The organism is Photobacterium profundum, from assembly GCF_003026285.1.
Classification (GTDB): Bacteria; Pseudomonadota; Gammaproteobacteria; order Enterobacterales; family Vibrionaceae; genus Photobacterium; species Photobacterium profundum.
In genome coordinates this window covers 1-57,671 of sequence record NZ_PYOD01000007.1, presented here as the reverse complement: position 1 = coordinate 57,671, position 57,671 = coordinate 1, and the positions used below count along the sequence as shown (strand labels likewise).

Annotated in this window: 39 protein-coding genes and 1 other annotated feature (1 of these 40 running past the window's edge); of the genes, 28 read left to right on the top strand and 11 right to left on the bottom strand. The window is 42.6% G+C overall.

Annotation, left to right across the window (positions count from 1 at the left end; translation table 11 throughout):
* A protein-coding gene (gene thrA / locus C9J48_RS17070; protein WP_006230630.1) for a bifunctional aspartate kinase/homoserine dehydrogenase I crosses the window boundary here: on the bottom strand, positions 1 to 215 show its 5' portion. Its footprint begins 2,245 nt before the window's first position; the window shows 215 of its 2,460 coding nt (coding positions 1-215); the start codon lies at positions 213 to 215; its stop codon lies beyond the left edge, outside the window.
* An 83-nt stretch (positions 216 to 298) separates the two neighbouring features.
* Positions 299 to 418 (bottom strand) — a sequence feature (Thr leader region).
* Positions 419 to 662: 244 nt separating this feature from the next.
* Here thrA and aceK point away from each other — a divergent pair.
* Both aceK and C9J48_RS17060 read left to right on the top strand, forming a co-directional pair.
* Entirely contained in the window at positions 663 to 2,390 is a 1,728-nt protein-coding gene (gene aceK / locus C9J48_RS17065) for a bifunctional isocitrate dehydrogenase kinase/phosphatase (protein ID WP_006230628.1), read from the top strand.
* A 158-nt stretch (positions 2,391 to 2,548) separates the two neighbouring features.
* The gene (locus C9J48_RS17060) at positions 2,549 to 3,013 is read left to right on the top strand and encodes a hypothetical protein (RefSeq protein WP_006230627.1); all 465 of its coding nucleotides are present in this window, start codon (positions 2,549 to 2,551) and stop codon (positions 3,011 to 3,013) included.
* 99 nt (positions 3,014 to 3,112) lie between these two features.
* Here the strand turns inward: C9J48_RS17060 and C9J48_RS17055 are convergent, their stop codons facing one another.
* Together C9J48_RS17055 and C9J48_RS17050 are read right to left on the bottom strand one after the other, a co-directional pair.
* Positions 3,113 to 3,604, bottom strand: a complete 492-nt coding sequence (locus C9J48_RS17055) for a putative 4-hydroxy-4-methyl-2-oxoglutarate aldolase (RefSeq protein ID WP_006230626.1) — start codon at positions 3,602 to 3,604, stop codon at positions 3,113 to 3,115.
* Positions 3,605 to 3,678: 74 nt separating this feature from the next.
* A complete protein-coding gene (locus tag C9J48_RS17050; protein WP_036803253.1) occupies positions 3,679 to 4,092 on the bottom strand; it encodes a DUF3293 domain-containing protein in 414 nt (137 codons plus the stop codon).
* 381 nt (positions 4,093 to 4,473) lie between these two features.
* Between C9J48_RS17050 and arcA the strand changes: the two genes are divergently transcribed.
* On the top strand, positions 4,474 to 5,193 hold the full coding sequence (gene arcA / locus C9J48_RS17045; RefSeq protein WP_006230624.1) for a two-component system response regulator ArcA: 720 nt from the start codon (positions 4,474 to 4,476) through the stop codon (positions 5,191 to 5,193).
* A 128-nt stretch (positions 5,194 to 5,321) separates the two neighbouring features.
* Here the strand turns inward: arcA and C9J48_RS17040 are convergent, their stop codons facing one another.
* From C9J48_RS17040 to mnmL, 4 genes are all read right to left on the bottom strand, one after another.
* Positions 5,322 to 5,900 (bottom strand): hypothetical protein, encoded by a 579-nt coding sequence (locus tag C9J48_RS17040; RefSeq protein ID WP_006230623.1) that lies wholly within the window; start codon positions 5,898 to 5,900, stop codon positions 5,322 to 5,324.
* On the bottom strand, positions 5,897 to 8,293 hold the full coding sequence (gene arcB, locus C9J48_RS17035) for an aerobic respiration two-component sensor histidine kinase ArcB (protein ID WP_006230622.1): 2,397 nt from the start codon (positions 8,291 to 8,293) through the stop codon (positions 5,897 to 5,899). Before arcB ends, C9J48_RS17040 begins: the two co-directional genes overlap by 4 nt.
* A gap of 149 nt (positions 8,294 to 8,442) precedes the next feature.
* Entirely contained in the window at positions 8,443 to 10,269 is a 1,827-nt protein-coding gene (locus C9J48_RS17030) for a sensor domain-containing diguanylate cyclase (RefSeq protein WP_006230621.1), read from the bottom strand.
* Positions 10,270 to 10,388: 119 nt separating this feature from the next.
* Positions 10,389 to 11,333 carry a tRNA modification radical SAM protein MnmL/YtqA gene (mnmL, locus tag C9J48_RS17025; RefSeq protein ID WP_006230620.1) on the bottom strand — a complete coding sequence of 315 codons (945 nt, stop codon included), beginning with the start codon at positions 11,331 to 11,333 and terminating at the stop codon, positions 10,389 to 10,391.
* 647 nt (positions 11,334 to 11,980) lie between these two features.
* Here mnmL and gltB (C9J48_RS17020) point away from each other — a divergent pair.
* The 9 genes from gltB (C9J48_RS17020) (at position 11,981) to C9J48_RS16980 (ending at position 28,299) form a co-directional block, all read left to right on the top strand.
* Positions 11,981 to 16,528: a glutamate synthase large subunit gene (gltB, locus tag C9J48_RS17020; RefSeq protein WP_006230619.1), complete on the top strand. Its 4,548-nt coding sequence runs from the start codon at positions 11,981 to 11,983 to the stop codon at positions 16,526 to 16,528.
* Positions 16,521 to 17,993: a glutamate synthase subunit beta gene (locus tag C9J48_RS17015; protein ID WP_006230618.1), complete on the top strand. Its 1,473-nt coding sequence runs from the start codon at positions 16,521 to 16,523 to the stop codon at positions 17,991 to 17,993. The genes gltB (C9J48_RS17020) and C9J48_RS17015 overlap by 8 nt, the downstream gene beginning before the upstream one ends.
* 439 nt (positions 17,994 to 18,432) lie before the next feature.
* The gene (gltB, locus tag C9J48_RS17010) at positions 18,433 to 22,896 is read left to right on the top strand and encodes a glutamate synthase large subunit (protein ID WP_006230617.1); all 4,464 of its coding nucleotides are present in this window, start codon (positions 18,433 to 18,435) and stop codon (positions 22,894 to 22,896) included.
* A 15-nt stretch (positions 22,897 to 22,911) separates the two neighbouring features.
* A complete protein-coding gene (locus C9J48_RS17005) occupies positions 22,912 to 24,324 on the top strand; it encodes a glutamate synthase small subunit GltD family protein (protein ID WP_006230616.1) in 1,413 nt (470 codons plus the stop codon).
* Between the two features lie 184 nt (positions 24,325 to 24,508).
* Positions 24,509 to 25,207: a 5'-methylthioadenosine/S-adenosylhomocysteine nucleosidase gene (gene mtnN / locus C9J48_RS17000; protein WP_006230615.1), complete on the top strand. Its 699-nt coding sequence runs from the start codon at positions 24,509 to 24,511 to the stop codon at positions 25,205 to 25,207.
* Positions 25,207 to 26,163, top strand: coding sequence for a cobalamin biosynthesis family protein (locus C9J48_RS16995; RefSeq protein WP_006230614.1), 957 nt, complete (start codon positions 25,207 to 25,209; stop codon positions 26,161 to 26,163). Before mtnN ends, C9J48_RS16995 begins: the two co-directional genes overlap by 1 nt.
* Positions 26,164 to 26,988 carry a vitamin B12 ABC transporter substrate-binding protein BtuF gene (btuF, locus tag C9J48_RS16990; RefSeq protein ID WP_006230613.1) on the top strand — a complete coding sequence of 275 codons (825 nt, stop codon included), beginning with the start codon at positions 26,164 to 26,166 and terminating at the stop codon, positions 26,986 to 26,988.
* 121 nt (positions 26,989 to 27,109) lie between these two features.
* Positions 27,110 to 27,721: a trimeric intracellular cation channel family protein gene (locus C9J48_RS16985; RefSeq protein ID WP_006230612.1), complete on the top strand. Its 612-nt coding sequence runs from the start codon at positions 27,110 to 27,112 to the stop codon at positions 27,719 to 27,721.
* Between the two features lie 161 nt (positions 27,722 to 27,882).
* Complete coding sequence (locus C9J48_RS16980) at positions 27,883 to 28,299, top strand: VOC family protein (protein WP_006230611.1); 417 nt, start codon at positions 27,883 to 27,885, stop codon at positions 28,297 to 28,299.
* 105 nt (positions 28,300 to 28,404) lie between these two features.
* On the opposite strand, the gene C9J48_RS16975 is transcribed toward C9J48_RS16980, so the two are convergent.
* The gene (locus C9J48_RS16975) at positions 28,405 to 29,019 is read right to left on the bottom strand and encodes a DedA family protein (protein ID WP_006230610.1); all 615 of its coding nucleotides are present in this window, start codon (positions 29,017 to 29,019) and stop codon (positions 28,405 to 28,407) included.
* 124 nt (positions 29,020 to 29,143) lie between these two features.
* Positions 29,144 to 30,331: a tyrosine--tRNA ligase gene (gene tyrS, locus C9J48_RS16970; RefSeq protein ID WP_006230609.1), complete on the bottom strand. Its 1,188-nt coding sequence runs from the start codon at positions 30,329 to 30,331 to the stop codon at positions 29,144 to 29,146.
* A gap of 126 nt (positions 30,332 to 30,457) precedes the next feature.
* On the opposite strand from tyrS, the gene shyC reads away from it, so the two are divergent.
* Positions 30,458 to 31,783, top strand: a complete 1,326-nt coding sequence (shyC, locus tag C9J48_RS16965) for a peptidoglycan DD-endopeptidase ShyC (protein WP_036803250.1) — start codon at positions 30,458 to 30,460, stop codon at positions 31,781 to 31,783.
* Between the two features lie 108 nt (positions 31,784 to 31,891).
* Here the strand turns inward: shyC and erpA are convergent, their stop codons facing one another.
* Both erpA and clcA read right to left on the bottom strand, forming a co-directional pair.
* Entirely contained in the window at positions 31,892 to 32,233 is a 342-nt protein-coding gene (gene erpA / locus C9J48_RS16960) for an iron-sulfur cluster insertion protein ErpA (protein ID WP_006230607.1), read from the bottom strand.
* Positions 32,234 to 32,293: 60 nt separating this feature from the next.
* On the bottom strand, positions 32,294 to 33,697 hold the full coding sequence (clcA, locus tag C9J48_RS16955) for a H(+)/Cl(-) exchange transporter ClcA (protein WP_006230606.1): 1,404 nt from the start codon (positions 33,695 to 33,697) through the stop codon (positions 32,294 to 32,296).
* A 240-nt stretch (positions 33,698 to 33,937) separates the two neighbouring features.
* Between clcA and hemL the strand changes: the two genes are divergently transcribed.
* The 15 genes from hemL (at position 33,938) to C9J48_RS16880 (ending at position 57,514) form a co-directional block, all read left to right on the top strand.
* Complete coding sequence (gene hemL, locus C9J48_RS16950) at positions 33,938 to 35,236, top strand: glutamate-1-semialdehyde 2,1-aminomutase (RefSeq protein ID WP_006230605.1); 1,299 nt, start codon at positions 33,938 to 33,940, stop codon at positions 35,234 to 35,236.
* Between the two features lie 419 nt (positions 35,237 to 35,655).
* Positions 35,656 to 36,741 (top strand): AI-2E family transporter, encoded by a 1,086-nt coding sequence (locus tag C9J48_RS16945; protein WP_006230604.1) that lies wholly within the window; start codon positions 35,656 to 35,658, stop codon positions 36,739 to 36,741.
* Positions 36,742 to 36,864: 123 nt separating this feature from the next.
* Positions 36,865 to 37,884 carry a 16S rRNA (guanine(1207)-N(2))-methyltransferase RsmC gene (gene rsmC, locus C9J48_RS16940; RefSeq protein ID WP_006230603.1) on the top strand — a complete coding sequence of 340 codons (1,020 nt, stop codon included), beginning with the start codon at positions 36,865 to 36,867 and terminating at the stop codon, positions 37,882 to 37,884.
* Positions 37,885 to 38,209: 325 nt separating this feature from the next.
* Complete coding sequence (locus C9J48_RS16935; RefSeq protein ID WP_036803247.1) at positions 38,210 to 41,605, top strand: response regulator; 3,396 nt, start codon at positions 38,210 to 38,212, stop codon at positions 41,603 to 41,605.
* A 766-nt stretch (positions 41,606 to 42,371) separates the two neighbouring features.
* Complete coding sequence (locus C9J48_RS16930) at positions 42,372 to 44,051, top strand: ABC transporter substrate-binding protein (RefSeq protein WP_006230601.1); 1,680 nt, start codon at positions 42,372 to 42,374, stop codon at positions 44,049 to 44,051.
* 141 nt (positions 44,052 to 44,192) lie between these two features.
* Entirely contained in the window at positions 44,193 to 45,179 is a 987-nt protein-coding gene (locus C9J48_RS16925; protein WP_006230600.1) for an ABC transporter permease, read from the top strand.
* Between the two features lie 2 nt (positions 45,180 to 45,181).
* On the top strand, positions 45,182 to 46,210 hold the full coding sequence (locus tag C9J48_RS16920) for an ABC transporter permease (protein WP_006230599.1): 1,029 nt from the start codon (positions 45,182 to 45,184) through the stop codon (positions 46,208 to 46,210).
* Positions 46,210 to 47,181, top strand: a complete 972-nt coding sequence (locus C9J48_RS16915) for an ABC transporter ATP-binding protein (protein WP_006230598.1) — start codon at positions 46,210 to 46,212, stop codon at positions 47,179 to 47,181. Before C9J48_RS16920 ends, C9J48_RS16915 begins: the two co-directional genes overlap by 1 nt.
* 29 nt (positions 47,182 to 47,210) lie before the next feature.
* Positions 47,211 to 48,206, top strand: a complete 996-nt coding sequence (locus C9J48_RS16910) for an ABC transporter ATP-binding protein (RefSeq protein ID WP_006230597.1) — start codon at positions 47,211 to 47,213, stop codon at positions 48,204 to 48,206.
* 41 nt (positions 48,207 to 48,247) lie between these two features.
* Positions 48,248 to 49,984: a glycoside hydrolase family 9 protein gene (locus tag C9J48_RS16905; RefSeq protein WP_006230596.1), complete on the top strand. Its 1,737-nt coding sequence runs from the start codon at positions 48,248 to 48,250 to the stop codon at positions 49,982 to 49,984.
* Positions 49,977 to 50,864 (top strand): glucosamine kinase nucleotide-binding domain-containing protein, encoded by an 888-nt coding sequence (locus tag C9J48_RS16900; protein WP_006230595.1) that lies wholly within the window; start codon positions 49,977 to 49,979, stop codon positions 50,862 to 50,864. Before C9J48_RS16905 ends, C9J48_RS16900 begins: the two co-directional genes overlap by 8 nt.
* Before the next feature lie 9 nt (positions 50,865 to 50,873).
* A complete protein-coding gene (locus tag C9J48_RS16895) occupies positions 50,874 to 52,805 on the top strand; it encodes a beta-N-acetylhexosaminidase (RefSeq protein ID WP_006230594.1) in 1,932 nt (643 codons plus the stop codon).
* Between the two features lie 39 nt (positions 52,806 to 52,844).
* Complete coding sequence (locus tag C9J48_RS16890) at positions 52,845 to 55,250, top strand: glycoside hydrolase family 94 protein (protein ID WP_006230593.1); 2,406 nt, start codon at positions 52,845 to 52,847, stop codon at positions 55,248 to 55,250.
* Positions 55,251 to 55,314: 64 nt separating this feature from the next.
* Positions 55,315 to 56,727 carry a phosphoglucomutase/phosphomannomutase family protein gene (locus C9J48_RS16885; protein ID WP_006230592.1) on the top strand — a complete coding sequence of 471 codons (1,413 nt, stop codon included), beginning with the start codon at positions 55,315 to 55,317 and terminating at the stop codon, positions 56,725 to 56,727.
* A gap of 400 nt (positions 56,728 to 57,127) precedes the next feature.
* Positions 57,128 to 57,514 (top strand): hypothetical protein, encoded by a 387-nt coding sequence (locus C9J48_RS16880; protein ID WP_006230591.1) that lies wholly within the window; start codon positions 57,128 to 57,130, stop codon positions 57,512 to 57,514.
* Positions 57,515 to 57,671 lie beyond the last annotated feature (157 nt).

Here is a 57,671-nt window from a genome sequence, read left to right as displayed (position 1 = left end):
TTAAATACAGCTTCTACATCAGCAACCTGAAGATTTGCATCGCCAGTTTTTACAGTACTATCTATTACCGAAACGAGCTTGTTTGTTACTTTTCCTGGCGCTGAAAGCACGACAGACACATCACCTTGTTGCGCATTATTGGCAATAATATCTGCCGCTCGTAAAAATCGTTCTGCATCTGATAAAGATGAACCACCAAACTTAAATACCCGCATTCCCTACTCCCGATATCCTTAATTATTCATTACCTCGCTAATTAGCAGCAGTAATGTTCAAATCGATTTCATTTTAAAAAGTTAAAAAAAAAGCCCGCATCTAATAAGAAGTGCGGGCTTTTTTTAAGAATCTTATGCGTATCAGCCCGCACCAACACGAATAATCGTGCCAGTAATAATAATGGTTGTGGTTGTGCTGATAACGTTAAACATAATGTATTTTGAATTACTCAATTTTCTCAATTACTTTAGATTTACCTTACCCCACATCGAGAGTCAACAATGATTTAACTTTATACTGAAAATTATTCATAAATACTGGCTTGAATACATATTGATGCGTTATACCGAAAAAGTATAAAAAACAAACAGATTTAATTGCAGTTCGTGCCTCCCCGTTGCATAGTTAATCTAATATAAAAATACTAATGATTCGGAGGGAACCGGATGACAGCAGCAATGGAACAGCTTGTAGCCCATACCATTTTACAAGGCTTCGATGCTATGTATGGTCGATTTCTTGACGTAACCGCTGGTGCTCAAGAGCGATTTGAACAACAAGATTGGTCTTCCGTTCATCTCGCGTTAAAAAAACGAATAAGTTTTTATGACCATCATGTTGGATTAGTCACCAGCCAAATTCAGATAATGCTCGGTGAACGCTATGCTAACCGCTCATTTTTAATGGCCGTTAAATCATCGTATGAAAATTTATTGTTAGATTATCCACGATATGAAATTGCAGAAAGTTTTTTCAACTCCGTTTATTGCCGTATTTTTGAACATCGTAATATTAACCGAGATAAACTCTTCGTTCATAGCTCGCAAGAAAACCGGATTCCAACTTACCCCACCCAGTTGACTCGCATCTACCATGCTCACTCAGGTTTAACGTCTTTGTTCGATCGTGTTTTAGACGACACGCCCTTTACCCAAATATGGGAAGACAAACAACGTGATACCAAGCTCATCATCAACCACCTGAAACAAGAGTTCGGAGCTGCATTTAATGATGACACCTCGTTAGAGCTTATTCGTGAGCCATTTTATAGAAATAAAGCGGCTTACTTGATAGGAAAAATAACCCTAAACCATGACGGACAATACCAAACTATTCCTTTGGTATTGCCTGTGCTCAATAACAACAATAAACAGCTATACGTCGATGCCTGCATCTGCCATGTGAACGATGCGAGTATTATCTTTGGTTTTGCACGCTCTTACTTCATGGTGTACGCACCAGCTCCTGGTGCGCTTGTTCGCTTCTTAGCGAACCTTATTCCCAATAAGACGAATGCAGAACTATATACGGCAATAGGGTGCCAAAAACACGGTAAAACAGAGCTATACCGCGAGTTTTTAACCCACTTAGATAATTCTGATGACCAATTTGTTACCGCTCCAGGTATCAAAGGGATGGTTATGTCAGTATTCACCCTACCATCTTACGATTTTGTTTTTAAAATAATTAAAGATAAATTTGCGCCACAAAAAGACATTAGTCATGCCACGGTTAAAGAAAAATATAAACTGGTAAAAGAGCATGATCGTGTTGGTCGTATGGCTGATACTCAGGAATACCGACATTTTACATTTGAACGCCATCGCTTTAGTGATGAGTTATTAGCAGAACTATTGGCTGTTGCTCCCTCAATAATCAAAGTAACGTCCGACCAAATCATTATTAGCCATCTATACATGGAACGTCGAATGATCCCATTCAATATTTATGTAGAACAAGCAAATGATGATGACCTTCGCGATGCCGTTGATGAATACGGTAAAGCAATTAAACAACTCGCCGCGGCTAATATTTTCCCTGGCGATATGCTATTCAAAAATTTTGGGGTAACGCGTCATAAGCGTGTCGTGTTTTATGATTATGACGAAATCAGCTATATGACGGAAATGAATTTCCGTAAAATTCCAGAGCCACGAACGCCTGAAGATGAGATGTCTGCTGAACCTTGGTATAGCGTGGGTATTTACGACGTATTCCCTGAAGAGTTCCGTACTTTTTTACTTATAAACCCTAAAGTAAAAATCTTATTTAATGAATTACACAGTGATTTATTTGAAGCTAAATACTGGCAGTATTTACAGAAAAATATAACGCACGGTCAATATGAAGATGTCTATCCCTATAGAAGTGTACATCGCTTACGTAAGACATAAAAATTCATGCAAAATGGCATGAGCGACAGTTGATAATTAGGGCAGGCTCATGTTTTATGCACTCGAACGCATTTAAATGTAAATGAAATATCAAAACAGATAATTCTGTCCTAATATCAATAAACACAATCAAAACTAAGAACAGTGGCGGTGGCGCAATGAAAAAATTGCTGATCACATTAGCCCTGCTGGTAGTGGCATTACCAACAATAGCTGCAGAAAAGAACGCATTTCTGGGGTTAATTGGTGATAAACATTCATCATCAGGCTGGTTTATGACATCTCAATCAAATTCCATCGAACAATTTGACCTTTGGCAAATTGATAGCGGGTATTCATATTCGCTAAATGGGAATTTACAGCTTTATTTAAGCACTCGCTTATCATCAGGTAATGATACAAAATCTGCGAGCCGAGGTGTGCTATCTGGAGTGGCTTATAACCTGAGCCCAAAGGTCAGCCTACAAAGTGCGGTTACCTCTGAAGTTGTCGAGCGTGATACTCTCTATGGCGTAGAGATTACGAGCCAATATGATGTCACTGACAAAGTAAATCTAAGAGCGACCGTTGATTACGAAGCGCTTGAGCAGATTTATCAACTGGGTATTGGCTTTCGTTTCTAACTCAATATCAAATAACCCTTTTTAGCAATGGCTCTTCGATAGACCCCAGTCAATAAAACACCTCTTCTGCAAACTCATCTTCCATCATAACTAAAACAATTAAAGCACAGATAAGTCTAGTGACTGCTTGCTCAGTAATATCCCGTTAAGATCTGCATACAGGTAATCGCCAGGATAGATCATGGTATGCGCGACAGTCATGGTGACATTCATATCACCCGTTTGACGTTTCACGGTTTTGTATGGGCATGTACCTAACGCTTTTACGCCGAGATCTAAGGTCGCGAGAGTGCCTACATCACGAGCAGTGCCATTAATAACAATTCCTTGCCAACCATTCTTCACAGCAAGCAATGCTAGCTGATCACCCAGTAATGCGCCGTTATAAGAAGCATGTCCATCAATAAACAGTACTTTCCCCGTACCGTCTTGAGAGACAATATCACGAACTAAACTGTTATCCTCAAAACAACGTAAAGTTACCACTTCACCATAAAATATTTTTTTTCCGCCGTAGTCATTCAACACAAGAGGTAGCCATCGAACATCCTGCTCATAGTGATCACACAAATCAGGTAATAGATCGTTCATTCCAAACTCCTTTTATAATTAAATAGCCCTATCTTCTTATTCTATTTATGCCACTTTAAGATCTCATTTCTCAATTAAGTGTAGAAAAAGGTCGACCATTTACCTAGCTTTTGTGTTTCAATGCCCTCAAGTAAAATCGGAACTAGATAAAGTTCATTATTTTCAACCCAATAGATTGCATTTTGTTCAAACATTGCAGCTAATTTAGATACTTGCTCTAAGGGTAAATGGACAGCAAAACTCTGTTCGACCCAACGCTGGTCCAAAGAGCGGCAACATATAGGCATCCATGCGTTTGTTAACATAATGAGATTTTTTTCCAACGCGATATTTCTAATAACGTTATCAGAGTGAGTAAGAACAATGCTTCTCGGATTAAAAGCTGTTAGAATTGCAAAGCAATGGTAAACAGGGTGTTGCCTTGCCTCGAAGGTAATGTTTTGATATTTTCGCCATAGCGAATTTTTTTTACACTTACGCTGATTCATTCATTTTATGACGTTGTAATTTGTAGCGAATGTTAAACACTCTAACAAACGTAGTGCATCCTCATTCAATTTGATATAAATCAATAAACATCTAAAAAGCAGCATCGAAACAAAGACCCTATATTGTTAGCGAGCTGTTAAGTGCTTACAATCATCGCCATCCAAGGGAGATTGTAGCCAGTACCCACAGAGAATCGGGTTTTTCAACACAGTTGCGACACAAAAACGTATTGAATTTATGGATGGCGTACCAAACAGGTCGCTTTTAAAGCGAAAAATTATGTATTTTGTCTAATACTTTGCCTGTATGTGAATTTTTTTTATAGAATTTAACTATTCTGTTTTTGACCAGATTCCGTTTTAGTAAATTAGGTACTGCCAATGCAAACCCCTCACATTCTAATTGTAGAAGACGAGCACGTTACACGTAATACCCTTAAGAGCATTTTTGAAGCTGAGGGTTACACTGTCTTTGAAGCCAATGACGGCGCTGAAATGCACCAGATGCTTTCTGAGCACCCCGTTCACCTTGTTATCATGGATATCAACCTACCAGGGAAAAATGGCCTTTTACTAGCACGTGAACTTCGCGAGCAAGGTGATATGGCTCTTATGTTCCTAACCGGTCGTGACAACGAAGTGGATAAGATTCTAGGTCTTGAAATTGGTGCTGATGATTACATCACTAAACCATTCAACCCTCGAGAATTAACTATTCGTGCGCGTAACTTACTGACACGTGCGATGAACCAAGGCCTACCAACTGAAGATAAGAAATTGGTAGAGCGTTATGAGTTCAATGGTTGGTCTTTAGAAATCAACAGCCGTTCTTTGGTTAGCCCAAGTGGTGACCAATTTAAGCTTCCTCGTTCTGAATTCCGTGCTTTACTTCACTTCTGTGAAAACCCAGGCAAAATTCAAACGCGTGGCGATCTTCTGAAGAAGATGACTGGCCGTGAACTTAAGCCTCACGATCGTACGGTTGACGTAACTATTCGTCGTATCCGTAAGCACTTTGAATCTGTTGCTGATACACCTGAAATCGTTGCAACGATTCATGGTGAAGGTTACCGTTTCTGCGGTGATCTAAACGAAGAATAATTCGACTATTGTGCTAATGACTCAAGGGTAAAAGCGCTTCATTTTTACCGAGTCTTCAGCAAATAGTGAGAAAAAAGGCTCCCATAGGAGCCTTTTTTTTTAGTATCTTGTCGTTAGAACACTGCAAATTAAAATACTTGGTTAACCGTTACATCACGTTGTGTAATGGTATATTCCTTACCACTCTTAACCAGTGTAACCGTCACATCAACTAAGCTTGCTGGTGCCCAATTAGGCCCATCACGCAGCATGAATTCAACGCCACTCTGATAGCTCTCGCCATTTTGCCCCATACTATTTTGTAAATAGCTTTGTTCCATAATATTGACGTCAAAATCATTATCGTCGTTAGCCGTTAATAGCCATTGTTGTTCTGCATTCTTTAAGACGATTTGCTTTACTTTTATCCCTTGATATAAAGCGTCACTTTGAGGAGAGAGTAATTGAATAGATGCGAGTAAACGACCTTTAGCAGCAGAACTAGCGCCAATCCCTACGCTACCTTCATCTTCAATCATTGGCATGCTGTTTAGCCAAATCTCACTGTATAAAGCAATCGACACATCTTCTATCGTTAATGCATCATCAGCTTGCTCTATCGGTACGACTACGGCAGTCGTCTTGTCTTGCTGGCTATCTTGATTAGCACAAGCTGCAAGTACGACGGTAGATGCAATAATCCCACTCAGTTTCATCCATTTTTTCATTTAGCTTTCTCCTGTTCAGCTACCCACTCGCGTAATACATTCAGATCATGCGCATAACCATTTTTAATCTCATCAACCCAATCATTAATGTTTTCCCACCATGCTGGAAGTTCTGGTGATTGTGCCTTTTGAGCGACTTGCTGGATATGCTTTAAACCGATAGAACCCGCGGCACCTTTAATTTTATGAGCTTCAAACTTAATCCCATCTTTGTCTTTCGCTGTCATATTAGAGTCAAGAATTGCTATATAGTCTGGCATCATCTTTTCAAACATCGCAATACTTTCATGTACTGGTTTGGTGCCGACAATTTCAACATAAGACTCAAGCATCTCTAAATCGAGTAATTGATTAAACATCTCATTATTTGAATGCTCTACCACGACAACTGATTGAGTATCTGAAACCGGCTCAATTGTTTCGATCTCTTCGTCGTCATCAAAATCATCAAGCGGGCAGGTCAGTACTAATCGCTGAATAACATCAGTAATAGCTTTGACACTCAGAGGCTTACTTAGCGCCTCATCCATCCCTTTTTCAATGTACTCGTTTTTATCACTGATCACATTCGCGGTTAACGCGACTAATGCCGGTAAATCATCGTACTTTTTACGCAGCGCTTGCGCTACATCAAACCCGGTCATATCCGGTAATTGAATATCAAGTAACACAAGATCGAAAGCTTCAGGATCGAACATAGCCAATGCTTCATCACCACGCATCGCAACCGTGACTTCATGCCCTAAGCTTTCCAGTAACGCTTTCGCAACAGTAATGTTCAGTTCAATATCTTCAACCATAAAAATACTTAAACTGGCTTGAGGTACCACTGGCATGATTTCTTCTTCAACGACAGCCTCAACTAATGGCACTCTAATGGTGACAGTAAAAGTACTGCCTTCGCCGATATCAGAAGTAACCAAAATATCGCCGCCCATAAGCTGTACCAACTGACGAGAAACAGCAAGACCTATGCCCGTACCTACCGCGTGTAAATTGTCGCTACCTTGCTTAACCTGATAATACATGGCAAATATTTTATCGACTTCAGACGCTGGAATCCCAATGCCACTATCTTCAACGTCAAAGGTGATTTCTGCCTCATGCTCAAAGATCTCACTGCTCACCGATAAAATTACACCACCTTCTTTGGTGAATTTGGTCGCATTACCAATCAAGTTCCACAATACCTGACGTAAACGAGTGCTATCAACTTCGATGTAAGCGGGTAGCTTAGTTAATCGTTCCAAGTCAAAACGTAAGCCTTTTTGTTCAGCCATCAAACTTGAAATATTCTCCATCTCAGTGATAAAATCATGAAAATCAAGCGGTTTAGGCATCAATTCTAAACGACGGCGATCTGACTTATCCATATCGATGATGTCATTAAAGATATTACCTAGCGTTATCGCACTCACATGAACGGTACGCATATAACCACGCTGCTCATCATTTAGCGGCGTTTCAAGCAACATTCGACTCAAACCGACAATACCGTTTAGCGGGGTACGTAGTTCATGGCTAATCGTCGAAATGAATGCGGTTTTATCACGACTCGCTTTTTCTTGTGCGTCTTGGTATTGCTTACGCTCTGTAATATCACGACCAAATCCCATTAAGCCTAAACGTTGGCCATCACGGCGATAAAATGGGACTTTTCGCAATTCAAAAATGGCTTTTCGACCATCAGGGTATTCCAACCATTGTTCGTACGTCAGCGATACGTTTTGCTGAAAAACTTGCTCATCCGTTTCAACAATTTTTATCGCCGCTTCTTCACTATATACATCCCATGGGGTTAGCCCAACTAATCCTTTTTCAGTTTTTCCAGTGAGCTCTGCCATTGCTCGGTTACAACCAGAGAATTCACCTTTCTCATTACGGTAGTAAATAAGATCCGGAGATGCGTCTAAGAAAGATTTGAGTAATGCGCTTTGCTCTGCAAGTTCTAACTGCGCATTTTCACGCTGATAGACTTCATTTTCTAAATCATGCATGGCTATTTCACGAGCTTCTTCCGCTTTTTCTCGCTCTTCAATCTCTTGATTCAGTTGCGTGATATTCACTTGAAGCTGCGTATTTAACTGCATGTCACGAGAGCGCATTTCTTCTAATTTACTGACCAATTTAGATAAACGTTGGCGAGAATCTTCCAACTGATCAACGACCACCGATAAAAAGTAAACGGCCCAAGGCGTGATCAATAAACCAAAGAATACCGAACGCACAATATCGATGTTATGCACTTCACCTTGTAGAGCGAGAGTCACCCCTATTTGAACAACAACAGCCAAGGCCACAAGCGCCAATGCTAATAATAAGCTGAATCGCACTATGCCTAACTTGACTAACAAGTCGACATAGAACTGAGCCAGGACTTTGATTTGTTTCATTATTAAACCCACAACCTAGAAGTGCTTCATTTAATAATATCTTGTGCGGTGACAGAACCAAAGGATAAGTACCACAGTTATGCTCGAATGTTATATTTAACCCATAAAAAAACCTGCTCTCGCAGGCTAATTAGAACTTATTTACGCGATTAAAAATCATCGCTGTCAGATATCGACATTGAACAATTTCGGCCTGCAGCTTTAGCTTTATACAATGCCACATCCGCCATGCCGACTAAATCGCCATAATCTTGAGATGGTAAAGGGATAACCGACGCAATACCTAAGCTTACTGTGAGTCTATTGGCGACGTTAGAATAGCCGTGTGTTAAGCCTTTGCTGGCTAATTCTTGATGAATATTCGCCGCGACGATTTCTCCCCCTTTTAAATCGGTATTTGGTAATAAAAAAGCAAACTCTTCGCCACCATAACGTGCCACTTCATCGGTACCTCGCTGTACCACATTACGAAGCACTTTCGCGACTTCTTGTAATGCAACATCCCCTTGTTGATGCCCGTAGTTATCATTAAAGGCTTTAAAGTAATCGATATCGCATAAAATAAGGGTAAGTGGCTGTTGCTCTCGAACATGGCCATGCCACAGCTTACGTAATTGTTCATCAAAACTTCGTCGATTAGCGACTTTGGTTAAACTATCGATAAAGCTCAATTCTTGTAAGTCCATAATTGCATCAGCTAATTGCTGTTCAGTCGCTTTGCGCTCTGTTACATCACGCGCCATCACCAATACACCGACGGAGTTATCGGTTGGATCTCGATAAGGCGATTTTGCCACTTCGTACCAAATAGGAGTGCCATCTTCAAGAATGACGTAATCTTCTGTTTTAATGGTAATACCCTTTACCATGACTTCTTCATCTATTGGACGACAAAGCTCCCACTTATCAGAGTCAAGTACATCCGAAACGCCTTTTCCCAGTAAGGTTTCAGTGGTGTATCCCAACGAGTGGGCAAACGACTCATTACAGCCAACATAAACCCAATGCTGGTTAAACAATCCAATTGGGTCTTGGCTCGCGCTTAAAATCGTATCCAATAAATTATTACGTTGCGCTAATGTCTGTTCTGTCACTTCACGCTTTTCAATTTCAGTCTTAAGACTTTCTTGCATTTCATGCCAATCAGTTACGTCATGACTGATCCCAAGCGTACCAATAACCTCACTATTATCACCAATCAATAACGTTTTATTGGTTTCTAATAATCGGCTACAACCTTCTGGTGATGTCGTCCAGGTATGCGTTGAATTGTTACTAGAAAACGAAGCATCTTCGCTATCAATCAAACCATCATTGAGCCTACCTCGCCAAAAACGATCGAAGGCTTTATTGGTTCCAATTATTCGGTCGGCATTATCTTGAAAATACACTAATTCAGACAGGGAGTTTAAAACACTTTGGAATACGCGTTGTTCTTGTTCAATTTTACTTTGAACAACATTGTGCTGTTGCGGTTCATATAGATACAGTAACCATGCCATTTTACGTTTAAAACGGATACGTTGACCTGATACTTTTAACTTCGTGCCTAAATGCTCTGACAATATCAGCTCTTTACCCCAATCTCTAAAACCTGTTTCATTACTATAAGGTCGTAAAAAGTCATATAGCATTTGGGGCTCGATATGATCTGGATAAATATAACTATTGCCGACTTTTCTAACCCCGATTAATTCACGGCACGCTTTATTAGCATAAAGTAATGATCCATCATTGCCTCTTACAATAACGGCCCCTACAGGCAAGTAATTAAGATTAGCTTGGATTTTTTTAAATGAAGATAACCGAACATTATGAAGAATCAGCGCTAAAAAAGCACCGCCAATAGAAATAGCTAAGATCACTGCTGTAAACATCAGAATCGGACTATCGAAGTCAGCAGAAGAGATTAAAGCCCAACAAGCAGATGGGCTAAAAAATAGAATAAGAAGAATAAACCTACGACTGCAATTCATCGAACATCCACATAAGAAAAATACGGTCAAATACATTAAGGGGAAAGTTAATGTTCAAGCCAGTAAGATCGAATATGTATGATAATTAGCTACTTGAACTATCAATAATCTACCATATGTTATGATTTTTTAGGTAATATCGGCTGATAAATAAATGAATTGTCTAATGCAGAGCCTTGCGCACCATGTTGATCAAGGTATTTACCAATATCAATCATGGCTAACCAACGATTTTCACACCAAGTCGGAGCCAGTAACGTAGGACGACGAGCACTGGCTGATACGCGATGAAAAACCACTTCTGGTGGCGTAAGGCGGATCATTTCAGCGGCAATTTCAGTATATGTTTCTAAACTCAACGCTTCGAGGCGATCTGCCTTCCACGCTTTCGCCATAATACTGCCTTCGACAATATGGAGTGGGTGCAATTTGATTCCATCAGTACCCACATCAATAGTACGTTTCAGTGTCTCTAAATTGTCTTCTTTGGTATCACCCGGCAAGCCAACAATAAGATGGGTACACACTTTAATACCCATTGCACGGGCACGTTTCGTGATATTCTCATAACACGCAAAATCATGACCTCGATTAATACGCTTTAATGTCTTATCGTTCGCGGTTTGTAACCCAAGTTCAAGCCAAATTTCATAGCCCTGCTCGCAATAACTCGCCAGTAACTCCAGTACTGCATCTGGCACGCAATCTGGACGCGTACCCACGCACAAGCCGACGATATTGGCTGCTTGTAGCGCTTCTTCATACATGTTTTTCAACAACTGCACTTCAGCGTAAGTATTGGTGTACGCCTGAAAATACGCTAAATAACGGTTAGCACGATCGGTGTTGACTGCACGTTGCGCCAACTGCTGACGAATAGGTATATACTGTGCTTGCTCATCAGCAAAAGAAGCGACATTACAGAAGGTACAACCTCCTCGCCCAATCGTGCCATCACGATTTGGACAACTAAAACCACCATGCAAAGACAGTTTGTGTACTTTCTCTCCATAACGTCGTTGTAAATCTTGCCCAAAGGTATTGACTAATTCGTGCAGTTGCATCATTTCACCTAGCGTTTATTATCTTTCCAATAAGAAAGATAAACCTGTTTACGGCGGCGCAGATTAACATTAAGCCTCAAAATGGAATTTGTGCCAAAACAAGAAAAAACGTATAACTCAAGGAAGCTAGCACGTCATTACCCCTTTGTTGATAAAAAACGACAAAAAGTGCGTCCCCCTCTCCGACTAAAGTCTAATGTTCTAAACACCGCGCTCAATATCATTCAGTAAGATATTCACAATGATAAGCATTATCGAATAAACACGCACATTGGCGAATTATAAATGCACTAAATGAAATAATTTATGCTCTTTATGTGTTATTTATTGTTGGTAATTAAAGTATCAAAACTGTAGGATAGTTACACTTGTGTGCAATTTATGCACAACATATGTGATGTAATCAGCTATTCTAATAGTGATTTATGTTGCTAAATCGGAAAGACTGCAGTGTTTTCACATACCAGAATGAAAACACTCCAACATTTAGTTTGCTATTGAAAGTAAGAACTTCATCCCACAGCAAACACGCAACTCAACGACGCTGGACAAGACGTCCGATATAAAGCTCATTGAGAATGTGATTATAAAATTAGGGATAACCAAGCCTTTGGATAAGGGCTTGTTGAAACTGGAAGGATGTATCAATGTCAGATCAAGAGCTTAACGCGCAGGGACTTTATGTACCCGAATTAGAGCACGATGCCTGTGGTATCGGCTTTGTTGCCCACCTTAAAAACCGTAAGTCCCATGAGATCGTAACACAAGCGCTCGACATGTTAGCTCGTATGGAGCACCGTGGCGGCCAAGGTTGTGATCCTTGTAGTGGTGATGGTGCCGGTATTCTTTTACAAAAGCCGCATGAATTTTTACTGGAAGAAACAGTAAAACAAGGCATTAAACTACCGTCATTTGATAAATACGGTGTGGGTGTTGTGCTGTTCCCGAAAGATGAGCACAAACGTTCGCAGTGTCGTGACATTTTAGAACGAAATGCAAAGCGACTTGATCTAGAAGTGATTGGCTACCGTATATTGCCAGTCGATAACTCCATGATCGGTGAAGACCCTCTTAGCACTGAACCACAGTTTGAACATGTGTTTATTACTGGTGGCGCAAACTTAGACCCCGCAGTGTTAGAACGTAAACTCTATGTTCTTCGTAATTATACTGTGCGTGTTTGCCTTGAAAGCATTTCAAATATTGGCGATGACTTCTACATAAACTCATTGTCTTATAAAACCTTGGTATATAAAGGTCAGCTTACTACTGAGCAAGTACCTCAATACTTCTTAGACCTACAAAACCCAAGTATGGTGACGGCACTCGCATTGGTGCACTCGCGTTTCTCGACCAATACTTTTCCTCGCTGGCGTCTGGCCCAGCCTTTCCGTTATATTGCTCACAACGGTGAAATTAACACTGTACGTGGTAATTTGAACTGGATGAAGGCACGTGAAGCGATTCTTGAATCAGATCTCTTCAGCCAACAAGAAATCGACATGTTGTTGCCGATTTGTCAGGAAGGCAGTTCAGATTCATCAAACTTCGATATGGCGTTAGAACTATTAGTGCTTTCTGGCCGTAGTTTGCCACATGCTCTTATGATGCTGATTCCTGAAGCATGGCAAGAAAACAAGAACATGGATCCCAAGCGACGCGCGTTCTATCAATACCACGCGAATGTTATGGAACCATGGGATGGTCCGGCTTCTGTTTGTTTCACTGATGGCGTTCAAGTAGGTGCAACGCTTGACCGTAATGGTCTTCGTCCTTCTCGTTATACTGTGACCAAAGATGATTTCTTGGTTATGGCATCGGAATCTGGCGTTGTAAAAATTGATCCTGAGAATGTTCAATTCCGTGGTCGTCTACAACCGGGTCGCATTTTTGTTGCCGATTTAGAGCAAGGTCGCATCATCTCTGACGAAGAAGTCAAAGACAGCATCGCCACAGCGCAGCCATATGAGCAATGGATTAAAGACAACCTATTGACCTTAAAGGCCCTGCCTGAAGCCGACAACATGCACCACCAGCCAACACCAGAACGTTTGCTGCATCATCAACAAGCGTTTGGTATGAGCTCTGAAGAAGTGAACGAAATTATCGTTCCTTTAGCAAAAACCGGTTATGAACCACTCAGCGCAATGGGTGCTGACTGGCCACTCGCGATTCTATCGCATCAGTCTCAGCATCTATCTAACTACTTTAAGCAGCTTTTTGCTCAGGTAACTAACCCACCGATCGACCCGATCCGTGAGCGTATGGTTATGTCGCTGAATACTTACCTTGGTAAAGATCAGAACCTACTGACTGAAACACCTGAACACTGCCAAAAAGTAGAGTTAGAATCACCCGTTCTTTCAAATGCTGAACTTGAAAAGTTGCGTGCTATCGATAAAGAGCACTTACAAGCTAAAACGCTCGACATCGTATTCCGTGCTAACGGAGAGCAAGGTAAACTAGAACGCGCCCTTAAGCGTATTTGCCAATATTCAGAAGATGCGGTTAACGATGGTTATTCCATTATCATCCTGACCGACCGTGCCGTTAACTCTAACCATGCTGCGATTCCTGCCATGCTGGCAGTGGGTGCCGTTCACCACCACCTAATCCGTAAAGGGTTACGTGCGAAATGTGACATCATTATCGAAACCGGTGATGCACGTGAAACCCACCACTTTGCAACACTAGTCGGTTATGGTGCCAATGCCATTAACCCTTACCTAGTGACAGAGACACTGGTTGATCTGCAAAAAAAGCGTAAGTTAGACCCTGAGTTATCAACAGATGCACTATTCAATAATTACCGTAAAGGTGTGAATGGCGGTCTGCTTAAGATCTTCTCGAAGATGGGCATTTCTACCTTACAGTCATACCATGGCGCACAAATATTTGAAGCGCTGGGTATCAGTAAATCTGTTGTCGATAAATACTTCACAGGTACTGTTTCTCGTATTCAAGGTTTAACCATTGATGACATCGCACAAGAAGTGCTAATTCGTCACCGTGTTGGTTATCCTACTCGCGAAATCCCAATTCAAATGCTGGATGTGGGTGGCGTATATCAGTGGAAACAACGTGGTGAAAAACACCTGTTTAACCCTGAAACAATTTCGCTGCTTCAGCAATCAACACGCGGTAAAGATTACAAGCAATTCCAAGAGTATTGCCATGCTGTTGATGCACAAGGCGACAACGCCGCAACATTGCGTAGTCAGCTTGAATTCATAAAAAGCCCAACAGGTGCTATACCACTGGCTGACGTTGAGCCAATTGAAAGCATCTTGAAGCGATTTGCTACTGGTGCGATGAGCTTTGGTTCTATCTCTCACGAAGCCCACTCTACCCTTGCTGTTGCAATGAACCGCATCGGTGCTAAATCTAACTCAGGCGAAGGTGGTGAAGACCCTGTTCGTTTTGATAAGAAAGACAACGGTGATTGGGAACGTTCAGCTATCAAGCAAGTTGCATCAGGTCGTTTCGGCGTAACCTCATACTACTTGAGTAATGCTGATGAGCTGCAAATCAAGATGGCACAAGGCGCGAAACCAGGTGAAGGCGGTCAGCTGCCGGGTGACAAAGTCGACGACTGGATTGGTGCAACACGTCACTCAACACCAGGGGTTGGTCTAATTTCCCCGCCACCACACCACGACATCTATTCTATCGAAGATTTAGCACAGCTGATCTACGATTTGAAAAATGCTAACCGCGCAGGACGTGTTAACGTCAAGCTCGTATCGGAAGCTGGCGTAGGTACAATCGCGTCAGGTGTTGCAAAAGCAAAAGCCGATGTCGTGCTTATTGCAGGCTTTGATGGTGGTACTGGTGCATCACCAATGTCATCAATTCGCCACACAGGTTTACCGTGGGAACTTGGCCTTGCAGAAACACACCAAACACTACTGAAAAACGGCTTACGTAACCGTATCGTTGTTCAGTCTGATGGCCAGATGAAAACCCCTCGCGACCTCGCAGTCGCAACACTACTGGGTGCTGAAGAATGGGGAGTAGCAACAGCAGCACTGGTTGTTGAAGGTTGTATCATGATGCGTAAGTGTCATAAGAATACCTGCCCTGTTGGTATCGCAACGCAGAATAAAACACTGCGAGAGCGTTTTGATGGTCGTGTTGAAGATGTAGTGACTTTCTTCCAGTACATGGCAGAAGGGTTACGTGAAGTGATGGCTGAGCTTGGTTTCCGTACCATTGAAGAAATGGTGGGGCAATCTCACAAGCTGAAAATCCGTAGCGATATTGGCCATTGGAAATACAAGAATCTTGATTTAAGCCCTGTGCTATTTATTGAGCCACCTCGTAAAGACGATGGTATCTATAATCAGCGCCAACAAGAACACAACCTTGAACATGTACTTGACCGTAAGTTAATTGACGTTGCCGCCCCCGCGTTATATCAAGGCAAGCAAATCGATGCTGAATTTGACATCATCAATACCGACCGTAGTACGGGTACTATGCTGTCAAACGAGATTTCAAAAATCTATAAAGACCAAGGCCTACCACAGCCAATGAACGTAAAGTTTAATGGTTCAGCGGGTCAAAGCTTTGGGGCATTCCTTGCGAAAGGTGTGAATTTTGAAGTCGAAGGCGATGCCAATGACTACTGGGGTAAAGGCTTATCTGGCGGCACGATAGTGCTTTATCCAAACAGCAAATCTAACATTGTTCCTGAAGACAACATCATTGTAGGTAACGTCTGTTTCTACGGTGCAACGTCGGGTGAATCTTACATTCGCGGTCTAGCGGGTGAACGTTTCTGTGTACGTAATTCAGGCGCAAAAGTGGTTGTTGAAGGAATCGGTGACCACGGTTGTGAATATATGACTGGTGGTATTGCCGTTATTCTAGGTCAAACTGGTCGTAACTTCGCTGCAGGTATGAGCGGTGGTATCGCGTATGTTTGGGACCAATTCGAGGACTTCGAAACCAAGCTAAATGCAGAACTTGTTGATCTTGATCCTCTCGAGCAAGAAGACAAAGACTTGCTATTAGACATGCTAACCAAGCATGCTGAACTAACAGGCAGTACAGTCGCAGAAACCTTCCTATCTAACTTTGAAGCAAACCTTCAAAAGATGGTGAAAGTAATGCCAAGGGATTACAAAGCTGTACTACTAAAGCGTAAAGCTGAAGCAGAAAACAAGGAAGAGTTGGAGGCCGTAAATGGGTAAGCCTACAGGATTTTTAGAATTTGGTCGTGAGCTACCACAAAAGGTAGATCCAAGCGTTCGTATTCAAGATAACAAAGAATTTGTTTTGAATGACGAGTTTGGCGATAAGATCAATACTCAAGCATCACGTTGTATGGATTGCGGCGTACCTTTCTGTCACAACGCGTGCCCGATTGGTAACATCATCCCAGAATTCAACGATGCCGTTTTCCGTGATAGCTGGGAAGAAGCGTGGAACATTTTAAGTTCAACCAATAACTTTCCTGAATTTACTGGTCGTGTATGTCCAGCGCCTTGTGAAAGTGGCTGTGTATTGGGTATCAACCAAGATCCAATCACGATTTGTAATATCGAGAAAACCATTGTCGAAACAGCCTACCGTGAAGGGTATGCAAAACCGAAAACACCACGCACACGTACAGGGAAAACCATTGCTATCATCGGTTCTGGTCCTGCGGGTCTATCAGCTGCCGAACAGTTAAACAGTGCGGGTCATTGCGTAACTGTTTTTGAGCGAGATGAAAAGGTCGGGGGGCTATTACGTTTTGGGATCCCTGACTTCAAATTAGGCATGGATATCATTGATCGTAAAATCGACTTAATGAGCGATGCTGGTGTTAAGTTTGAAGTTAATGCGCACATTGGTGTCACGGTAAATGCCCAGCAATTACGTCAAGATTTTGATGTGGTATTACTAACAGGCGGTTCTACCGTACCGCGTAATTTACCGATTCCAGGTCGTGAACTAACTGGTGTACATTTTGCGATGGAATTCCTTGCGCAAAATAATCGCCGTGCTAACGACATGGATTTAAAAACCGAAGAAATTCACGCCAAAGGCAAGCATATTGTTGTGGTTGGTGGCGGCGATACCGGTTCTGACTGTGTGGGTACATCTAACCGTCATGGTGCTGCAAGTATTACTCAAGTGGAAATTATGCCAATTCCACCAGGGCAGCGTCCAACGAATCAACCTTGGCCGTCTTACCCAATGATCATGAAAACATCGACTTCGCATGAAGAAGGCTGTGATCGTCATTGGAATATTCTGACTAAAGAGTTCATCGGTGATGAGGCGGGTAATGTAAAAGCATTGCGTATCGCCGATATTCAGTGGCAAGAAGCCAAACCTGGTGAACGCCCTGGTTTTGATGAAGTCGCAGGCTCTGAGCGTATCATTCCATGTGATATGGCGTTTTTAGCGATGGGCTTCTTACATCCAGAATCAACCGGTGTTATTGCCCAACTGGATATTAAGTTGGATGAGCGCGGTAATGTTGCAACCACGGGTTTTGCAACTAGTCAGAAAGGTGTTTTTGCCGCAGGCGATATGCGTACAGGTCAATCTTTGGTGGTACGTTGTATCAACGAGGGTCGTGAATGTGCACGTGAAATTGATGACTTCTTGATGGGTAACTCCAACCTAGAAGCAAAAGCTGATTCACTGATGCTCTCTCAAGCCTAGTTATAAAACATAAGATATACACTAAACAACCAGCTCCGTAGTGAGCTGGTTTTTTTATACCTATACCCATTATAGGTATGCAGTTTTTACTACTCCTCCCTTCTTTAAACAGTCAGTTTTACTTTTTATCACTAATTAGAATCTTTGAAGTAAGTCGGTAATACCCGCTCTTTTTCTTGCTAGTATCTGACCGTTATCACCATTAAAAATGGTAATAACAAGTCCATTTTTTGATTTTCAAATGAAAAAATTGAAAACCAGACACTTATAAGAAATATATATTGTGGCAGCACTCAAATGTGACCCGTAACGATTATTTGACCTTTTTGCAATTTATCGTTAACTTGAAATGTCGCAATAAGCAGAAAAGACGATCAGGAAGATTGTCATACTTATGCAGTCACACTGTTTAAATGAGCAGAAGCAAGGGAGAGTTGCAATGACACTGTATGACCCAGCGCTGGAAAAAGATAACTGTGGTTTTGGTTTAATCGCCCATATTGAAGGTGATACTAGTCACAAGCTAGTGCGTACCGCCATATCGGCATTGGATCGTATGACCCACCGAGGTGGCATTGCTGCCGACGGGAAAACCGGTGATGGTTGTGGGCTATTAATGAAAAAGCCCGAGAGCTTCTATCGTATTATCGCCGGAGAAAAAGACTGGAAACTCGCCCGAGAGTTTGCCATTGGCATGCTATTTCTAAGTCAGGATCCAGTTAGAGCCGAGCAAGCCCGCGCAATTATCAATGATGAGCTATCAAAAGAAACATTGTCTGTTGCAGGTTGGCGCACCGTTCCTATCAATGATCAGGTTCTCGGCCCTATTGCGAAAGAATCATTACCCAATATCGAGCAGGTCTTCATTAATGCACCTGCTGGCTGGAAGCCCCGCGACATAGATCGTCGCCTTTATATTGCTCGTCGCCGCATTGAAAAGCGTATTTCCGACGATCCTGACTTTTATATCTGTAGCCTCTCTAGCCAGGTCACGGTTTACAAAGGCTTGTGTATGCCAGCAGATTTACCGCGATTTTATACTGATCTTGGTGATCTCCGTTTAGAGTCTTCTATTTGCTTATTCCACCAACGTTTCTCGACCAATACCCAACCACGCTGGCCATTGGCACAACCCTTCCGATATTTAGCCCACAACGGTGAAATTAATACCATTGCGGGTAATCGCCAATGGGCGCGTGCGCGTGCTTATAAATTTGCTTCGCCATTATTGCCAGATCTTCAAACTGCCGCCCCCTTTATCAATGAAACAGGCTCAGATTCATCTAGCTTAGATAACATGCTAGAACTGTTTTTGGCCGGGGGCCTCGACCTATTCCGTGCAATGCGCATGTTAGTGCCACCAGCGTGGCAAAATCATCCTGATATGGATCCTGAACTTCGCGCTTTCTATGATTTTAACTCCATGCACATGGAACCATGGGATGGCCCGGCAGGTATCGTGATGTCTGATGGGCGCTATGCCGCCTGTAATCTTGACCGAAATGGTCTACGACCGGCACGTTATGTGATCACAAAAGACAAATTGATAACCCTTGCATCTGAGGTCGGTATTTGGGATTACGCTCCCGATGAAGTCTCTGAAAAAGGCCGTGTTGGCCCTGGTGAACTGCTCGTTATCGACACCAAATTCGGTAAAATCTGGCACTCTAGCGACATAGACAACGAACTTATGGGGCGACACCCTTATAAAGAGTGGATGGACAGCCACGTTAAACGGTTAATCCCTTTTACTGAGCTGGGTGACGATCAAGTCGGCAGTCGCTCCTTGGATGACAACGAACTCAATACTTATCAGAAACTATTTGGTGTCAGTCACGAAGAGTTAGATCAGGTATTACGTGTTGTTGGTGAAAACGGTCAAGAAGCGACAGGCTCAATGGGTGATGATGCCCCTATGGCAGTATTGTCATCAAAAGAGCGCGCCATTACCGACTACTTCCGCCAAATGTTTGCTCAGGTGACTAATCCACCGATAGATCCACTGCGTGAAAAGCACGTTATGTCACTCGCTACCTGTATTGGTCGTGAAATGAATGTGTTCTGTGAAACCGATGGCCACGCTTATCGAGTTGCCTTTAATTCACCGATATTACTATATTCAGATCTAGTACAACTATTAGAGCTCGATAGCCAATATTACCGTAATAGCATTATCGATATTAACTACGATTCGAGTGAAAAAGATCTCAAACAAGCGATCAACGATTTATGCGATCAAGCTGAACGTCTCGTTCGCAGTGGTACAGTATTGATCGTATTATCGGATCGTGGGATAGATAAAAATAAATTACCGATCCCTGCGGCAATGGCCGTCGGTGCCGTGCAAAATCGCCTCGTGAAAACGAATTTGCGCTGCGATGCCAATGTGGTTATCGAAACCGCAACCGCGCGCGACCCACACCAATTTGCAGTACTCATTGGCTTTGGTGCCACCGCAGTTTATCCGTATCTTGCCTATGAATCGCTGGGGAAGCTGATCGATAATGGGGCAATCTCTAAACCATATCGTGATGTGATGGTAAATTTCCGCGATGGCATGAATAAAGGTCTGTACAAGATCATGTCAAAAATGGGGATCTCCACCGTTGCCTCATACCGTTGTTCACAACTCTTTGAAGCGATAGGTCTGCATGAAGACGTCATCGAACAGTGCTTTAGCGGGGTCTCAAGCCGAATTTCTGGCGCTAACTTTGATGATTTCCAACAAGACTTATTTAACTTATCACGCAAAGCATGGCTAAAACGCAAACCGATAGAACATGGCGGCTTGCTAAAATACGTTCACGGTGGTGAATTCCATGCCTACAACCCCGATGTGGTTGGCACCCTGCAACAGGCTGTAAAGTCAGGTAATTACAACGATTACTTGTCGTTTGCCAATATCGTTAATGAACGTCCAGTCGCGGCTATTCGTGACTTGTTAGCATTAAAGAAATCGGATAACCCGACAACACTAGAACAAGTCGAAGCCGCCTCTGAACTCTATCAGCGCTTCGATTCCGCCGCGATGTCTATTGGCGCACTCAGCCCCGAAGCCCATGAAGCACTCGCGATTGCGATGAACCGTTTGGGGGGTTACTCAAACTCAGGTGAAGGCGGCGAAGATCCACGTCGTTTTGGCACCGAGCGAAACTCACGTATTAAGCAAGTGGCTTCAGGACGATTTGGGGTCACACCGCATTACCTAGTCAATGCCGATGTTATTCAGATCAAAGTGGCACAAGGTGCTAAACCCGGAGAAGGAGGCCAGCTGCCAGGTCACAAAGTCACCACTGAGATTGCCAAACTGCGCTTTGCCGTTCCCGGGGTTACATTAATATCACCGCCACCTCATCACGATATTTATTCGATTGAAGATTTAGCCCAATTGATCTTTGATTTAAAAGAAGTGAACCCTAAAGCCATGGTGTCAGTCAAGCTGGTTTCAGAACCAGGTGTCGGCACGATTGCGACAGGTGTCGCTAAAGCCTACGCTGATTTAATCACCATTTCAGGTTACGACGGCGGAACCGGTGCGAGCCCACTCACCTCTGTAAAATATGCAGGCAGCCCATGGGAACTGGGGTTAGCAGAAACTCAGCAAGCATTAGTAGCCAACGGATTACGGCATAAAATCCGCTTACAAGTCGATGGCGGTTTGAAAACCGGTCTCGATGTGGTGAAAGCGGCAATTCTAGGTGCTGAAAGCTTTGGTTTTGGTACCGCCCCAATGGTGGCGTTAGGCTGTAAATACCTGCGTATTTGCCACCTAAATAATTGTGCAACAGGGGTCGCAACCCAAGATGAAAAACTGCGCCGTGATTTCTTCAAAGGTTTACCAGAACAAGTCATGAACTACTTCATCGGCTTAGGTCAGGAAGTCCGTGAATTATTAGCTCAGTTAGGGGTAAAACAGCTCACCGATCTGATTGGTCGTACTGATCTGCTCGCAGTCATTAACGGCCATACCGCGAAACAAAACAAACTTGATTTAAGCAGTCTACTACATGCGCCTACACCAATCGCAGGCAAAACAGTGTATTGCAGCGAACCTAATACCCCGTTTGATACCGCTCAATTAAGTAACACATTAATTGAAGAAGCCTTACCAGCCATAGAAAGCCGAAGCGGTGCCGATTTGTATCACGATATCCGTAATACTGACCGCTCGATTGGTGCCCGTTTATCCGGTGAAATTGCACTGCGTTACGGTAACCAAGGCATGGCAGGTCAACCCATAAACCTTTACTTAAATGGCACTGCTGGTCAGTCATTTGGAGTATGGAATGCGGGCGGACTAAACCTCAACTTAACGGGCGATGCTAACGACTACGTGGGTAAAGGAATGACCGGCGGTAAGATTGCGATCAGACCACCAATCGGCTCCGCATTTAAATCACATGAAGCCACAATCATTGGAAATACCTGTTTATATGGTGCAACAGGCGGAAAGTTATTTGCTGCAGGTACGGCAGGTGAACGCTTCGGTGTGCGTAACTCAGGTACGATTGCCGTGGTGGAAGGTGCGGGGGATAACGCATGCGAATACATGACTGGGGGGATTATTGCCATTTTAGGTAAAACTGGAGTCAACTTCGGCGCAGGCATGACCGGTGGCTTTGCTTATATTCTTGATGAAGATGGTGATTTCGCAGGACGCGTAAACCCTGAACTCATTGAAACACTGCAGTTAAATGGCCTTCAAATCCACCAAGAGCATTTACGCGGTCTGATTGATCGCCACCTTGAAGAAACAGGATCAAGCCGAGCTCAAGAAATTCTGGCCGACTTCGACCAATGGATTCCAAAGTTCTATTTAGCGAAACCCAAATCGGCAGATGTGAATACCCTTCTGGGTCACCAAAGCCGCTCAGCTGCAGAGCTGCGTGTACAAGCACAATAAAGGAGGGGAAAACTAATGAGCCAGAACGTATACCAATTCATTGATGTCGCGCGTGTTGATCCTGCAAAAAAACCGCTTAACATCCGTAAGATTGAGTTCGTTGAAATCTACGAGCCCTTTACACAACAGCAAGCTGGCGCTCAAGCTGATCGCTGCCTTGACTGTGGTAACCCATATTGTGAATGGAAATGCCCAGTACATAACTACATTCCACAGTGGTTAAAATTAGCCAATGAAGGGCGCATATTAGAAGCGGCAGAACTCGCCCACCAAACCAATACGCTACCTGAAGTCTGTGGTCGAGTGTGCCCACAAGATCGTTTATGTGAAGGGTCTTGTACGCTTAATGAGGACTTTGGCGCCGTCGCTATTGGTAACGTTGAAAAATACATTACCGATAAAGCGTTTGAAATGGGCTGGAAACCCGACATGTCGCATGTTGAATGGACAGATAAAAAAGTGGCGATTATTGGTGCCGGTCCAGCAGGGTTATCTTGCGCTGATATCTTAGTACGCAACGGCGTAAAACCTGTGGTATTTGATCGCTACCCTGAAATTGGTGGTCTACTGACATTTGGCATCCCCTCTTTCAAATTAGAGAAAGAGGTGATGGTTAACCGTCGTAAAATATTCACTGAAATGGGCGTTGAATTCCAACTCAATACCGAGATCGGAAAAGACATTCAGATGAATGACTTACTCAAAGACTATGATGCTGTTTTCCTTGGGGTCGGAACGTATAAAAACATGCGCGCAGGGCTAGAAAACGAAAATGCAGCTGGTGTTTACGATGCCCTGCCATTTCTCGTATCAAATACCTATAAAGTGATGAACCTAAACACTGACATTGATTTTACTGACATGAAAGGAAAACGCGTTGTTGTATTAGGGGGGGGGGATACCGCGATGGACTGTGTACGCACCTCTATTCGTCAAAATGCCAAAAATGTAATTTGTGCTTACCGCCGTGACGCAGCCAATATGCCGGGTTCAAGACGTGAAGTAAAAAATGCACGTGAAGAAGGCGTGAAATTCATGTTTAACCTACAACCATTAAGTATAAAAATTAATGACCAAGGCCAAGCAACTGGGGTGAATGTCGTTAAAACAAAGCTCGGTGAACCAGACGAAGCAGGACGTCGTCACCCTGAATTGATTGAAGGCAGTGAACATTTACTTGAAGCCGATGCCGTTATTATGGCCTTTGGTTTTCAACCTCACGCCATGCCATGGTTAGAAAAATACGCTGTCGACATTGACCAAAATGGGCGTATTAAAGCACCAGAAACTGCTACCTTCCCATTCCAAACCTCTAACGAGAGAATTTTTGCTGGCGGCGATGCCGTACGGGGTTCAGATCTCGTCGTCACTGCAATTAATGAAGGGCGTTTAGCAGCTCAAGGTATTCTTGATTACCTTGAGGTGTAACACTTAACATCCGACAAATACACAATACAACGAGAGTGTTGATGGGCTAACTTATCAAATTAGCCCCATCAGCTCTCGTTTTTTCATACTTCAACCTTTCTCACAGCGTGGTACAATTGCGTCAATAATTACACTTCTGGTTGCGACTCTCGCAGCAAGTATTGACTAACAAGAGAACAAATCCATGAAAATTGGCATTATTGGCGCGATGGAGCAAGAAGTTACCATCCTTAAAGAGCAACTTACTGACTGCGAAACTCACCACAAAGCAGGTTGTACTTTTTATACGGGTAACCTGAATGGCGCAGATGTTGTCTTGTTACAATCTGGGATTGGTAAAGTAGCAGCAGCTGTGGGTACCGCTGTTTTACTGGAAGTATTCCAACCAGACGTTGTCTTAAACACAGGTTCTGCGGGTGGTTTTGATTCAAGCCTAACACTTGGTGATGTGATTATTTCAACAGAAGTACGTTACCACGATGCTGATGTAACAGCGTTTGGCTATGAAATTGGTCAAATGGCACAGCAACCAGCAGCTTTCATTTCTGATGAAAAGTTGATACTGACTGCAGAGCAAGCACTAGCCTCAATGGCTGACATGCATGCCGTTCGCGGTCTAATTTGTACAGGTGATGCATTCGTATGTACACCTGAAAAACAAGCGTTCATTCGTGATAACTTCCCAACAGTTATTGCAGTGGAAATGGAAGCGGCTGCAATCGCTCAAGCTTGTCATCAATTTAATGTACCGTTTGTTGTTGTTCGTGCAATTTCAGATGTCGCAGATAAAGAATCACCAATGAGCTTTGAAGAGTTCTTACCATTAGCAGCACAAAGCTCGTCAGTAATGGTTGCAAAAATGGTTGAGATTCTTAATCAGTAATGACAAATAGCTGGTCTATTTTGCTCGATAACGCCTCCCTACTCGCATTGTGGGGAGCGTTAGTCATACATTGGTTTTTCCCAATACCAACCGCTGTGCATCCCATCCATATTTGCCAACGTTTCGCGATTCTACTGGCCGATAAAGTCAACAATCCTAACGATAACCACAAACAACGTTTATTCTCAGGGACGTTAACTTGGGCACTTATTTGGGGCACGCTGTTAATTTTATTAATTGCACTTTATCAACTTGTTTGGGTAGATATTCTGTTTCAACTCACCTTATTATGGGTTGCACTAGATTGGCGTAATACCGCGAAACTCAGTCAGCATTTCATTAGTGCTTATGCCAAAGAAGACAAAGTACGCTGCCGTCAATTACTGGAATATCCCCTTAATCGTAACACCCAAAATCTCTCTTTATTAGGTTTAGGAAAAGCAGGAGCAGAAACACAGCTTCTGAGTTACGGACGCTTAGTGGCTGGCGTTTTATTCTGGTATGCCATTGCCGGAGGAATTGGTGCCATCATGTATCGCGTTGCGATTTGCCTTGCCCGAGCATGGTCACCATCGCGTCATCAATACAATATATTCGGATTACCTGCAGTACGTATTCTCGCGATGCTAGATATTATTCCACTGCGCATACTGGCATTACTCATTACTGTCGGTAACAACAGCAAAGCCGCACTCCAAGGTTTAATAAAGCAGGGAGAACACTGGTTTCTGCCCGGCCCCGGCTGGCTACTGAGTGCGACAGGACATAAATTATCACTGTCTTTAGGTGGGCCTGCTATTTACGATAATAAGAAAATGGTACGCCCCCAAATTGGAGGCAAAATCGCACCTGCAGCCTTTCATTTAGCGCAAATACAACAAATGATGACGCACCGTCTACTTGCTTGGGTCATAATTGAAAGCGCATTACTGTTTATTTTTCAAGGAAGTTTCTAAGTGCGCTTTATTTATCTGTTTATTGCCCTATTTTCATCGTTCAGTATTGCCCAACAACCAGCCTTACGTGTCATTAGCCTTTCTCCTCATACTACCGAACTTGCTTATGCTTCAGGACTTGGTGACGCTTTAATTGCTGCCAGTGATTACAGTGATTACCCAGAAGCCGCACAAAAATTGGAACGAGTTGCTAACTATCGTGGTGTAAAGTTAGAACGCATTGTTGCATTACAACCCGACCTGATATTGGCATGGAAAGGTGGTAATCCCCCACGTGAAATGGCTAAGTTAGAACAATTGGGGTTGAATGTTTTTTATTCGAACCCTGTCGAACTGGAAGATATTGCGACAACCATCGAGCAACTTGGTCAGTATTCACCAGAGCCGACACAAGCAACACAAACTGCGAATCAATTTCGCCAAAAAATTAATGCCTTTAAAACCCGCAATGAAAATCAACGTACAGTAAGTTTCTTCTACCAGTTAAGTGATTCCCCTATCATTACCATTGCCGATGGTAGTTGGCCAAGCCAAGTATTCTCATTATGCGGAGGCCGAAATATTTTTGGGGATAGTCCAGCCGCCTATCCTCAAGTTTCAGAAGAGCAAGTTGTTGTTCGACAACCAGAAGTTATCTTCGGAACACCTCATGCAGATACTAAAACCAGCATTTGGCATAACTGGCAAGGTAAGTTGCCAGCCGTTGATAATCATCATGTTTTTACATTACAAGCTGATTGGCTAAATCGCCCTACACCACGTACGATTAATGCGATAAAACAAGTCTGCGGTCTATTCGATCAAGTCAGGGATGGCACTCTGTAACAGAGTCTCAACAATCAATGTGAATGAGCTCACAAAGCCGTGATATCAAGTTGAGCAAGCTTAATTTCCTCGTACAATCTCAGTCCGCTCTCAATGGTCTTTCTATTTAACAGGGACAAGCATGCTTATATATATTCTCGATATGTTCGGCACTGCCGTTTTTGCCGCATCGGGTGTGTTACTGGCGGGTCGATTAAGGATGGATCCGTTTGGGGTCGTTGTACTTGCCAGTGTGACAGCTATTGGCGGTGGTACGATTCGTGATATGGCGTTAGGCGCCACTCCAGTATTTTGGATTACTGATACTAACTACTTATGGGTCATCTTCTTTACCTGTCTTATAAGTATGATCGCCGTACGACGTCCGCAGCGTATGCCATGGTATTTTTTACCTGTTGCCGATGCCATAGGTCTAGCGGTCTTTGTTGCTATCGGGGTAGAGAAAGCCCTTCGTTTCGGCGCATCCCCCATGGTAGCGGTGATCATGGGAGTTATTACAGGCTGTGGTGGTGGTGTAATTCGAGATGTATTAGCCAGAGAAATTCCGATGGTATTACGAACTGAGGTGTATGCTACTGCATGTATTCTTGGTGGAATGATTCACACCATTGGCTTGAGTGTGGATATTGACCCTACAATAGCAACTCTTGCTGGTGTGGTCGCAACACTTTCGATTCGTCTTGCAGCTATTCGTTGGCACCTTTCTTTACCAGCTTTGACCCTAAAAAGTTAATGCTACTGGTAAGTATATTTATTACAACATCTTGCATAAAACCGCCACTCAAGGCGGTTTTTTTGTATCCAATAACAATAAATAAACCAAAAACTTTACATATCAAAATGGCAAACTACTATATAAACAAATAACCTTATAAACAGAAAAGGAAGCACACAATGTCAGCCTATGTAGAGCATGCCAATATCACGATCAAGCAATTGGAAAACACCGTCCACTTCCTCCAAACCGCTATCCCTGAATTTGAGATTAGAAAACAAGGACAAGGCGAGCATTATCGTTGGTGTCATCTAGGTACAGAAAACAGCTATATAGCCCTTCAAGAAGTGGTTGAACGCGAAGAGAGCGACAGAACGCCCTACCTTGATATTGGCATTAATCATATTGGGATCGTCATTGATAATGTGGGTGAAACGAAAGCACGTTTAATCGACGCTGGTTATCAAGAAAATGAGCTTGGTGCCGACCATCCATGGCGTAAACGGATCTATTTCTTTGATAAAGATGGTATTGAATGGGAGTTCATTGAATATTTGTCAGACGATCCAGCGCAACGAAATGACTATAGTCTGTAAACTATTTACCTATAAAGACTTAATCTTTAAAGGCATAGTGAAAAGTCGTCAGGCTGAATATGTTCAAGGCGCATTACGCGCCTTTCGGTATCAGTGTTACTCGTCTCATAGGCCTAAACGGCGTTTTTTCAGCGAGCGGAGAATTAGCGCTAAAAGCACAATCACCACGGCGCTAACAACTGCCCAGCACAATGCTTGATAATTATGATAAAAAGCCAGAATATGTTCCATTTCATCATGTAGGTATGCCGGAGCTACCCCGAATACCATCAACCAAACGCTGATAGCCAGTAAATTACCAATCAAAAAATGTTTAACCGGCATTTGTGCAATACCACAGCCTAATGCCATGAATTGTTTGATCCCTTCAATAAATCGACTTATCAGTAAACCAAACGTACCATAACGCTCAATAAAAGCATGTAACTTTCCAAGCGTTCGAGGCTTTATCCATTGTTTGTTCACCAATACATGGCCAAACTTTCGACCAATCCAGAAACCACAACAATTCCCAATAAAGCCACTAAGACCAGCCACAAGTAAAATGCTAGACAACGACATTTTTCCTGACGCAGCCAGTAAACTTGCCACCACTAATAAAGATTGCCCAGGCGCAGGAATGCCGATGCCTTCAACCGCAATTGCGATGGCTAAAATCCAATAACCATATTGTTGAAGCAATGGTGTTAACTCAGTAATAATATGTTCTAGCGATGTCATAACAAGCCATTAGAAAAAGGGATATCTCGATAGTAGTCTTCTCGGCGACAGAGAGGAATAAAAAAATTCAGCCAATAAAAAAGGCGCATCAAGCGCCCTTTTACATCACTGAAAATTAGCCATATTATTTTAGGGTAATACGGGCAAACTTACGCTTACCTACTTGGTATACAGCAGTACCAGCAGCAGGAATAAGCTTAGTATCTTCTATCTTGTTACCATCAATCTTTGCAGCACCCTGACGGATCATACGCATTGCATCAGATGTTGAATTAACAAGGCCAGCGTCTTTTAGCAAGTTGCTGATAGCAATACCAGCTTCAAATTCAAGCTCTGGCATTTCTTCTGGCATCGCACCTTTTTGGAAGCGATTAATAAACTCTTGCTCTGCAGCATCTGCATCAGCTGCAGAATGGAAACGAGCAATAATTTCTTTCGCTAGCAAAATTTTAACATCGCGAGGGTTTTTACCGTTCGCCATATCTTGCTTAAACTGCTCAATCTCTTCCAGTGGGCGGAACGACAAGCACTCAAAATAGTTCCACATTAGATCATCAGAGATCGACATGATTTTACCAAACATTTCTGTTGGTACTTCACTCACACCAATGTAGTTATGCGCTGACTTAGACATCTTCTTCACGCCATCAAGGCCGACAAGAAGAGGCATTGTTAGTACAACTTGAGGCTTTTGACCGTGTGACTTTTGCAGCTCACGTCCCATTAATAGGTTAAATTTCTGATCCGTACCGCCAAGCTCTACATCTGTTTCCATTGCAACAGAATCATACCCTTGTAGTAATGGGTACATGAATTCATGAATCGCAATAGGGCGACCGCCGTTATAACGCTTTTTAAAATCATCACGTTCTAACATACGAGCAACGGTTTGGTTAGAAGCAAGGCGAATCATACCTTCGGCACCTAGCTCTGATAACCACGTTGAGTTGAACTCAATTTTAGTTTTTGCAGGGTCAAGAATTTTGAACACTTGCTCTTTATACGTTTCAGCATTAGCCAAAACATCTTCACGTGTTAGTGGTGGACGAGTCGTGTTTTTACCCGTTGGATCACCAACCATACCAGTGAAGTCACCAATCAAGAAAGTAACGTCATGACCAAGCTCTTGGAAAGTACGTAGCTTATTAAGAATGACTGTGTGGCCCAAATGAATATCAGGCGCTGTTGGATCAGCACCTAGCTTGATTCGTAATGGACGGTTTTCTTTTAATTTAGCAATCAGCTCTTCTTCTGGAATTAGCTCATCAATACCGCGCTTAATTTCAGCTAAAGCTTGTTCAATGCTGGCCATTCTTGTTTGCTCCTACAGAATTGGCAAAAAAGTCATAATCAACCATCTTACTTGAATAGAGATGTTTTTTGAAACCAGTTAGACTAAGCGCTGTCTTATTTTTTCCTTTATATTAAAAAAATACCAATGCTAGTATCAAAACTTACTAAATTGCCAAGGATGCACCAAATTCTCATCGCTCTCATCAGTGCTGCTGTGATAGTGCTGATCCTGCTGCCTATGCCTAAGAAAGCAGATAAAATGGACCGTAAATTTGAAATTGGTAAAATATACCCACTTGAAATCAACCTTGAGCCCAATCAACTTCGTCCAGCTCAAGAAGATGACCGCCCTAATATCCCTGAATTAACATGGAAAAAGCACCAAGTTGCATCCGGTGAAAGTCTCGCTGTGGTCTTTAATAAGATAGGGTTAAGCTCAAGCACACTTCATCGTTTAATCAATGCTGATGAAGGTACAAAAGAGCTCACCGCATTACGTCCGGGTGATACATTTCAATTTGGTATCGATGAAAAAAATGAGCTAATTCAACTTATTCAACCCAAAAGTCCGACAGAAAAGCTCATCATTACCCGTGCTGGCGACACCTTTAAATCTAACATTGAAAAGAAAAAAGTAGATACTCAGCTTAATTTTGCTCAAGCCACCATTACCTCAAGCTTCTGGAACGCAGCAGATAGAGCCGGTTTAACCGCCAATCAAATCATGGAAATTGCGGGGATTTTCGGTTGGGATATCGACTTTGCATTAGATATTCGAGAAGGCGATACTTTCTCTGTTCTTTTTGAAGAGCGTTTTGTAGAAGGCGAGCAAATTGGCCGCGGGAATATTCTTGCTGCAACCTTCTCGAATTTAGGTCAAACCTTTACCGCTGTTCGTAGTGAAGATGGAAAATATTACGATCAAAATGGCAGTGCCATGCGTAAGGCTTTCTTACGCTCCCCGATTAATTTTCGTTATGTAAGCTCTAACTTCAACCCTAGAAGACTACACCCTGTAACCGGACGTGTACGAGCACACCGCGGAACTGACTATGTCGCACCAGTAGGCACGCCAATTTGGGCTGCGGGTGATGGCATCGTGATGAAATCAGCCTATAACAAGTTCAACGGCAACTATGTGTTCATTCGTCACAGCTCTACGTATATCACTAAATATCTTCACATGACCAAGCGTAGCGTGAAAACAGGGCAACGCGTCAAGCAAGGACAAACAGTGGGCACACTAGGGAGTACAGGGCGAGTAACTGGGGCGCATTTGCATTACGAATTCTTGGTAAACGGCACACATAAAAACCCACGAACTGTAAAGCTTCCGCAAGCTAATTCATTGAAAGGCAAAGAGAAGAGCGCTTTCAAAAAACATGCTAACGACAGACTTAGTCAGCTAGCACAATTTAGTCAGCTGATTGCAGACAATGGCCCTTTAGAGCAAGGGTCGCATAAAGGCTAAATATCGAAAGTTCTTTTCTACCCTTCTTTTTATCGATATAAAAAAGCCGTCATTCATAATGACGGCTTTTTTACACTGTTATCTCTTCTGAAGATAGTTAACCGTGGTTTAAACGCTGAATGACGCTCCACAACCACAGGTTGTTGTTGCGTTTGGGTTGTTTACAAAGAAACGAGAACCTTCCAGCCCTTCAGTGTAATCAACAACACCACCAACTAAATATTGCAGGCTCATTGGGTCAACCACCAGCGTTACACCACTGTTTTCAATCGTCATATCGCCATCATTTACTTTTTCATCAAAAGTAAAACCATACTGGAAACCACTACAACCACCACCAGTGATATATACGCGTAGTTTCAATTCTGGGTTCTCTTCTTCAGCAATAAGCGTTTTCACTTTGTTCGCAGCTACATCAGAAAAAGACAGCGGTACATTGGCGTCGCTCATTAAAGACCTCTCAAACACATGCGGTAATTAACATGATTATCTAATACCTGACTAACTTGTTCAAGTATTGCTCACTTCAGATGGCACTTCATTACGTAATTTTTCTTTTTTCATGGTTCTATGTAGCAATTGGGAATAGATAGGCTTTCCACCCAAGACCTGCGCCAACACTGTGGCACCAATTGTCGTGATGATTAAGGGTAAGATCAGGTGATAATTATTGGTCATTTCAATCACCAGTAAGATACCGGTTATGGGTGCACGTACCGTTGCTGCAAATAAAGCCCCCATTCCTGCAATAGCAAACATCCCCGGCTCGAGCCCTAATTCAGGGAAATACATCTGAACAATCGATCCAAAAAACGTCCCAAATAACGTCCCTAATGCCAGCATAGGCGCAAAAATACCGCCAGGGGCACCAGAGCCAAAACACAACAAGGTCGTGGCAACACGCGCTAAGAATAAAATGAATAACAAGCTAATACTGTATTTACCATTGGTTGCATCAGGAATCAGAGAAATCCCGCCGCCCGTTAATTCAGGAAGATAAAGCAGTAGCAAACCAAAAGTTCCCCCAAGCAAAGTACCGGTAATTAAATAGCGGCGACGTTCATTGCGGTGAATACGAATAAATAAATCTTGAGACAGGGTAATTAAGCGATTGAAAAGCACCCCAAATACACCAAAAAACATACCTAATAACAAAAACAGCCATAATGCTTTTAGCGTCGGAGCATCATATTGCGGCATGGTAATAACGGCGTGCTGCCCCTTAATGCTTCGAAACACGATATTGGCAACAACCGCAGAAATAGTGACACATTTAATCGAAATTAAGCTGTAACGAAACTGAGGGCGCATTTCCTCAACAACAAACATAATGCCAGCAAGTGGGGCATTAAAAGCAGCAGCAAGGCCTGCAGATGCACCCGAAGCTAAAAGTGCATGGCGACCTTCTTTATCTTTTAGACGAAAAATATCAGAGACCATTCGCCCAATATTTCCACCCATTTGAACCGTTGGCCCTTCTCGGCCTAAAACCATTCCTGAACCTAATGCACCTAAGCCACCAAAAAACTTAACCGGTAATACTCGCCACCAGCGCACGGGACGCATCTCATCCATCGCCCCTTCGATTTCAGGAATACCAGAACCTGCCGCTTCGGGTGCAAAACGGTTAACTAAGAAGTAGCCAATAAATGCTAGCGAAGCACTCACCACAAAAGCCGTTAACCATAGTGGTAATTCACTGGTAATTTCATGCACTAACCATTCGGTACGCTGCTCTGACACCCAGTGAACTCCGATTTCAAATAACGTTGCCAATAAACCCGCAATCATGCCAACCAATGCTGACAGAAAAAGAACCGATACAGGGGTTTTATCTCGAGATAAAAAACGCCGAACAAGACCACTCGGTTGTAGATGTTCAGGTGCAGGAGTGCCTTGCTTTTTATCAGTCATTATTCAGCCGTATAATTCTTTGAGAGGGTCACAGAGAGGAGTGATGAGTTTGGTAAGTGTTCATCGTAGTTGATAGACGCATTTTTTTACACTGTGATTGTTGGAAACTAGTTTTCCATCAGTGGTAAAGATAGTGTTATGTGACTAAGGTAGCGCAATAGAAACTCGCCAAGCGCCCTTTTTTTTCGGTACAATGCGACAAGTTCAAGCCTGAATCAATTTTGAAAATAGGACGTCACAATGAGCAAATCAGCTGATTTATTTGCTAAAGCACAAGAAATCATCCCCGGCGGTGTTAATTCACCCGTTCGAGCATTTGCCGGTGTTGGTGGTAGCCCGCTGTTCATCGAACGTGCTGATGGCGCATATATCTTTGATGCTGATGGTAAAGCGTACATCGACTACGTAGGTTCTTGGGGGCCGATGATCCTTGGCCATAACCACGTTGCTGTTCGTGATGCTGTAATCAAAGCTGCTCAACAAGGCCTTAGCTTCGGTGCTCCCACTGAAATGGAAATTACCATGGCTGAGCTAGTCTCTCAGCTTGTTCCGTCAATGGAACAAATTCGTATGGTGAGCTCAGGTACAGAAGCAACCATGAGTGCGATTCGTTTAGCGCGTGGGTTCACTAACCGTGACAAAATCATCAAATTCGAAGGTTGCTACCACGGCCACGCTGACTGCTTATTAGTTAAAGCTGGGTCTGGTGCATTAACACTGGGTCAGCCAAGCTCTCCGGGTGTACCTGCTGATTTTGCAAAGCATACACTAACATGTACGTACAATGATCTTGAGACTGTACGTGAAGCCTTTGCTGCGCACCCAGAGCAAATTGCCTGTATTATCGTAGAGCCAGTTGCCGGCAACATGAACTGCATTCCACCAGTTCCAGGTTTCCTTGAAGGTCTACGTACTATTTGTGATGAATTCGGCGCATTACTGATTCTGGATGAAGTAATGACAGGCTTCCGTGTTTCAGAAGGCGGAGCCCAGGGTTATTACAACATCAAGCCAGATCTAACGACACTGGGTAAAATCATCGGGGGCGGCATGCCAGTTGGTGCGTTTGGTGGACGTAAAGACGTGATGCAATATGTCGCGCCTACCGGCCCTGTTTATCAGGCTGGTACACTATCAGGTAACCCTGTTGCAATGGCTGCTGGTTACGCATGTCTAAGCGTACTAACAGAAGAAGGTAATGAGAAGCGCCTAGCGAATACCACGAAGATTCTAGCTAATGGATTTAAAGCACTAGCAGATAAATATGATATTCCATTAGCTATTAATCAAGTTGGTGGCATGTTTGGCTTCTTCTTTACCGAGCAAGAAACCGTAACAAGCTATGCTGATGTTACTAAATGCGATATCGAACGCTTTAAGAGGTTCTTTAATCTGATGCTTGAAAACGGTATTTACCTTGCACCATCAGCATATGAAGCATGTTTTACCTCTCTAGCGCATCGCGATAAAGAAATTGAAGCAACGTTAAATGCTGCAGAGCGCGCATTTGCAACATTAGCAAAAGAAGCTAATGCATAAAGGCTCAGTTAAGCAAAATTGCATCATAATCAGCGCCACTCTTTGAGTGGCGTTTTTTATGCTTGGTATTTATTGGATTACAATAAAAATCGAACTTTCTCGTCATCTTGCGCTCTACATAGCGTTAATTTCATGTTTGTCATGACTTGTTTTGTATCAATGACTTATACTTAAAACTATTGCCAAAATAAAAAGCCAAGTATAGCTAGCCCTAAAATAATGATGCCAGCCAAGGGCAGTTTACGTTTTTTCTTTGTTCCGCAATCACAGCAGCCCATAGTATTCACCCATAGTGTTCTTACGAAGTAAGTTTTTAATTAAATATATTATTAATCATGAATTAAGATTGTGAACTTGATACAAGTGATGCAATTATAAGCAACACTAAATACGATGTTAACTTATCGAAGGACAAAAAAGTGCCAAAACCATTTAAAGTTGAATCTCGCCACTGGATGCTCATCGTAGCTCTCGGTATCGCCGTATATGCCAGTTATCGCTTGATTGAACCTTACATTGGTCCGATCGTCATGGCATTTATCATTTCTTTGCTTTATTACCCATTGCACATACGAATCGAATCAAAGATCCCAAGTAAGCCCAACAGTGCTGCAATACTTTCTTGTATCCTGCTGACGTTTATCATTGTGATCCCGCTTTTGATCGTATTCTCATCCATTGTGCACCAAGGAACTACTTTCTCGAAAGACAGTTACACTTGGTTCTCTTCTGGTGGGGCAAAAGAACTACTTGCTCATCCTTATGTACAAAAAGTACTATTGCTTATTGATAAATGGTCACCGTTTGAAAGCATTGATACACAAGCGATTTTACAAAAAATTGCCTCTGCTGCATCAAAGTTTGGCGCTCAACTACTTAACATGAGTGCAAAAATATTGGGGGATGCCACCAATTTTATTATCAGCTTTATGCTAATGCTCTTCGTATTATTTTTCTTACTACGCGATCACGCCAAAATGGTTAATGCAGTTCGTCATGTACTGCCTTTATCTCGTAGCCAAGAAGATGCATTACTGACTGAAGTTGAACAAGTGGCTAAATCTGCGGTTCTCGGCTCATTTCTCACTGCATTAGCGCAAGGTTTTGCAGGCGGATTTGCTATGTGGTTAGCAGGTTTTCCTGGCTTATTTTGGGGGTCGATGATGGCTTTCGCTTCATTTATTCCTGTTTTTGGTACGGCATTGATCTGGCTGCCAGCGGCTCTGTATTTATTGCTTATAAATCAATGGGAATGGGCACTATTCTTAAGTGGTTGGGGCATTATTGTGGTGGGATCAATCGACAACATTTTACGGCCATTATTAATGCAAGGTAATTCAGGCATGAATACCTTACTCATTTTCTTCTCTATTTTAGGCGGTTTACATTTATTTGGTTTAATTGGTTTAATTTATGGCCCAATTATTTTTGCCGTTACATTAGTACTATTCAAGCTCTATGAAGTGGAATTTAAAGACTTTCTTGATCAGCAAAATCAGAGTTAATTCCAGTTCAAACTAGAACAAATAGGTGCCGTCATTAATATGCGGCACCGCTCACCTTTTCATACACGCCATTTTGTGGAACAATTCGCGCCCTTATTCAGTGATGTATTTTTGAGGCTATCTATGTCTTACACCGCCGCAAGCCAAGTTGTTGCACGTCAGTTAGCGTTTTTTGAAGGCCGAAAGGTACTTATTGCAGGCGAGTTAAGCGATGCATATCCAGTAGAATTAGCTAGCGTTGCGCAATCTGTCGCAGTTTTTACGACTAACTTTGGCTACCACAGCTCAATGAAGCGACATAGTAATGTTGACTGTCATTTTGGTGTTCAATTAGACGCGACACTCGACATTGATATGTTATTAATTTATTGGCCAAAAGCTAAAGCTGAAGCTGATTACTTAATGTCGATGTTACTGGCTAAATTTGGTCCCGAAACAGAGATTTGCATTGTTGGTGAAAACCGTAGCGGTGTGCGCAGTGCTGAAAAAATGTTCCAACCTTATGGTCCTCTAACCAAATATGATTCAGCACGACGTTGCAGTTTCTACTGGGGACGCTGTGACAATGAGGTTAAGCCTTTTAACCTTAATGATTGGTTTAAAAGCTATCCGATCAATGTATCAGGTGTCGAACTTACCGTTCGCTCATTACCTGGTGTCTTTAGTCATGGTGAATTTGATAACGGGTCAAAGTTGCTGATTAATACCTTGCCATCATTGCGCGGTAAAGTACTCGACTTTGGTTGTGGTGCTGGTGTACTGGGTGCAATAATGAAAGCAAAACACCCACGCATTGAATTAGAGTTGTGTGATATCAGCGCATTAGCAATAGAATCAGCAAAAGAAACCTTTAAAGTTAATCAGTTAGACGCGAAATTTACAGCGACTGATGTATATTCTGAACTAGAAGGTCCTTACAATTACTTAATCAGTAACCCTCCCTTCCATGCTGGCTTAAAAACCTTCTATGCTGCAACAGAAAACTTTATCGCTCAAGCACCTAACTACTTATTTAGCGACGGGCAGTTAATCATTGTTGCCAATAGCTTCCTCAAGTATCCAGAACTGATTGAACAAAGTTTAGAGACATGTAACGTTCTCGCTAATACGAATAAATTTACGATCTATTCAGCAAAGAAATAACATATTCTGTAAAAAGAGAATATTACGCAGGCTGAAAAACATTCAGTCTGCTTGTTTTCCCCCATTTATATCCCCTTTCCCTCGTTAACACCGTCAATTTTGTGTTTCCGCACACGCTTCAACTTAGACTTACTTGATTACGCAAAAAAAGCGCCGTATAACTAAGCTTCATAGGAAATTTACTGATTAGCCAAGGCTATATATGCCTACCTTTCAAGACATATAAACGTCAAAATCTATTCAGCAACTACGATTTTATTTAGATTTTGTTGTACATCGATAGTCGACTTTAATCGGTTCACATACAATACATTCAGGCACAGGAATGCAGAATACCAAACGATTTAAACGTCTCCAGCATACTTTAATGTTGGCTTTTTTAGTGCTCAGTATTACCCCACTAACACTCTCGGCATTCTTTTTTCTTAATTCTCACACTAAAGATCTTGCTGAACAAAGCACTAACCATCTCGCATCCTTGCTCGATAATAAGCAAAAGCAGTTAAATAACTTCTTCACCGCCAGAGAGTTGGATGTACAAAGCTTCGCACGTTCTGAATTGTCAAACGCCAGTGGAGGACGATTCTATGGCTTAGTCGGCGCTTTCAATCAATTGGGAGAAATTGACACTTTATTAAAAGGTACGACCAACAGCCGTTATTTCAAAGAAACGCTGACAACAAAAAATAAAAACTTTTCTAGCGACAATTCAGCAAGTTTCGTTGGTCACGAACGTTATCGTCTAATGTATAAACGCTATAACTGGGCTTATGAAGAATACCTAAAACGCTCAGCTTTTAGTGACATTATGTTGGTCGATATAAACGGCAATGTGGTGTATTCCGTTTTTCAGCATAATAGATTTGGCTCCAATTTACTGGACGATAACAACCCTTCCCTCGCATTAAAAGAAACCTTTACCAAGATCCAAGCCCAAGCGAAGAAGCACCAATTGGAGCCCGATGTCGTTCCTGTCGTGTTCACTGATTTCAGCCAAGATCCCTTTACCAAAACATATACGGCTTGGTTTGCTGCTCCTATCATTCAACAAGGTTATTTACATAGCTACGTATTTTTTAAGCTAAAGAATGAAACGATCAGTAACTTAATTAATAATGCTAGCTCAAACACAAATTTCGTTCAGACGTTACTTATTGGTCCCGATCATAAATCCCGTATCACTGACGGGGAAAGCATTCCGACAATCTTAACAAGCCAAAAGATTGATGCTGCACTAGCAGGAGAAAGTGGTGTAGGTAGTTTTAACAATTACAACAATGTCTCTGTTCTCAGCGCCTTTTCGCAGATCAATGTTATGGGAACTACCTGGGCTCTGTTAGTTGAATTACCAGAAAAAGAAGCTTTTGCACGTATCCATCAACTAGAAAAGCTTTTCTTCTTTGCCATGTTAACAGCCATTGTGTTGGTCTTTATTACGTCCCACTGGTTATCCAACTCTATTACCGCCCCACTTCTACGCTTAACATGGGCAGCAGAACGCGCCTCTGCTGGCGATTTAGAACAAGAAATAAAAGGCACAGAGCGCAGCGATGAAATCGGACGATTAGCAATCAGCTTCGCCCGAATGCAACGCTCAATCAGAGAAAAGATCACACTCATTCGGGACCAAAATAACGAGCTGGAACAAAATTTAAAGGTCATTAGCCAACAAAACGAAAACCTTCAAGCAGCTGATAAATTAAAAGATGAATTCCTAGCAACAACATCACATGAATTACGTACACCACTACACGGTATGGTCGGCATTGCTGAATCACTTTTAGCGGGTGCAAATGGTCCGGTTCAAAAATCACAACGTCGTCAATTAGAGATGATCATCAATAGTGGTCAACGTTTAACGAACCTCGTGGACGATCTGCTTGATTACCATAAAATGCGTTACGGTGATCTAGATATTAATAAGCACGCTGTAAACCTACCCTCCGCAGTTCGCTTGGTACTCGAATTATCCAGTCATCTGCTAGGGAGTAAGCCTGTTCGCATTATCAATCAAATACCTAATGACTTACCGTTAGTATTAGCTGATGAACAGCGCCTTGAACAAATCCTTTATAATCTTGTTGGTAACGCGATTAAATATACCTCAGAAGGAAAGATCATCCTCTCTTCCACCGTATTAGAAAGCCAAATACGCATTCAAGTTGTCGATACCGGGCAAGGTATTCCAGCTGAACAATTGGAACATATTTTTGAGCCGTTAATACAAGCAAACACTGGGTTGGCCAACTACCGTCAGGGCGCAGGGCTGGGGTTATCGATTAGTCGTCAATTAATCGACTTAATGGGAGGCCACCTCTATGTGAGTAGCCAACCAATGGTTGGTACAACATTTAGCTTTACTCTCAATTTAGCATCAGATGAAGACATTGTAGCTAGCCAACAGAGCACCAATGGTCAAATCCACTTTCAAGCACCATCATCAGAAACCACTACATGTGAAAACGAAAATTTGCCTGAAAATCCTGACGGTGAATTATTATTGGTCGTTGATGATGAACCCGTCAATTTGCAAGTCTTGAATAACTTCTTACGTTTAGAAGGTTATCGTGTTCTAACCGCAGATAGTGGACCACAAGCACTGAAGATTATTGAACAACAACAGCCGGCTTTAATCCTGCTAGATATTATGATGCCTGAAATGAGTGGTTATGAGGTATGCCATATTTTACGCGAAGAGCATTCCTTAATAGAGCTCCCAATCATAATGCTTTCAGCACTAGGGCAAGTTCAAGACAGAATCAAAGGTTTTGAATCGGGTGCTAATGATTATCTGACGAAACCATTCAATAAAGAAGAACTGATAGCCCGTATTAGTGCTCATCTGCAAGCTGGAAAAACAGAAGTACAACGTCAGAAAAATGCAGCGCTTCAACAAGAGATTCATCGCAGAGAACAAGTTGAAGTCGGCTTATTGACCACCCAAAGCCGTTTACTGGGTTTGCTTGAATCAACCAATGAAGCCATCCTTTGTGTACAAAATGAAGGGCGCATTCGCTATGCCAATAGTGCAGCAGGGAAGCTATTCAAACGCTCACCAGAACAGCTAGAACGCTATAATATTGAAGATATTCTAGTGACTCACTTACCTAATGATATTAGCCAAAGCCATCATTTCAATGGCAGTTTAACATTCCGGATTGGCGATATTCTAAAGCCACTCGATACTGATGTGATCAATTTACCTGAAGAATCAGGGCTAAAACGTATGTTTGTATTTGATAATGAAGGTCCATCTGCTCAGCATAGAATTTCAATGCTAGAAGATGCCATCGACGTTTTATCAAGCTTTGCATTCGATGGCGACAAACACAATTTACAGCAGCTACGCGAACTTGGTGGAGAATTCACTCGCCTAGCAGATAAATTGGGGGATAACGGTAAAAATAAGGCTGATATGGTTCGTGAGCTATTAGTCGAAGTCATGAAGGCGACACTAAAGTATTGGGAAACAGCTTCGCAAAAAACAAAGTTTGAATTAGCAGAAGAAAGTGGCTTATGGCGCGTATATTTAGATAGAAGTACCTTACAAACGCGAACTCTAGATAAATACCTGCATGTTGAAACTTTACCTAAGACCCCACGCTGGCGAACGGTCATTAACACTATCGACTTTGTATTAGAACGTTGCACTGACTCATCCATCGAACGTCATGAAGTGCAAACAATGCGAGACAAGCTACAGCACATTATTAGCCAATAATCCCCCCTTTAGTCCCTACCACTAAGACCTGCCATTTGCAGGTCTTTTGCTATCCCCCCCCTTGAGCTATCTCGCTATTCAAGCCAATATAAATATGCCCATATCCTACTTATACCGTCTATCTATACGGTTATAATTCCCTTTTAAAGTACGATTTGCATGCTGAAGAGTATGTCCTTTATTTATTCATTCCCATCCCTGCATTGAGCTTATTTTCAGTGCGAAATTATCATTTCGGTTACTGAAAAACATCATTAAACACTTCAGTGTCATGCTTAAAATTACAACAAAGTAAGGCCATCTATCCTTAAAAATATATTTGTTTTTAAATATGAGAAGCGAATCACAACAAATCAACCCGTAAAATTTCACGCAGGGAATTAACTCATTCATGCCATTCGCATTACATCACACTTGCTCATCGTTAGCCCGACATGTCGATAATAACTAAATCAGGGGGTTTGCAGACACTAACTTCGTAAGTGTAACGCCTTAAATTAATTGTGATATCAAGCACAACCAATGTCATTCGTAGGTTCACCTAACAACTCGGTATTAACGTTTTTAACAGCAGTAAAACTGTTTTTGACGTTTTTAACGGGCGACCACATTGACGCTTTTTCAATTTCGGAGTTTCCTAGGGTTACTTAGACCCTACAAGGCCATTCGCTAGATACTTTATTAGTTTCTTCGAAGTAGGTTCGAGTGCTCCACTTGGAGCAATCAATTTCCATAAGTGAAACTTAAGCAAAAGTAAGGAACAGCTATGCTTGCCAATATTAAGAAAACGAAGTTAGCGTTAGCGGTTGTTGCCGCAGCCGCTTCAGTATTAACGGCACCAATTGCCGCTGCCGCTGAACGTAATGAACTAACAATGGTACCAAAATTTTATCCTACATTTGTTCGTAACTTTAACCCGTTTCTTCAAACTCAATTAGATACCGTTCAAGATTTCATCTATGAGCCACTCGTAGTATTTAATGAACTGAAAGGTAACGAGCCAGTAATGCGTTTGGCAAAAGACTACTATATGTCTGACGACCTGATGCAGGTGACTTTCGTAATTCGTGATGGAGTGAAATGGTCTGACGGTAAAGCGTATACAGCAGAAGACGTTGCATTTACGTATGACATGTTGAAAAAATACCCTGAACTTGACCGTACTGGTATCAACCAACGCCTGAAATCAGTAATCGCTTCTGGTGATAAAGTTACTTTCAACCTGACTGAAGCAAACTCGAATGTGCCATACCTGATCAATAAAGTATCAGTTGTTCCTAAACATATCTGGAGCAAGGTAGAAGATCCTACACGCTTCACTAATGAGAACCCAGTAGGTACCGGTCCATTTACTGAAATCGAAACATTCACCCCGCAGCTATACACCCAGTGCCGTAACCCGCAATACTGGGATAACGACAACCTAGATATTGACTGTCTGCGTCTGCCACAAGTTGCTGGTAACGACCAGTTCTTGGGTCAGGTACTAAGCGGTCAGTACGACTGGACATACTCATTCATCCCTGATGTTGACAGCACTTACGCAGCAGCTAGTCCAGATAATAAATATTGGTACCCTGCCGGTGGTAGCCAGGCCTTTATATTCAACTACAAATCGCCGAATGCAGGCAACAATGAAGCGATCAATAACGTCGACTTCCGCCGTGCTTTCTCTATGGCCATCGATCGTGAAACTATCATCGATATCGCATTCTACGGCGGTGGTGTAGTAAACGATTACGCTTCAGGTCTAGGTCAGGCCTTTGAGGCATGGTCAGATGAAGCTGTTCATGAGAAGTACAAACCGTTCAATACCTACAATATTGATGCTGCAAAAGCATTGCTGAAAAAAGCTGGCTTTAAAGATATCGATGGTGACGGCTTCGTTGAGACCCCAACAGGTAAAAAACTTGAGCTAGCAATTCAATCACCAAGTGGTTGGACTGACTTCAACAACACGGTACAGCTCGGTGTAGAAATGCTTGAAGAGGTGGGGATTAAAGCGGAATCAAGTACCCCTGACTTCTCAATTTACAACCAAGCAATGCTTGATGCTAAATACGATGTTGCTTACACCAACTACTTCCACGGCGCAGATCCTTACACCTACTGGGACAGTGCTTATCACTCACGCTTCCAAGCTAACGAAGGAATGCCTCGCTTTGCTCTTCATTACTGGAAAAATGCTGAGCTAGATACTCTGCTTGACGGTTTCTACAAAACAGCAGACCGTGGTGAGCAAGTTAAAATCGCTCATAAAATTCAAAAAATCATTGCTGAAAACCAAGTAACAGTACCAGTCATGTCTGGTGCGTACACTTCTCAATACAACACCTCGCGCTTTACGGGCTGGTGGAACGAGAACAACCCGAAAGGCCGTCCAATGCCTATCACCAACACTCAAGAACGTCTGCTACAAGTACTTGATCTAAAGCCTAAAGCATAATTTAGGTATTAACTTGCGGTGCACACATTGCGCACCGCCTCTTTCCCCCTACTCTAAAAAAGTAATGGCGCTTTGCGTCAGGGGGATTTCTGTCCTGAATCTAGCACAGGGAACAAATGCTGGATGATTAAGGTGTGAGTTATGGGATTTTTTATACGCCGGCTATCGTTTTATCTGATAGCACTTTTATTTGCGGTAACGCTCAACTTTATTTTACCACGGGCAATGCCTGGTGATCCGGTAACAATGATGTTTGCTAACGCATCAGTACAGGTAACACCTGAGCGTATCGCAGCAATGAAGCAACTATTGGGTTTTGTCGATGGTCCAATTTACCAGCAATACTTTATCTACCTCCAAGGCATTCTTTCTTGGGATCTAGGTATCTCAATTCAAACCTTCCCGCAAACAGTGAATGATGTCATGGCCGGAGCGGTAGGTTGGTCATTATTCCTTGCTGGTACAGCGGTTATTTTAGCCTTCTGTATAGGCTCGACTCTCGGTATCTTCGCTGCTTGGAAGCGAGGCAGTAAATACGATGCCTTCATTTCACCGGGGATGATGGTTATTCAAGCCGTACCTCCCGTGGTGGTAGCCATGTTGGTACTGTACACCTTTGCGATCGGTACGAAATGGTTTCCTTCAACTTATGCGTATACCGCAGGCACAACACCTGACTGGACCAGTTTTGCATTTATTAAAGATGTACTCTACCACGCCGTGTTACCTCTTTTTTGTGCCACCATCATCCAAATCGGTGGCTTCTTGATTAACATGCGTAACAACATGATCAACTTGCTAAATGAAGACTATATCACCATGGCAAAAGGTAAAGGGTTAAGTGAAAATCGCGTGGTATTCAACTATGCAGCACGAAACGCCCTACTGCCAAGTGTAACAGCTCTCTCGATGGCACTAGGTCTAGCAATTGGCGGTCAGCTAATTATCGAGATGATCTTTAACTATCCAGGGTTAGGTACTGTTCTTCTTAACGCAATCAACGCGCGTGATTATCAAGTATTGCAAGGCCAGCTACTTATCATGACCCTATTTATGCTGTTCTTTAACTTCATGGCCGACATCCTCATCGTGGCACTTGACCCTCGCCTACGTAAAGGAGGTAAATAATTATGAAAGGTTTAATTAAGCTACTTTCTGGTAACCCGAAAGCCCTTGCAGGCTTAAGCATTATCATCCTATTTGTCTTGGCCGCTATTTTTGCCCCATTCATTACCGAGCATGCCCCTAACAAGAGAACGGGGAGCCCGCATGAATACCCAGCGTTTGTTGTTAAGGCTGCACAAAATAATCCAGATAGTTGGGTTGCCAAAAACCTTGCCGATAATCCTCGTACTTTACGGATGTCAAAAGACGCCGAACACGTACTAGGCACAACTCGACTGGGGCGTGATGTTTGGTCGCAGGTTGTATACGGCGCACGTACCTCTCTTGCAGTCGGCTTTGGCGCTGGCTTAATGGTGTGCTTTCTGGCAACGCTGGTAGGTGTTTCAGCTGGTTACTTCGGAGGCCGAGTGGATGACATTCTCTCTGCCGCCATGAACATCATGTTAGTAATACCACAGCTACCCTTACTGTTTGTTCTCGCCGCCTTCATTGGTAAAGCGGGACCTGAAACCATCGCATTGGTTATCGGGATAACCGCCTGGGCATGGGGAGCACGTGTCGTTAGAGCGCAAACCTTATCAATAAGAGAGAAAGAATTCATTAAAGCCGCTGAAGTATTAGGTGAGTCACGCGTACGTATCATCTTTGTTGAGATATTACCGAACCTTATTTCTATCGTTGGTGCCAGCTTCATCGGCTCTGTCATGTTGGCAATTATGACCGAAGCAACATTATCGTATCTAGGTCTAGGTGATCCAAGCACTATCAGTTGGGGCATGATGCTGTACAACGTTCAAACATCTTCTTCGATGCTCGTCGGTGCATGGTGGGAGCTATTAGTACCTTGTATGGCACTCATATTTATCGCAGTCGGTCTTGCTCTTCTTAACTTTGCGGTAGACGAAATTGCCAACCCACAACTGCGTTCTCACAAAGGCATGCGACGCTGGGAAAAAATGGCAAAACAGAATAAAAAAGCGCATAAAGCGGCACTTAAAGCAGCTCAACCAGCCTTTCAGGGAGGAGAACAGTAATGACTAATCCACAAATCTCCATTCGTAACCTTTGTGTTGACTACATCACAGAAGCTGGCGACGTACGTGCAGTGAACGATGTCAGCTTTGACATCGGTAAAGGCGAAATATTCGGTTTGGCCGGTGAGTCTGGCTGTGGTAAATCAACCGTGGCAATGGCATTAATGCGTCTACATAAGCCACCCGCATTTATCACTGGTGGCGAAGTTATCTTTGACGGTCACGGTGACATTTTAAAACACAGCGAAGCTGATATGACAGCTTTTCGCTGGAGTCAGATGTCAATGGTTTTTCAAAGTGCCATGAACGCACTAAACCCTGTACTCACACTGGAAGAGCAATTTTGCGACGTGCTAATGCGTCACACTAACATGAGCCGTAAGCAAGCGATTCGTCGTGCTGAAGGGCTGCTAGAAATTGTTGATATTCACCCTAATCGTCTGCGCGACTACCCGCATCAGTTCTCAGGGGGAATGCGTCAACGTCTGGTAATCGCTATCGCACTGGCACTGAATCCGAAAATGATCATCATGGATGAGCCAACAACAGCCTTGGATGTTGTGGTGCAACGTGAAATTCTACAAAAAATCTACGCACTAAAAGAAGAATTTGGCTTCTCGATACTATTTATTACCCATGATATATCGCTGATGGTCGAGTTCTCAAATCGTATTGGCATCATGTATTCCGGCGAATTGATAGAAGTTGCACCATCAAAACAAATACTTGAACAACCTTTCCACCCTTATACTGAAGGGTTGGGAAATTCATTTCCACCACTGACTGGCCCTAAAACGCGCCTCACTGGCATTCCTGGTAATCCATTGAACTTATTGGAAATACCTCAAGGTTGCCGTTTTCAAGCGCGCTGTAACAAAGCCTATGATGCCTGTTTCAGCACGCCCACTAAATTACGCCAACTTGAACCAGGTCGTCTATCAAACTGCCACCTATTCAATAAAAGCAGTTAATAAAAAATAGGAAGTTATTGGGAGGCATTATGAACAAACCTGTCGGACAACCAATTATTGAAGGTAAAAATCTGATTAAAGATTTTGAGGTCAATAGTAACTCATTAAAGAAATCCAAGATGCGTGCAATCAACGACGTGTCATTCAAAATGTATAAAAGCCGCGGCTTGGCCGTGGTTGGCGAATCGGGTTCGGGTAAATCGACCACCGCTAAAATGATTGCAAAAATGTATCCACCAACAGGGGGGCACATTGAGCATTACGGTCGCGATATTGCAGAGATCACCAAGCACCGTGATTTAATGCAGTTCCGCCAGGGTGTACAAATGGTATGGCAAGACCCATTTGGATCACTAAACCCAACCCATACTATTTTCCACCACATTGCTCGACCATTACTGATCCATAAAAAAGTATCACCAAGTAATAAAAAAGAATTGGAAGACAAAGTATATAGCTTACTTGAACAGGTTGGGTTGATCCCGCCTAAAGCAACGGCGGCAAAATTCCCTCACCAGCTATCAGGCGGTCAACGTCAGCGTGTCAATTTAGCGCGAAATATTGCAGTGGGTGCAGAAGTCGTACTGGCAGATGAACCCACTTCAATGCTGGATGTTTCTATCCGTGCTGGTGTACTTAACTTAATGGAAGAAATGAAGTTTGAGCGTGAAATGGCGCTGCTTTATATCACTCACGATATTGCCACAGCCCGTTACATCGCTGAAGACCTTGCCGTTATGTACGTCGGTCACATGGTTGAATGGGGAGATACCGAAGAGATCATTCACGATCCACAGCATCCATATACCCAACTGCTTGTTTCAGCGGTGCCCGATCCAAGTAAATCAATCCATACCAAGTTAAAAGGTAATAAAGGTGAAATCCCATTGTGGACACCAGAGAGCCTAGGTTGTCCGTTTGCTGGTCGTTGTACTCATGCAATGGATAAATGCCGAGAAAAGCTACCTGAAATATCTCAATTATCAGACAACCACTTTGTACGTTGCTATTTATTTGAAAATTAATCGTATTAAAAATAGTAACTAAGTTACAAATCGGAGGATACATGCAGCTGTTAACGAATCATCTTGGTTATGAACGCCTTGGGGCAAAACAAGCAATATTGCAGGCGCAGCCAACGCTTGCATTGCATCATGCAGATATTATCTGTTGCCAAAGCGGTCAATCCATTATGCAGCTGCCCCTTCAGGCCTGTGGTCCGGTTGCACAATGGCATATCGGTGACACCTACTCTATCGATTTCACTGCATTAAATATTTGTGGCGACTATCGTATTCGTGTAGGTGACACCGAGTCAGCCTCTTTTCGTGTGGCCGAGGGGCTATTAATGCAAAGCACCTTCAGTGATGTTTTACATTATTTTAAATCTCAACGTTGTTCTGGAATTTACGAATGTGCTGATAAGAAAGTGCCGTTCTTCGGCACTAACGAAACCGTTGATGTACATGGTGGTTGGTATGATGCATCAGGTGACGTAAGTAAATATTTCAGTCACTTATCTTATGGTAATTATTTCAACCCTCAACAAACACCTATGGTTGTTTGGAACATGCTAACGGCATACGAGGTGCTAGAAGACGAAGAAAGTATTGCTGATTTTACCCGCGTTCGTTTAGTCGAAGAAGCGCTTTATGGCGCTGACTTTTTACTGCGAATGCAACATCCGCAAGGCTACTTCTATATGACAGTATTCGACAAGTGGAGTAAATCGACAGAGCAACGTGAAGTCTGCGCTTTCTCAACCCAAGATGGCCATAAATCTGCTGATTACCAAGCGGGATTTCGCCAAGGAGCAGGCGTCGCAATTGCCGCTCTAGCAGCGGCGTCACGCTTATCAAACTTAGCATCAACCTCCCGTATTCCGCAGTGTGGTGATATTAAAACAGACTCGTATTTAGATGCAGCTAAAAAAGGCTATTGGCACCTAAAAGAAATGAATCATCAATATCTCGATAACGGCAAAGAAAATATTATTGATGAATATTGTGCGTTATTAGCATCTGTTGAGTTATATCGTTCTACTCAAGAAACTAACTTCTTAGCTGAAGCTCGAATCTGGGCTGATAAATTAATGGCTCGCCAAATGTCAGACCATAATTTTGCTCACTACTGGGCAGCTAACGATGATGGCAGCCGACCGTACTTTCATGCAGCAGAAGCTGGTTTACCAGCCATAGCCTTAATGCAATATTTACAGATTGAAACGCATGCTCAGCGAACTGAGCAGTGCCAATCTGTATTACTAAATGCATTGAAGTTTGAGTTATCAATTACTCACGAAGTGAACAATCCATTTGGTTATCCCCGTCAATACACCAAAGCAGTAAATGGAGACAAACAATCGGCTTTCTTTATGCCACACGATAATGAAACAGGTTATTGGTGGCAGGGAGAAAACGCCCGTATTGCATCACTCATTACTATGGCTTATATGGCACAAAACACCATTAATGATAACGAAATAAAAAGCCAATTAATGACCTATGCCCATCGCTTAACTGATTGGATTTTAGGTTTAAATCCATTCGATATGTGCATGCTTGATGGTCATGGTCGTAATAACCCCGACTATCTACCAAAACTCGGTTTCAGTAATGCAAAAGGCGGCGTATGTAATGGCATTACTTCCGGCTTTGAAAATGAACAAGGCATAGCATTTAAACCTGAAAAACAAAGGGATGACATGCTACAAAACTGGCGCTGGGGAGAACAATGGATCCCGCATGGCGCTTGGTATTTACTGGCGATCACAATGCAATTTAAGGAGCGTCAACATGCTTAGTCATGTCCAATACTATGTGGGCGTCGATGGCGGTGGTACATCTTGCCGTGCACGTATTTGCGATCTAAACGGTAATACTTTAGGTGAAGCAAAAACAGGCAGTGCCAATATTCTATTAGGTGGTGATATCGCAATGGCTTCTATACAAGATGCCATTGCAACAGCTGCCGCCCAAGCGCAACTATTACCCTCTGATTTTCAATTGATGTCAGTTGGGCTTGCGCTGGCAGGTGCTGAACAAAAGAGTGCTTGGTATACCTTTATGGCGCAACCGCATCCTTACGCAACGGTCACTTTAAATACCGATGCTTACGGGGCTTGCTTAGGGGCTTGGAATGGTAATGATGGCGCCATTCTAATTGCAGGCACAGGATCATGCGGTATTTTCTTACACCATGGCGAACAGCACATTGTTGGAGGTCGAGAATTCCCAATTTCAGATCAAGGAGGCGGGGCTGTTATGGGGCTTCGTCTTATTCAGCAAGTATTACTAAGTGCTGATGGCATTATTCCTCAAACAGCGCTATCTCAGCATGTATTGACGCATTTTAACCATGATATTGACGCGATTGTTAGCTGGTCTAAAACAGCAAGACCTTGTGATTATGGTCAATTCTCTCCTGCGATTTTTGCTTATGCATCTGAAGGCGATGAACTTGCGATTTCCATGTTGCAGCAAACTGCATCAGATATTTCAATGTTGATGAATGCCTTGATTCACCGTGGTGCCGATAAAATTTGCTTAATGGGCAGTATTGCCGAACGCATTCATGCTTGGTTAGCTCCGCCTCTTCAGCGCCGTATTGCGACACCGCAAGGTGATGCGATGGATGGTGCTATCGCCATGGCCAAAAGCTCTCACAACCTGTATCCACTTTAAGAGGTTATTATGAGTTATCGTGTCGACTTTACCGTAATCAGCAAAACAGAGAATGAATCTCGTTTTGCTCTTACATTACATAATCTTACTGAACAGCCAGTAGATAAATGGTCTCTTCATTTTACGGTTGGCCGTTGGATAAAATCAGAATCAATCTCTAATGGGTCGATAACACAGCTAGGCAGTTACTGTACTTTATCGCCTAACCCTTCTGAGCAATTGGCACCCAATAGCCATTTTTATACTGAATTTTCAATGGGGACGAGTCCGTTTACGTTGCATGATGATGGCATTCCTGACGCTTTTCTGGCGATTAATACCGATGGCCGTACCATTATCCCACAAGCAGTTGAGGTTACTTGCATCGACTTAGGTCAACCCGCAATAGAAAGACTGACAACCCCCTTACCAGCGGCAAAAGCAATCAATTTAATTCCTGTGCCAAATAAGCTGAAAGTATTAGGCGGAGAATTTACATTCACTCAACACACAGCAATTACTACACCAGATACGATGGCGCAAGGTGCTGTGCGCTGGTTACAAAGCGAGCTAGAAAAGCAATTACACGACGCACTGCCAATTAACGATAATGGTAATATACATTTTCAATATCACGTCGACTTAATGAGCGGAGCCTACCGTATCCTAGTCGAACAAGATGATATTTGGCTTCAGGCTAGCACTGAATCTGGCTTTGTGAGTGCGGCATCAACTTTGTTGCAACTACTACCAACAGCGCCTCGTCACTATGCCTCTGCAGCTTATGTTATTCCCATGGTTGAAATTGAAGATCAACCTTATTATTCATATCGCGGCATGATGCTTGATTGTGCTAGACACTTCCACTCAATCAAACGAATCAAGCATTTACTTGATCATCTAGCTCGCTACAAGTTCAACACTTTCCATTGGCATCTCACCGACGATGAAGGATGGCGCATCGAAATAGACGCCTACCCTGAACTGACAAACATCGGTGCATGGCGCGGTCCTAATGAAGAAATTCTGCCTCAATTCACCACAATAGATCAACGTTACGGTGGTTTTTATAGTAAGGATGAGGTTCGAGATCTTATTGCTTACGCACAAGATCGTGGGATCACTATTATCCCTGAAATCGATATTCCGGGCCATTGTCGCGCTGCCATAAAATCATTACCCAAATTACTTATCGATCCGAATGATCATTCCGTTTATCGCAGTATTCAGGGATATTCCGATAACGTGCTATCACCAGCACTTGAAGGCACTTACACCTTCATCTCTACGGTATTAAATGAGATTTGTGACTTGTTTCCAGCCCCATATATCCATATCGGTGGTGATGAAGTCCCCAAAGGAGTATGGACCGACAGTGAAGGTTGTCAGCAATTAATGCAGCAACACGGATACCAAAATCCGATTGAGCTACAGGGTCATCTACTTAAGTTTGCTGAAGGAATTATTCAAGCAAAAGGCAAACGCATGATGGGCTGGGAAGAAGTAACCAAAGGCGACAAAGTCAGTAAAGAGACCATGATTTTCTCTTGGCAAAACGAAGACGCTGGGCTGATCTCAGCGCAGCAAGGTTACGACGTCATCATGCAACCTGCTCAACATACTTATCTCGATTTAGCACAAGGGTTCTCTGCTGATGAGCCCGGTGTTGATTGGGCAGGAAAGGTCCCTCTAGATGCTGTTTATAACTACCAACCATTTTCTGAATTAAACATTGAGGATCCAGCACATCAACGCATCGTCGGTATTCAAGCCGGGTTGTGGTGCGAACTTATCAATAATCAAAGCCGTTTCGAATACATGCTTTTTCCACGCTTATTAGCAATCGCTGAAGTATGCTGGAGCCAACCTAAACAACGCAATTGGGATGACTTTAAAGCGCGCCTTAAAGGTCAACTCTGCTACTTAGATAAAGCGGGCATAAACTACCGCCGCTGTGAATAACCACTCACGGAAAGTAAATATTTAAAAGGATTAGAAACAATGAAATACGGTTATTTTGATAATGACAACAGAGAGTACGTTATCACTCGTCCAGATGTACCAGCACCATGGACTAACTATCTTGGTACTGAGAAATTCTGTACTGTAATTTCACATAATGCAGGTGGTTACTCATTTTACAATTCACCTGAATACAATCGCGTAACCAAATTTCGTCCAAATGCATCGTTTGATCGTCCAGGTCACTATGTCTATCTCCGTGATGATGAAACGGGAGACTACTGGTCAATTTCTTGGCAGCCAGTGGCTAAAAGTCTTAATGAAGCAAGCTACGAAGTTCGTCATGGTTTGTCTTACTCAAAATTCAAATGTGAATACAACGGCATTACCGCTTCAAAAACGCTTTTCGTCCCCAAAGGCGAAGATGCTGAAGTATGGGATGTTGTCATCAAAAATGACGGTGACAAGCCGCGAACAATCAGCGCATTTTCATTTGTTGAGTTTTCATTCAGTCATATAGAGTCTGATAACCAAAACCACCAGATGAGCCTATATTCTGCAGGCACGTCTTATGAAGATGGTGTAATCGAGTACGATCTTTACTATAACACCAATGAATTTGAAGGCTTTTACTACCTAGCTTCAACGTTTGACCCTGATAGCTACGACGGTCAACGTGACTCATTCCTTGGGTTATACCGTGACGAATCAAACCCTATCGCAGTTGAGCAAGGTAAGTGTTCGAACACCGCACAAACTTGTTATAACCATTGTGGTTCTTTACATAAACAATTTGTCATTCAACCCGGTGAAGAAGTACGTTTTGTTTATATCTTAGGTTTAGGTAAAGGCAATGGCGCTAAACTGCGCGCTAAATACCAAAACTTAGAAAATGTTGATGCTGCATTTGCTGGTATCAAAGCGCATTGGGATGAGCGCTGCGCAAAATTCCAAGTAAAATCGCCAAACGAAGGTCTAGATACCATGTTAAACACCTGGACCTTATACCAGGCTGAAACATGTGTGGTGTGGTCGCGCTTTGCTTCCTTTATTGAAGTCGGCGGACGCACAGGTCTTGGTTATCGAGATACAGCACAAGACGCAATGGCTGTTCCTCATTCCAACCCTGAGATGACTAAAAAACGCCTTATCGATCTTCTTCGAGGACAAGTAAAAGCAGGTTATGGTCTTCACCTATTTGATCCTGATTGGTTTGATCCAGAAAAAGCTAATATTGAACCATCCAAATCCCCAACCGTCGTTCCAACACCAAGCGACGAAGATAAGATCCATGGTATCGAAGACACCTGCTCTGACGATCACTTATGGTTAGTACCGACTATCTGCCGTTACGTTATGGAAACTGGCGAAACTGATTTCTTTGATGAAGTCATTCCTTTTGCCGATGGTGGTGAAGCAACTGTTTATGACCACATGAAAGCGGCACTTGATTTTACAGCTGAACATGTAGGACGAACAGGTATTGCTAAAGGATTACGAGCTGATTGGAATGATTGCTTAAATCTTGGAGGCGGTGAATCATCAATGGTTGCCTTTCTTCATTACTGGGCAATTACAGAGTTTATCGACCTCGCTAAATTCTTAGGCAGAGACGAAGATATTGCGCGTTATGCTGATATGGCTGGCGGTGTACAAAATGCCTGTGAAAAGCACCTGTGGGACGAAGACGGTGGATGGTATATTCGTGGTATCACTAAACATGGCGACAAAGTAGGTACTAACGAACAAACCGAAGGAAAAGTGCATTTAGAGTCTAATACTTGGGCTGTTGTATCGGGTGCTGTTACTCAAGATCGCGGCGAAAAAGCAATGAATGCGGTCGATGAGTACCTTTATTCTGACTATGGCCTTCACTTAAATGCTCCTTCTTTTGCCACACCGAATGATGACATTGGCTTTGTCACCCGTGTTTATCAAGGTGTAAAAGAGAATGGTGCAATCTTCTCTCATCCGAACCCATGGGCTTGGGTCGCTGAAGCGAAGCTTGGTCGCGGTGATCAAGCGATGAAATTCTACGATGCACTGAATCCGTATAACCAAAATGACATGATTGAAAAGCGTATAACGGAACCTTATTCCTATGTTCAATTTATTATGGGACGTGATCACCAAGATCATGGTCGTGCAAACCACCCATGGTTAACTGGTACTTCTGGTTGGGCTTATATTGCTGCCACTAACTTTATTCTCGGTGTCCGCTTAAGCTTTGACGGTCTCATCATCGATCCATGTATTCCAACTGACTGGCCAGGTTTTGATGTTACGCGTCAATGGCGAGGTGCGACTTACAACATCAATGTTGTAAACCCAAACCATGTTAGCAAAGGCATTGCTTCTATTACGCTAAACGGTGAAACAGTTGATGGAGCAATTGCACCTCAAGCTGAAGGTACGGTTAATACTGTAACAGTGGTAATGGGTTAAATATTTTTGGGGATAATTTTTATCCCCACTTTAATTTTCGATTGAGAGAAATAGGAGTTCCATCATGATTAAGTTTGGAACAGGTGGCTGGCGCGCCTTCATTGGTGAAGAGTTTACTCGTGAAAATGTTCGATTAGTCGCACAAGCTCTTGCCAATATTATGCATAACGAAAATGTTATCGATAATGGTTTTGTTATTGGTTACGACCGTCGATTTTTATCCGATAAAGCAGCGGCATGGTTTGCAGAAGTGTTCGCTGGGAATGGAATTACGGTTAGTTTTATAGATAAATATGTCCCTACTCCTGTCGTAATGTTCGAATCAAAAGAGATAGGTGCAACATATTCAGCTTGTATCACTGCTTCTCACAATCCTGCTGATTACAACGGCATTAAGATCTTCATTGAAGGTGGCCGTGATGCGGATGAAATTATCACGCAAAAAATTGAACAACAAGTTCAAGGGCTAACAAATAGTGATGTGAAACGCATTGATTTTGATGAGGCACTGAAATCACAAACAATCAAAATCATTAATCCTATGAATGCCTTTGTTGACTCAATCATTAACTTTATTGATATCGAAGCGATCAAGAAAGCTAACTTACGTGTATTGATTGACCCTATGTTTGGTGTCGCTAAAAATGCATTACAAACAGTTTTAATATCAGGTCGCTGCGACGTTGATGTTATCCATGATGATCAAAACCCGGCTTTTGGTGGCTTAATGCCATCACCAAATGCAGCAACACTATATCGCCTAAAGCACTTAGTTGCTCACGAGGGTTATGATATTGGGATTGGAACTGATGGTGATGCCGATCGCCTTGGAATCATTGATGAAAAAGGTAATTTCATTCATCCCAACGAAGTACTGCTATTACTTTACTACTACATGTTGGAATACAAAGGCTGGAAAGGCTCTGTCGTACGCAACATAGCAACCACTCATCTACTAGATAAAGTAGCTGCAGCCCATGACGAAAAATGTTTTGAAGTTCCTGTTGGCTTTAAACATATTAGCTCTCAAATGGAAGCCGATGACTCTTTGATTGGCGGAGAGAGTTCTGGTGGTTTGACTATTCGCGGGCATATTAAAGGAAAAGATGGTGTTTTTGCATCTAGTTTATTGGTCGAAATGATCAGTGTAACCAATAAAAAACTCTCTGAAATGCTTGATGAAATCTACAGTAAATATGGTTATGCCTACACGGCTGAAGGTGACTGTATATTTAAAACATCAGATCGCGAACGCTTATATAACAAAATATATATTGATAAAGAGCTACCTAAATTCAATTACGATATAGAAAAAATTAGCTATACCGATGGCGCTAAAGTGTATTTTAAAAATGGTGGCTGGGCATTAGCCCGCTTTTCTGGCACAGAGCCTTTACTGCGTCTATTCGTTGAAATGGAAGATAAAATTAAAGCAGAGGCAGTACTTCTACAACTGAAAGAGTTCTTAAAGGTATAAGTTATTCTTTTATAAACACTGTTTACCGCATTCATTGTTGGGTCCTATCGTAACATGCTATACAGCTGTTACATTTCGCAAACCTGCTTCTTTTAGGTAATCGCGACAGGGTAGTTCGTTGCTACCCTTTTTCTTTTGATAACAATCTAATTTTCATTCTACTTTATACCTATCAAGATGCATCTTTGCCATTCTTACTGATTTGTCCTACACAATCCCCTGATCATTTAGTTAGCAAGATCGGTATAACTACCCTACATTTCAACAACTGTATACCTATAAATATACCATTATTAAATAACATCTATTGATCACAACATGAGATAAAAACAACGCGCACAATGCAATTAGAGAGCCTAACCGTAAATCATGTAGTCATTAATCATGACAAGGAGTTAATATGAAAAAGGTTACTTTTACCCTCATAGCCATAATGATGGCTGTTTTATTCACAGAGCACGTACACTCATTTGTCATCGGGTTTAGTTTAGCAATGATAGCAGTAACTATTGGTTACTATATTGCTTATCAAGCGATTCTGAAACCACAGTACACTATGAGCTTTCTCGTTCTAGCTGTTGTCAGTAAGCTAAGCATTACAGTTGTAGGCATTATAGGAGTCTTTTCAAGTAATATAATCCACTCTCCCATTACCTTTCTCGTTGCCTATGTCTTGTTCTCAGTATTAATGACATATTTTGCTTCAACATACCGGTCTTTACAGCGAGATAAAAAAGAAAATAAGCAACAAGAGTTTTTACATACGGGGCTATATAAAGCCGTATAGTTTAAAATAAAGTCAGAAGTCAGCTTTATTTTTCTACAGACGAAAAAAAGCCCTAATCTTTCGATTAGGGCTTCTTCAATAATGGCGGAGTGGACGGGACTCGAACCCGCGACCCCCGGCGTGACAGGCCGGTATTCTAACCAACTGAACTACCACT

Bases quoted from the DNA above. Each gene is read 5' to 3' on its own strand.
- aceK (WP_006230628.1), top strand. From the start codon at position 663: ATGACAGCAGCAATGGAACAGCTTGTAGCCCATACCATTTTACAAGGC.
- C9J48_RS17060 (WP_006230627.1), top strand. From the start codon at position 2,549: ATGAAAAAATTGCTGATCACATTAGCCCTGCTGGTAGTGGCATTACCA.
- C9J48_RS17055 (WP_006230626.1), bottom strand. From the start codon at position 3,604: ATGAACGATCTATTACCTGATTTGTGTGATCACTATGAGCAGGATGTT.
- C9J48_RS17050 (WP_036803253.1), bottom strand. From the start codon at position 4,092: ATGAATCAGCGTAAGTGTAAAAAAAATTCGCTATGGCGAAAATATCAA.
- arcA (WP_006230624.1), top strand. From the start codon at position 4,474: ATGCAAACCCCTCACATTCTAATTGTAGAAGACGAGCACGTTACACGT.
- C9J48_RS17040 (WP_006230623.1), bottom strand. From the start codon at position 5,900: ATGAAAAAATGGATGAAACTGAGTGGGATTATTGCATCTACCGTCGTA.
- arcB (WP_006230622.1), bottom strand. From the start codon at position 8,293: ATGAAACAAATCAAAGTCCTGGCTCAGTTCTATGTCGACTTGTTAGTC.
- C9J48_RS17030 (WP_006230621.1), bottom strand. From the start codon at position 10,269: ATGAATTGCAGTCGTAGGTTTATTCTTCTTATTCTATTTTTTAGCCCA.
- mnmL (WP_006230620.1), bottom strand. From the start codon at position 11,333: ATGCAACTGCACGAATTAGTCAATACCTTTGGGCAAGATTTACAACGA.
- gltB (WP_006230619.1), top strand. From the start codon at position 11,981: ATGTCAGATCAAGAGCTTAACGCGCAGGGACTTTATGTACCCGAATTA.
- C9J48_RS17015 (WP_006230618.1), top strand. From the start codon at position 16,521: ATGGGTAAGCCTACAGGATTTTTAGAATTTGGTCGTGAGCTACCACAA.
- gltB (WP_006230617.1), top strand. From the start codon at position 18,433: ATGACACTGTATGACCCAGCGCTGGAAAAAGATAACTGTGGTTTTGGT.
- C9J48_RS17005 (WP_006230616.1), top strand. From the start codon at position 22,912: ATGAGCCAGAACGTATACCAATTCATTGATGTCGCGCGTGTTGATCCT.
- mtnN (WP_006230615.1), top strand. From the start codon at position 24,509: ATGAAAATTGGCATTATTGGCGCGATGGAGCAAGAAGTTACCATCCTT.
- C9J48_RS16995 (WP_006230614.1), top strand. From the start codon at position 25,207: ATGACAAATAGCTGGTCTATTTTGCTCGATAACGCCTCCCTACTCGCA.
- C9J48_RS16985 (WP_006230612.1), top strand. From the start codon at position 27,110: ATGCTTATATATATTCTCGATATGTTCGGCACTGCCGTTTTTGCCGCA.
- C9J48_RS16980 (WP_006230611.1), top strand. From the start codon at position 27,883: ATGTCAGCCTATGTAGAGCATGCCAATATCACGATCAAGCAATTGGAA.
- C9J48_RS16975 (WP_006230610.1), bottom strand. From the start codon at position 29,019: ATGACATCGCTAGAACATATTATTACTGAGTTAACACCATTGCTTCAA.
- tyrS (WP_006230609.1), bottom strand. From the start codon at position 30,331: ATGGCCAGCATTGAACAAGCTTTAGCTGAAATTAAGCGCGGTATTGAT.
- shyC (WP_036803250.1), top strand. From the start codon at position 30,458: ATGCTAGTATCAAAACTTACTAAATTGCCAAGGATGCACCAAATTCTC.
- erpA (WP_006230607.1), bottom strand. From the start codon at position 32,233: ATGAGCGACGCCAATGTACCGCTGTCTTTTTCTGATGTAGCTGCGAAC.
- clcA (WP_006230606.1), bottom strand. From the start codon at position 33,697: ATGACTGATAAAAAGCAAGGCACTCCTGCACCTGAACATCTACAACCG.
- hemL (WP_006230605.1), top strand. From the start codon at position 33,938: ATGAGCAAATCAGCTGATTTATTTGCTAAAGCACAAGAAATCATCCCC.
- rsmC (WP_006230603.1), top strand. From the start codon at position 36,865: ATGTCTTACACCGCCGCAAGCCAAGTTGTTGCACGTCAGTTAGCGTTT.
- C9J48_RS16935 (WP_036803247.1), top strand. From the start codon at position 38,210: ATGCAGAATACCAAACGATTTAAACGTCTCCAGCATACTTTAATGTTG.
- C9J48_RS16930 (WP_006230601.1), top strand. From the start codon at position 42,372: ATGCTTGCCAATATTAAGAAAACGAAGTTAGCGTTAGCGGTTGTTGCC.
- C9J48_RS16925 (WP_006230600.1), top strand. From the start codon at position 44,193: ATGGGATTTTTTATACGCCGGCTATCGTTTTATCTGATAGCACTTTTA.
- C9J48_RS16920 (WP_006230599.1), top strand. From the start codon at position 45,182: ATGAAAGGTTTAATTAAGCTACTTTCTGGTAACCCGAAAGCCCTTGCA.
- C9J48_RS16915 (WP_006230598.1), top strand. From the start codon at position 46,210: ATGACTAATCCACAAATCTCCATTCGTAACCTTTGTGTTGACTACATC.
- C9J48_RS16910 (WP_006230597.1), top strand. From the start codon at position 47,211: ATGAACAAACCTGTCGGACAACCAATTATTGAAGGTAAAAATCTGATT.
- C9J48_RS16905 (WP_006230596.1), top strand. From the start codon at position 48,248: ATGCAGCTGTTAACGAATCATCTTGGTTATGAACGCCTTGGGGCAAAA.
- C9J48_RS16900 (WP_006230595.1), top strand. From the start codon at position 49,977: ATGCTTAGTCATGTCCAATACTATGTGGGCGTCGATGGCGGTGGTACA.
- C9J48_RS16895 (WP_006230594.1), top strand. From the start codon at position 50,874: ATGAGTTATCGTGTCGACTTTACCGTAATCAGCAAAACAGAGAATGAA.
- C9J48_RS16890 (WP_006230593.1), top strand. From the start codon at position 52,845: ATGAAATACGGTTATTTTGATAATGACAACAGAGAGTACGTTATCACT.
- C9J48_RS16885 (WP_006230592.1), top strand. From the start codon at position 55,315: ATGATTAAGTTTGGAACAGGTGGCTGGCGCGCCTTCATTGGTGAAGAG.
- C9J48_RS16880 (WP_006230591.1), top strand. From the start codon at position 57,128: ATGAAAAAGGTTACTTTTACCCTCATAGCCATAATGATGGCTGTTTTA.